Below are 57,671 nucleotides of genomic sequence, written 5' to 3' on the forward strand. Positions count from 1 at the left end.
GCATGTCAAATCACTAATTATCCAACACTCAAAACTACTACCGCCCAACTACTTACTACTTTGGCAATCTTGCACTCCACTTCATCTTAAATCTCTATTCTACCAGAGAAGCATTTTCATGCAGAATACACTGCCTCCGCTTTTGATGAATTCGTACGTACTGAATTCGTGCACGTAAAATCCGGCATCGCGAAGTTTTTGGTTCACATCGGTGCATCCCTGCTGAATCATCACATTTTTGCCATCGGGGCAAACCGCGTTGACCGCAAACAGTTTTTCCGCTTCATAGGATGAGGCCTCAATCACCGTATCAAAAACCGACCGGATCAGTTCAATTCCCTCCTCGTTAAAGGCATCGGAATAGATCAATGCTGTCGATTCGTTCAGGATACACATACAGGTATCAAGATGGTAGAACTTATCATCCTGCAGCTCGAGTGCAATTACGGGGACATCAAACAACTCGGAAATCTGATCATACACTTCGAGTGAACTCCGGAAACCGTATGCTCCCCAAATCAATCCGCGTTTGAAATGCCAGAGCGCATCTCCCATTCCTTCAAAAGACTCCACTTTTTCTGATTCCACATGGTGGATGGTATATCCCTGTTTTTTAAAAAATTCCTCGATGTAAGGCACTTCACCTTTGCGCTGATCACTGTTCATCACTCCCATCAGTACGTGTCGTTCCCCATCCGGTGCGATATAAGGCAGGCTTTGATTTGCGCTGAAAACCATATCCGGGTATCCCTTCACTCCGTCAAGAATGTGCAGTTTGTAGCCCAGCTCTTTGTAGCCGTCACGCAGATATCCCCATTCATTTTCAGCCTGCATTGTGTCAACCCGCCCAACCTGGTTTGCCATATGGGGATTAATCACATATTCAACATCAAAGTAGGTCGGTTTCACCATCATCACCTGGTCAGGTAACGGCATAGTTCGCAGATCGGAACGTTGGAAACTCAACTGGTTTGCAGAAGTAATTATGGTAGACATCTGAATAAATTTAGATTGATAGAAAGGTTCGGCAGATTTTTCTCTGTAGATTTTGTGCAGATACCCGCCGGGCTCCAAATGTAAGAGTAAAAAATATGTAATGATTGGCCAAAATGGTACGTTGGAAATTTTTCATCTTGCTGTAGCATATTTAAACCGGTAGCTTCCCATATGATTTTACAATCCGACCTTCTCAACCAGCTTGCACCCCTTGAGCTGAAAGCAAGAAAAATTATTGAGGGATTTGTCTCCGGTCTGCACCGGAGTCCGTATCACGGGTTCAGTGTGGAGTTTGCTGAACACAGACCCTATAACCAGGGTGATGATTTTAAGCATATCGACTGGAAAGTGTATGGAAAGTCGGAGCGTTTTTACGTGAAGCAGTATGAAGCAGAGACGAATCTTCGTGCACATATCGCCCTCGACACCAGCAGTTCGATGTATTTCAAACATTTTGCAGACTGGAGCAAATTGCGGTATGCGATCCACTTTGCATCGGCACTAGCGTATATGATGAATCGTCAGCGCGACGCCACCGGGCTCACACTGTTTGATGAAAAAATTCAGTTTCAACTTCCCCCAAAATCAACCCAAAGTCATCTGAGGCTTCTTTTCAGGCACCTCGAAAAAGAGCTTAAACAAGAAAAAGAGAAATCGAAAGAACAGCGGGTTTCTGCATCGGCTGACGCACTCCACTCTCTTGCTGAAAGCCTGAAACGCCGCAGCCTGGTTGTTATTCTCACCGATCTTTTTGAGAACAGAGAGAACCACGAAGCGCTCATCTCTGCCCTGCGGCATTTACGGCATCAAAAGCATGAGGTGCTCCTTTTTAATGTGTTAGAGCATCAAAGCGAACGGGAGCTTGATTTCAGCGATGGTAAATTTCTGTTCGAGGATATGGAAACCGGGTCTGAAATTGAAGTCGTGCCTTCCCAAATAAAAGAAGATTACAAGAAAAAAGTGGCTGAATACACTCACGAATTCAAAATCGCGTGCAGCAAAGCGCTGGTCGATTTTGAAGAGATCGATACTCAAAAGCCGTTTGACCTGGCACTGCTGGCATATCTGAATAAACGTAAACGGCTGATGTAGGTTTTAAATAATCTTTTTTATAACTCAGCATGTTCCTACAATTACACCGTTTCTAACCAATACCCTAATTGCATCCCCTATCTGAGGTTTTCCTTTTTCATACAAAAACTACTCATTGTAACTCTTCTGAATTCGGTATATATGAAAATATTAATCCGAAATACCATTTAAATCTACTCTGTTAACCTAAACTAACCACTTTTAAAAAAGCACTTTCGTAGTATTACAACTAATTCAATGTTAATTGATCTTTGTAATATCATCTACTTATAAATACAGTAATATTCTTATGAGAAAGAAAGAGCTACAATATCGTTCCCTGAGCGATTTAAATCACACTATTGCCAAGAATTTGCATAAATTTCCACCCAATACAGACCTTGTTGTGGGGGTACCCCGAAGCGGATTAATGGCTGCAAATATTATCGCTCTTCATCTGCATCTACCATTAACCGATGTGAACAGCTTTCTGAACGGAAAAATTCTCTCTTCTGGTAGTCGAATGAACGATACGAATAAGTCATTTGAATCAATGAAGAATATTCTTGTTGTCGATGATAGCCTTTCAACTGGAGCTGCAATGGAGAAGACGATACAAAAAATTCAGGGATCTTATCCCGATAAGTCAATTCAATTTGCTGTTGCTTATCTTAAACCAGGTATGACCCACAAAGTAGACATATTTCTTGAGGAATGCGCCATTCCTCGTGTTTTCGAGTGGAATATGATGAACCACTCGATAATTAATAAATCATGTGTTGATATTGATGGTGTTCTGTGTAAGAGCCCAACATTTGAGGAGAATAAAGACGAAAAAAATTATCTGCATTTTCTTGCTAATGCACAACCGTTACTCCGTACAGATTATAATGTCGGAATTCTGGTAACAGACCGACTGGAAAAATACCGGCCACAAACCGAAGCTTGGCTGGCTCGCCACGGCATCACATTTGATCATTTAATTATGAGAAATTTTTCAAGCCAAAAAGGATCGCGTCAGGCAGTTGACTATGGAAAATTTAAAGGTGAAATTTTTGCTAATCAGAGAAATTCTACGCTATTTATTGAAAGTTCATACACTCAGGCAAAAGAGATTGTAAAAATCTCTGGAAAACCTGTTTACTGTGTGGACAAGAGACAAATGATTTGGCCCTCTGATTTGGCCGTGGCTAAACGAAAATTTCGTAGTCTGCAACATAGAATCACCCAAAAACTGAGTTTAGTTGCGGGTCTATCCCCGGCATCCATAAATTGAGAAAACCGCTGTTTATTAAAGACCTGACTAAAAACACATGATATAATTTAAATTCTATGTGACCTTACTTCTCATCAAAATTTTGTTGAGCAGTTTTGGGAAAAAACGCTTCAGATAGACGGCAGCAATCTCTTTTCCGCCGATGTAAATTTCCTGTTTGCCGGCTGATAGTTTCGGCAGCAGTTTTTCTGCAAATTCATCCGGGCTCATCGCTTTTTTATGGGCATCTCCCATTTCGTTCAATTTGGTGCCGTCAGCTTTCAGCGCATTTTTCGTAACGTTGGTTTTCACATAACCGGGACAGACGATGGACACATCAATACCATCCTTCTGAACCTCCTGCCGCAGGCAATCGAACCAGCCGTGCAGTGCATGTTTCGATGCGGCGTACGCAGATCGATAACGCGTTCCAAACTTCCCCATCACGCTGCTGATCACCACAACGTGGCCGTGACCGCGTTCAATCATCGCCGGCACAACAGCCTTCGTGAGAGCGATAGCACCAAAAAAGTTAATCTCCATCAGGTGACGAATAGACGCCATATCCGCCTCGAGTGCATACGCCCGCTGGCTGATCCCGCCATTATTTATCAGGATATCCACCCCCCCAAAGTGAGTTTTTGCCTCGGCTGTTTTTTCAGAAAACAGATCTGATTCAGTCAAATCGAGGGGCAGAACCAGGATATCTTCGGGGTTACCGCTGCAGTTCTTTTTCACCCGTTCCAGCTCTTGTTCTCTTCGCGCAGATAGAATTAAGCGCGCCCCCTTTTTGTTTAAAGCATACGCTAATGCTTCCCCGATCCCGGATGAAGCACCGGTGATCCAAACAACTTTATTTTGGTAGTACATAATTTAGACCTGGTGATTTTGATTCTATTTTAAAAACAAATCTGAACGGATTAAAAAAACTTGTAGCTTTTCCCTATTTTCCTGCTCAAATGATAATGTATGACAACCACTTATGCACCATAAACACACCATTCTTTTAGTCGAAGATGAAAAAGAGCCCGCAGACATGCTGGCCAATTTTTTAGAGATTGAAAATTTTAACGTGCTTGTTGCATACGACGGTAAAGAGGCTCTCGCTCTGATTGACAAGCGGGCGGATGAAATTGATGTTGCCATTCTCGACATCATGGTGCCGCATGTGGATGGAAAAGAGATCTGCAGGAGAATCCGTAAACACCCGGTCCTTTCCGGAATCCCCGTTATTTTTCTCACCGCTCGCGATCAAGAAAAGGATGAAATTGAAGGGCTTGAGCTTGGTGCCGACGATTACATCCCAAAACCCGCCAGCCTGAAACTGGTAAAAGCGCACGTGGAGTCACTCCTGCGCAGACAGCAGCCACAAAACAGTAAATGGTTACAATATGGCGATCTTTACCTCGATACCATCGGAAAAGATCTGTATCAAAAAGAGAAACGTATCGATCTAACTTCAACCGAGTATGCTCTGGCAGAACTTTTTTTCCAGAATCCTAAAATGGTTTATAGCCGTCAACAGATTCTTGAGCATATTGGCGATGATGATAAATTTGTATTCGACCGCACGGTTGACGTTCATGTGAAAAATCTACGCCTGAAAATGGGCGATTCGTCAGACGTCATTAAAACGTATCGCGGGCTGGGTTACGGTTTAAATCGTGATCTTTTTCAAACATGAGTATTCGTGCGAAATTAGCCTGGACCTTTATTCTGCTGCTGATCTTCGGTATCACTGCCATCAGCAGTTATTCGATTCTTTTCATCCGTAATTATCTGCTCAACGAAGGCGAAGAGCAGATTTTGAACGATACAGAGTGGCTTGCCATCACCATTCAAAATCTTCAGTCTGATGAGCAGTTCGAAACCAACCTCAATGAAGCGGCGCGTACATCAGGCTACAGAATATCGATATATGATGGCGATGGAATTTTGTTTGCGAGCGTGCCCTATTACGAAGAAGCGAATGAAGATACCAAGCTGGAACAAAACCGGCAAAACAGCCTTGAAAATTCCGGAATCGTTCTCCTGGAAAATGAGCCTGACAGTGATGATTTAGTGGCTTATATGGCTATCAGCGGGGGAAACAACCCGGCGCGTTATATTCGCGTTAGTATTAATAAAGATCAGATTTATGAGCCGATTCGAACGATTCGATGGATTATTTATACCGGCATGTTTATCTCCATGGGGCTTGTGATCCTGGTGAGCGTTCTCTTTTCCCGTTCTATTTCCAAACCGATCATTCAGCTTGAATCTGCTGCCCGCGACATTGCAGACGGAAACGTAAATCGCACACTGAAACTTGATCGTAAAGATGAATTTGGCACACTCGCAAAATCGCTGAACCAGATGGCTGAACGGCTCCGTGCTGACAACGAAACCCTGAAGGCGATGTATGAAAAACAGCGGCAATTCTTCGCAGATATCACCCACGAAATCAGAAATCCGCTGCACACAATCTCAGGCTCGCTTGAAATGCTGCAGCTGAAAAACCTGTCTGACGAGAAAAAAGAAAGATATATAGAAACTGCTGCCCGGCAAACCGGACGTATCAACCAGCTGTTTAAAGATTTGATGACGCTGCAGCGGTACGACAGTGACAGCTATTTTATTGAGAAAAAACCATTCGACATTCAGCTTATACTGGATGATATAGAAGAACTTTATAAAAACAGGGCGGCAAAAAAAGGACTCCAGTTCGAGGTGGATAAACAGTCGGTATCGGTATATGCGGATCCTAATAAAATTGAACAGGTGCTTGAAAACCTTGTCTCCAATGCTGTGAAATATACAAACGAGGGATTTATAAAAGTATCGATAGAAGAATTTGACGATCACCTTTCGGTGGAGGTTAGCGATTCGGGAATTGGCATATCAGAAAACCATCTCTCCCGCCTGTTCGACCGGTTCTACCGAACGGATAAAGCCCGCTCCCGTGATAAGGGCGGCACCGGGCTCGGCCTTGCCGTTGTAAAAAGTATTTTAACAGCCCATAAAACAGAAATTAAAGTAAAAAGCACACCGGGTAAAGGTTCTGCTTTTTGGTTTACCCTTCAAAAACCCACATAAAAAAAGGCATCGGCTGACCTGCGTATTCCTTTGTTAATATCAGCTAAACTAAACTTCTTTTGCGGCTTCAATTTCGGGATCGTTATCCCGGTTTGAGAATAGTTTTCTGTGGATGACACCCGCTATCAACGCAGCAATAAGCGGTGTAAAAAAATAAACCGGCAGGTGCCGATAGCTGTTGCCGTCTTGCAGATAATCGATAAGGGAGAACGCTGAACTGAATGCGGGGTGCAGACCAAATCCGTTTACCGGTTCAGCCGCCATCAGGCAGCCGGCAAAACCGGCACCTGCCACGATCCCAACCAGAGACCGTTTCTGAACCGACGCCGGGTAGATCATAATCAAAAAAAGCAGTACAAAAATGAACGAGAAAAGAAATTCAAGAAAAATAAATTCGGCCACACTGCTTGATGGTGCCGGACCGGGAATGTAGGTAATACGGGTAATACGATCTGCCAGAAAAGCCCCCACGGAAGCGCCGATAAACTGCCCGAATAGTCTCAGAGCCAGTGTACCCGAACTTTCCTTTCCAAGTGTCCACACTCCCAATGATACCGCGGGATTGAAATGTACCCCGGTGACAGAAAAACCGATATAGAGCAAGACCATCAGAACCAACCCGGCGGTAACAGGGTCGGCCGTTACTCCGAGTGCCAGCACAAGAGCCAGGGTTCCAATGGCTTCAATTGTAATTTTGAGCATATTGCTTTAATGCAATCTATTGTACTTCAGTTCGTATATAACAGCTTAATGGCAATATCATTACTTCACGTAAACCTAAAGTGAATGTTACACTCAATTCATTATGAGTGAGGTTACTTATCGGCATTTCTGCCTATATCTAAAAGAAACAGTATAGAATGAGTCCGCTTTTCTTATTTAGAACCTGTCTAACCATTCAATCTTCACCACGCCTTCACAAAAAAAGAGTTATTTTCACGCGGCTCAAACTATGGAAACACATAAGCGATAATAACCCCACACGACATGAAGCTTGGAATTGTACTAATGAACCTTGGCGGGCCTACCCACGAGGATAATGTCAGGATATTTTTGAAGAATCTATTCAGTGATGAAGATATCATCAAACTTGGAGGTGGGTTTAGCCAGAACCTGTTCGCGAAAATTATCTCTAAATTCCGGGCTCCTTCTGTAGCAGAGGATTATAAGGAGATTAATGGATGCCCGAAAGGATGTACGGGAAACAAGCATTGTTTCAACAGACAGAATAAAGTTATCTCGGAATGCTGCTCACCTATTAATGGTCTCACAGAAGCGCAGCGCAGAGGTCTCGAAAAATATTTCAGAAATTTGTTACCCGAAACCGAAGTAAAAGTTTATACCTGCATGCGCTACTGGCTGCCGTTTGCAGACCAGATTATGGATGATATGCTGGAAGATGAAATTACTCATACGGTTCTGATGCCGCTCTACCCTCAATTTTCCTGGACTACAACCGGTAGCAGTTTCCGGGACTGGGAAGATGTTGAAAAAGAGAAATTTGGCAAGACAGGTGCTCCCTGGAAACAGTTTCATGTAAAAAATTATCACCGGAACGAGTCGTACCTTCAGGCAATTAATGACAGGATTGATGAATCGCTTGCTGAGCTCGATGAAGAGACACGCCAGAAAACACATTTGATTTTCAGCGCTCATGGAACACCGATCCTTGAAGTAAAAAGCGGTGATCCATATACTGTAGAGGTTAAAGAAACGATGGAAGCGGTGATGGAACGCCGGGAGGAAAAACACTCCTACTGGCTCGGTTTCCAATCTAAAGTGGGCCCACAAAAATGGACTCAGCCTAATACAGAAGACCTGGTAAGACGGCATCTGGAATATGGTATCAAAAACTTTTTGATGATACCGGTCGCGTTTGTGACCGACCACATCGAAACACTTTTTGAACTGGGCGTTGAACTTAAGGAAGACCTGGAAGAAGAAGGTTTTGAGTTCGAAAGTTTAAAAGTAATGAGTGGCTTGAACGACCACCCGCTGTACCTGAAAGCACTCGCCGAGGAAACTTTGCGCGTGTTATCACATGAAATCGATCGTTCAACCGTTCAATGGGATCAGAAAAATTCAACTAAAGCAGTTACGGCATAATCAGGATGGTTCATCCAAGTCTAAATAATTTTACTTTAATCGGAATCAATCACTGGGATGCTCCTGTAGAAATCAGGGAGAAATTCAGCCTGATCGGCGAGAGGAAAAGGCTTTTTCTTGACGGAGCAAAACGGGAGGGGATCGAAAGTATTTTCGTGATCTCTACCTGTAACCGTACCGAAGTGATTGCCAACGGAGCCACAACCCGTGAGCTCATCCGTCTGCTCACAACATATTCCAGCGGAAACCTGGATGAGTTCCACAAATACGGGTTTGAACTCGAAGGACCACGTGCCATTGAACATCTTTTCAAGGTTGCTACCGGTCTCGATTCCCAAATCCTGGGTGACCTTCAAATCGTAAAACAGGTGAAAGAGGGGTATGAACTTTCCGGCTCCGAAGGGATGATTTCCGGCGAAATGCACCGCCTGATGCAGCACGTTTTCCGAGCGCACAAACGATCACGTAATGAAACGTCGCTCGGTCAGGGTGCCGCAACTGTTGCTTATGCTGCCGTGAAATTTGCTGTTCAGACGTTCGAAAATCTGCACGATAAGAATATTTTACTCGTGGGTACCGGTAAAATCGGAAAAGTGACCTGCAAAAATCTAATTAATCTTGGTGCCAGCAAACTCACGCTGATCAACCGTACCCGGGACCGTGCCGAATTTGTGGCTGACAAATTTAATCTTGAAGTAGCCGATATGGAACGACTGCCGGAACAGATCGCCGATGCCGATCTCGTGATTGTTGCTACCGGTGCGAGCGAACCGGTAATCCGCCCCGAGCATATGCAGCCATCAATGGAAAATCCAAAGTTCAAGATCATGCTTGATCTATCCGTTCCCAGGAACATCGACCCGAATGTGGCGACACTCGATTTTGTAGATGTAGCCAATATGGATATGCTGGGTGATGTTACCGATGAGGCGTACAGCAAGCGGGAAGAGGAAGTTCCACTGGTGAAAAAAATTATAGAACAGGAACTCTCCGACTACCAGCTATGGATCAGCGAACAGCGCGTAGTGCCTACAATTAAAGCACTGACCCGAAAATTTGAAGCGATCCGTGAGGATGAATTCCAGTTTTTCAGAAATAAAATCAGTTCAAAGGATCAACAAAAAATTGATAATCTAACCCGCCGGATTGTCAACAAAATTGCAGCCTATAGCATCGAACACCTTCGCGATCACCATCAAAGTGATGACGTTGCCAAAATGGTGGAAGATATGTTTAAGCTGGAAACCGAAGAGAAATAAATGGCTGGTCAACCGATTCGAATTGGTACCCGCGACAGTGAACTTGCCACCTGGCAGGCCAAAAAAGTAGCTGCAGAACTTCAAAACAGCGGACATCAAACAGAGCTTATTTTTGTGAAATCGGAGGGGGATCTGGATCTCACTACACCACTTACGGAGATGGGTGGAAAAGGCGTTTTCACCAAAGCACTGGATGACGCGCTTCTTGAAGACCGGATTGATCTTGCCGTACACTCCTACAAAGATCTTCCTACTGAAAACCCTCTGCCTCTTATTGTTTCTGCTGTGATGGAACGGGAAGATCCTCGCGACTCTCTCGTAGCGCCAAAAGGAACCGACTTTTTAGATGATCCAACCGTCCAGGCGACCGTCGCCACCAGCAGCAATCGCCGCCGGGCGCAGTGGCTGCACCGATATCCGAATCATAAAATCACCAACATCCGCGGAAATGTAAATACCCGCCTGCGGAAAGTGAGTGAAAACGGCTGGCACGGGGCAATTTTCGCCGCAGCCGGACTCAAACGAATCAATCTGGATCATAACATTTCTGCTTACCTCAACTGGATGATCCCCGCTCCTGCGCAAGGGGCGATGGCGGTGATGGTCCGCGAAGATGACGATAAGTTGATAAATATCACCTCAGAGCTGAATCATTCTGAAACGGCACTCTGTACCGGTATTGAACGCGAGCTGCTCAATGAAATGGAAGCTGGCTGCAGCGCTCCCGTCGGTGCCTACGCCTGGATTGAAGAGAAACAGCTGATTTTCCAGGCCGTGGCTTTGAAAATTGACGGCTCTCTGCAGTACGATATTGAAATGACAGCACCGGTACATGAAGCCAAAGGACTGGGCCGTAAAGCCGCCCAAAAGCTTCTGGACCAGGGAGCAGACAAGCTGGTGGAAGATTTACGAAAGTAGAACCAGTCGTTATAAACAGGATCTGATCTTGCCAAACACCCGCAACATATTGATTACCCGTGAGCTGACCAATTCGCAGCGTTCTCTTGCTGATGATCTTGGGTTGAGCGTTACCGAAGAACCTGCTCTCACAATTGAATTCAGAAGCAACTGGCTCTCTGTGCAGCGTATTCTGGATGAATCAAAAAAAGTAGTGTTTGCTTTCACCAGCCGGAATGGTGTAAAAGGATTTGATCAGTTCAGGCAGGCTGGTGTACGGTTTCCAGAAAATACACCAGTTTACGCGGTTGGCGGAAAGACAGCCGAGACGCTGAAAGATATCGGTTTCGATGATGTGTCTGTCCCCGATCAACAGGATGGAGTCGGGCTTGCTCATCTAATCATTGATGATTTTTTGAAGATGCCTGAACTAAAAGATACCACGGTACTTCATTTTTGCGGAGACAAAAGGCGGGATGAACTTCGTCACTATCTCACAGAATCGGAAATCGATATAAAAGATATTGTTGTATATGCAACTAAGCTGAATCAAATGAAGCTTCCATCAGAACCTGTCGACGGAATCTTGTTCTACAGCCCAAGTTCCGTACAGGCCTTTCGCCAAAGCGGCGGGTTTCGCCAGCCTGAACTTCCGGAACTCTTCGCCATTGGCTCGACCACGGCAGAGGAGCTAAGCATCGAATCAGGCCGTCACGTACACATCAGCCCTGAACCGGATACGGTGGTTTTTTTAAGGTTTGTGGCAAGGGTTTTGGGGGAAACTGGCAATAAGCCAGTTGAGGAGTGTACCCCTTTGAAGGGGGCAATGGGGGATGACACAAATCTCCACTACAACAAAAGCCTCAAAGAACTGGCCCAAAAACTCCGAAACAACTCCACAAAAGCAGAAATTCGGCTATGGACCGAACTGTTCCGAGGTAAACAAACCGGATACACAATTCTGCGTCAGCGGCCCGTACTTAATTATATAGCAGATTTTCTTTGTAAAGATTTAAAACTGATCATTGAATTAGATGGGTTTTCACACGAGTTTGAACAACAGTGGAAAAAGGATAAAAAGAGACAGACTGAGCTTGAAGATGCTGGTTTCAAAATCCTCAAGTTTTCTGATGATGAAGTGATGAAAGACTTAAGAAATGTAGAAAGTGAAATAATGCACTGGATTGAAAAGCTTGAATCTAATAAAGGTGATGATTCTAGTCCCCCTTTGAAGGGGGAAAGCACCCAAGGTGCAGGGGGATGACCAGCAAGGTCTTAAACCCTTTAACAATTTCCATTTAGATTCACCGCTCCGATTATCATCCCCCATTGCCCCCTTCCAAGGGGGACACTTCGAAATTAATTACAAAACTTAAATTTGTCTCATGCCCCACAACTTCCCAAAACTTAAAAACGACCTATTCCTCCGCGCACTGAAAGGTGAAGAGGTAGAACGCCCGCCAGTATGGATGATGCGTCAGGCCGGGCGGTATTTACCGCAGTATATGGTTCTTCGCCGGAAATACACGTTCTTTGAACGGGTGGAAACTCCTGAGCTGGCGTGTGAAATCACCCTGCAGCCGATTGATGAACTGGAGCCGGATGCGGCCATTATTTTCTCCGATATTCTCACCATCCCGCAGGCGCTTGGGATTGATGTGGATCTTGTAAAAGGAAAAGGACCTGTCCTGGAAAACAACATCAAAACGGTTGATGATGCGTTTTCCATTCTGGCTGAGGATGTGCCTCAAAAGCTGGATCACGTTATGAAGGCGATCACGCTTACCCGTCATGAACTCAACGGTCGTGTTCCGTTAATTGGCTTTGGCGGAGCACCGTGGACCCTTTTCTGCTACATGGTTCAGGGCGAAGGCTCAAAGACATTCGACAAAGCCAAGGCGTTTCTCTATCAGCATCCAGATGCTGCGCGACATGTGATGAAAGAGCTGACAAAAGCTACCATCGACTACCTGCAGGCGCAGGTGGAGGCGGGCGCCCAGGCGATCCAGGTGTTTGATTCATGGAGCGGACTTCTGAGTCCAGACGATTTTAACGAATGGGCGATGCCCTACTTGATGGAGATCACGCAGTCGATCAAGGATGTGCCGGTCATTCTTTTTGCGAAAGGATCGTGGTACGCACTGGAGCGGCTGAGCTACAAAAGCGGTGCTGCTGCTCTTGGAATTGACTGGACCATCAGTCCGGAGTTTGCCCGCGAAAAAACCCGCAATGATATAACACTGCAGGGAAATTTTGATCCCGTCAGACTCCTCTCCCCGATCCCTGAAATTGAACGCCAGACCAAACGAATGATCGACCGTTTTGGCACACAGAGATACATCGCCAACCTCGGTCACGGAATTCTGCCACACATTCCCGTTGATCACGCCCGCGCGTTTGTGGATACGGTGAAGGGGTATGGGGGATAGATATTAGATGTGAGATAATAGATTTTAGAAAAAGTGAAAGGGCAAAAGTGAGAAGTGAGAAGGTGTCAATCCCCTCCCCGAAAAATCGGGACCAGGTTTGGCTTGAGAGGGGACAGATCAAACCGCGTACAGCGACTTTGATCAGGGGTGTGTTGGTGCGGCTGGAGACCGGAAGTGAACTCAGGAACTGTATCAACACTCCGTAAACACACCCCTCGATCATGAAAAGCAGCTGTGCTGTTTTCATTCACTTTTCCCCTCTGTAGAGGGGATTTAATATATCCAAAAACATATTTCTCCCAACATGTCACAAATCAAACAAAACTTCTCAAACTACATCGACAACCTCCAGGATGAAATCTGTGCCGCAATGGAAGAGACCGACGGCAGCGGCCGGTTTCACGAGGATAACTGGGAGCGGGATGGCGGCGGCGGCGGTCGGACCCGCGTGATTGAAAAAGGCGATCTGTTCGAAAAAGGCGGAGTGAATATTTCGAGGGTCTGGGGCGAACTGCCTGATCCGATCAAGAAACACTTCAATGTGAAGAGCGGATGGTTCTGGGCCGGCGGTCTTTCCCTGGTGATCCACCCGGAAAACCCGATGGTGCCCACCGTTCACGCCAATTTCCGCTACTTCGAGCTCTATGACGATGAAGCAATGGAGAACGCTGTTGACGGCTGGTTTGGTGGTGGTGCGGATCTGACGCCATACTACCTGTTCGAAGAAGACGCCGTCCACTTTCATAAAGTGTTTAAATCTGCATGCGACCGGCACGGAGAAGAGCTTTATCCTAACTATAAAAAGGAGTGCGATGAGTACTTCCATAACGCGCATCGCGGTGAGGGCCGCGGTATCGGGGGACTCTTTTTTGACTACCTGCGGGCAGATGACTCCATGAGCCTTGAAGATTGGTACGCGTTCACAACCGATGTGGGAAGTTCATTTATTGAAGCGTACCGGCCGATTGCTGAAAAACGGAAATCAGAGCCGTACAATCCTGCACAACGCTACTGGCAGGAGATTCGCCGAGGACGTTACGTGGAGTTCAATCTGATTCACGATCGCGGTACACTTTTTGGCCTGAAAACCAACGGAAGAATTGAATCGATCCTGATGAGTCTGCCACCAAGGGTACGATGGGATTACGACCATCACCCTGAACCGGGGACGAAAGAGGCTGAACTGGTGGATGTGTTGAAGAATCCTAAGGAGTGGGCGGGGTAGATTTTAGATGATAGATGGCAGATATTAGGTAAAAACTAAAAAAGCCCTCCGTTTCCGGAGGGCTTTGATTTTTTCCCAAAAGACAAAAAGAATTATCCCTGCTGGGTTCCGTAAAATCGTTCTCTCACGATTTTGCCGTCTTCCCACTGCTGGGTGGCAACCTGCTCGAGTTTGGTGGATTCATCTGCACCTTTAAAGGTTACATCCATCCAGCTCTCAACAGCTGTGGTTTCTTCTTCCTCATTGGCTGTGATTGAAACGACTTCCATGCCGTTAAAGGATTCAACACTGCCAAAAAATTCGTTCTCTCTGTCACGGTTGGCATCTTTTCCGGACACTACAGTTCCATCTTCGAGAATCATATCTACGTTCTCTGCGTAATATTTCTCAAAGGCATCCAATGCCGTTCCGTTTTGGACATGGTTATAAACATCTTTAATCTTTTCTTTTACACTCATTGTACTTCTTTTTTTAATTATTGTTTAATGTGGAATGATTTCACCTCTTACAACTGATCAAATAGCTGTTTCGTTTACTTAATCGAAAAATAATTGTTCTCTTTTTAAGGCAATACTTTAAAACTTCGCCACTCGGCGGCTGATATTACCTTAAACCATTTTTTTTAATTTCAGAAAAGCCTGTAATCCTTTATACTCAGTAGATACAATCCGAAAAATGGTTCGGAAGTCGCTATAACCAAACCACGATTATCATTACATGCGGGATTTCTTCATACTGCTTTTCATTTTTTGGATTACCACTCTATTTCTGCCCTGGTACGCCCTGCTGATCCCCGCAATATTGTTTGGTGCAGTACTTTTTTATAAAAGTCTTCGCGCATTTTTCACAGGATTTCTTGCAGGTGCAACTGCCTGGGGTGTTCAGGTGATTTATATCGATATCATGAACGCTTCGATATTGTCTAACAGAATAGCAGAAATGCTGGGCGCCGGAAGCAGCTGGCTGGTGCTTTTGATTACCGCACTTATTGGCGGACTCGTTTGCGGGTGCGGAACCCTTCTCGGCAACCGGTTCAGAATCTTATTTCAGCCAAAAAACAGGCCCCAATCGGCAACCTGATTATATTCAAATTCATTTATTCTCATTCAGTTTGATTTCATATGAGCGAATATCCTAAAGTTGAAGATCCCAATCCACCGGGTCCGGAAAAGGAAAAAAAGACACTTTTCACCCGGTTTTTAGATTTTGTTGAATGGCTTGGAAACCTGCTTCCGCACCCCGTTACCCTGTTTGCAATTTTTGCCATTGGTGTTGTATTTGCCAGCGGCCTTGCAGAGTGGCTTAACTGGACGGCCGTTGATCCCCGCGACCCCGAAGGCAACACCATCATCGAACCGGTCAGTTTGATGAATGCCGACGGTTTCCGGATGATTGTAGAGAATATGGTCACCAACTTCACGAGTTTTGCCCCGCTTGGTGTGGTACTCGTGGCACTGCTGGGAGTTGGGGTGGCAGAACACTCCGGGCTGATCAGCGCCTGTATTCGCGGAATCGTACTGAAAGCGGCATCTTTCAAACCGAAAAAAAAGGTATCCGGATTTCAAATAAGCATTTTTGAGTCATCAAACCCACTTCTGAAAGCACTCGACATTGTGCTGGTGCCTTTTCGATTTGTGTACCATCTTCTGATGGTGCCGATCCGCCCGATGCTCAATTTTATCCTGATTCCTAAAAACCTCGTGACCGTTGCCATCTGTTTCGCTGCGGTCATCTCCAACACAGCCTCAGAAATGGGATATGTTGTGCTCGTGCCCCTTGCCGCTGTTATTTTTCATTCGATGGGCCGGCATCCGCTGGCCGGACTTGCCTGCGCATTTGCCTGCGTTTCCGGCGGATACAGCGCAAACCTTCTCATCGGGACCATCGATCCGCTTCTGGCCGGACTCACGCAGGAAGCTGCGATGCTGATCGATGAGGACTATACGGTTCACGCCGCCGTCAACTACTACTTTATGTTCATCAGCACGTTTTTAATAACCGCTGTGGGCACGTTTGTTACCCTCAAAATCGTGGAGCCAAAACTTGGCACGTACGATGAAAGCATGGCGATGGAAGATCTGTCTGATGAAGTTTCGATGGATCCGCTTTCTAAAAAAGAACTCCGCGCCCTCGCCTGGACCGGCGTTAGTGTTTTCGTGATGTTTACGCTGCTTGCCCTTACGATTGTTCCCGAGTGGGGAGTTCTGCGCAACCCGGAAACAGGCGATATTCTCCGCTCTCCATTCCTTAACGGAATCGTAACGTTTATCTTCATCTGCTTTCTTATCCCGGGATTTGTGTACGGGAGACTGGTCGGCACCATGAAGGATGACCGCGACGTAATTGAAGGCATGTCGAACGCGATGTCAACGCTCGGGCTTTATATAGTAATCGTCTTTTTTGCAGCTCAGTTTGTGGCCTATTTCGGATGGAGTAATCTCGGGCAAATTTTTGCTGTAAAAGGCGCCAACTTTCTGCAGGATATCGGGATGACCGGCCCGATTATTTTTATAGGATTTATTTTTGTATCCGGATCGGTAAACCTGATGCTCGGCTCAGCTTCTGCGCAGTGGGCCGTAACCGCCCCAATCTTCGTCCCAATGCTGATGCTGATCGGCTACAGCCCGGAGGTGATCCAGGCCGCATACCGTATCGGCGATTCAGTAACCAACATTATCACCCCGATGATGAGTTATTTCGGTTTGATCCTCGCTTTTGCGAATAAATACGATAGGGATCTTGGAATCGGGACAATCATCGCGATGATGCTTCCTTACAGTATCTTTTTCCTAATCGGATGGATTGCAATCTTCTACCTCTGGGTATTTGGGCTTGGCCTCCCTGTTGGTCCCGAAGCACCTACCTATTATATTATTGGTGAATGAGACGTATTATAAAGTCTACACAAATATCACGATAACCTGAGTTCAATCCGGCATGATTACGCTTCACCGAATGAGTCAAGATTCCTATGCTGATGCCATTGAAGATCGGTTCCAGGATTTGGTTTTATCCTATCAATCCAAAATGTACACATCAGATCAAACCGATAAAACTCTGCCGCAAATTGAGGATGGTGACCGGCGAATATCAGGAGAAAAGGAAATTGAACAATGGCTTATAAAACTTGAGGATGAACTCAAATGGCAGCGAAGCCTCAGCGGTGACGGATGCTACATCGATCCGGAATCCGGCAACGTTTGCTGATCAGTTTTACAGTGGGTCAGGGTTCAGTGTGTCAGAAATTACTGTAAACTGACACACTGATTTCTGACACACTGTTAACTGCCGTAAAGCATTTCTTTGTATGCCTTCTGAATTTTTCTCACAACCGGGCCAGGTTTTCCACCGCCAATTTTTTTCCCGTCAACTTCCGTCACCGGCTGGATATCGGTTGTTGTACCTGAAAAAAAGAGCTCATCCAGCTCAAAAAGATCATCCAGACGGATCGGCATAAATTTGACCGGAATTCCCAGCTCATCAGCAAATCCGATGACTGCATTTCGTGTGATGCCGCTCAGAATATAGTGTGTGGCCGGATAGGTATAGAGTGTTCCGTCTTTAACCCCGAAAATATTCGCATTAGGACTTTCGGTAATCGCTCCGTCACGTATCATAACGGCGCTGTTTACTCCGGCCTCTGTTGCCTGCTGTTTGGCAAGGGTATTTGGCAGCAGATTCACCGTTTTCAGATTGCAGCGGCTCCATCGAACATCAGATACGGTTATGGCATCCACACCCGTTTTATGAAGCTCTGTGTGCGGACTGAAAGATTCAGCAGAGAGATATACCGTTGGCTCAACCTCTGGCTCCGGAAAGGTGTGCGTTCGCGGCCATGCAGAGCCCCGCGTTATCTGGATATAGACTTTCGCTTCACCGGTTTGCAGCGAGTTCTTTTCAATCAGCGTACGGCTGATTTCAGGAATCTCACGTTTCAGGCTTTCCCTCAGGGTGATCTTCAATCCTTCAAGCCCTTCATCCATTCGGGAAAGATGCTCATCTTCCATGATAAAATTTCCTTCCACCACGCGTACCACTTCATAGATTCCATCCCCAAAAACAAAACCGCGGTCGCCGACAGAAACGTTGGCTTCAGTGTGATCCACATAGGTACCGTTCAGATATACAAGCATAAAATTGTTTTGACTGATTATTTTTTACCGGGTAAATCTATCCTTTTTTTCGGTATAAATACATTTCAGAGGTGTTAAAAAACTTTCGCAGAGCTCTCTCCCAATCACTGAACAATTTGCTTATCAATATCGCCGGTGGTTTTGTACTTTTATGAACCTGAATTCGATTTAAAAAAATTGCAAAATCAGTCCAACAAGGGCGTTATTTAAGTTAATTCGTCAACATTTATGTCATGCCGGACTTAGATCCGGCATCTCCTGCCTTTGTTAAAGACAGTAGATCACGCATCAAGTGCGAGATAACGCACTTGTTTGACTGATTTTTGATATCCGTCTAATTTAAGAATAGAACTCAGGTTATGACGAATTTTAATTAACGAAGCTTTATTCATGCACTACCTTCTGATTTACGAACTGGCCCCTGACTATCTCGAAAGCCGTGAAAAACATCGCGATGAACATTTGAAACTTGCGTGGGATTCACACGAAAGCGGTGATTTAATCCTGGGCGGCGCGCTGAAAGATCCATCTGATAACGCAATATTGCTATTCAAGGGAGAATCGCCCGAGAGCGCGGAATCGTTTGCAAAAAAAGATCCGTATGTGATTCACGGGGTCGTAACAAGATGGGAAGTCCGCCCCTGGCACACCGTTGTAGGAGACGATCCATTTCAAGTTGTGAAGCCGGAAGAGGAGTAACTCCTTAATCCCGTGGATGATTCGGGTCACGGGGCAGTCCGAGGCGCTCGAAAAACTCTTCGGGCTCCTCTCGAATCCGAACGGTATCGTCAAGTGGAAGGCCGAGGTCTTCATAAAATGTTCTTCTGCCCTCAATATCATCCACAAGCTCCTGGTAGGCAATCTGCCCCACTCTCACGGCTACCCGCCGGGGAACCACAACCACGCCGTCGCTATCAGCAACAATCATATCTCCCGGGTAGATCAGCGCGCCTCCAATTACAACCGGACGCTGCACATCAATCACTTCATTTCTGCCGATTCGCTCACCTCTTCCCCGCTCATAGTAGTTCGTGTAGACGGGATTTTTCTGCAGGATAATCTCATCAATATCACGAATTCCTCCGGCAGATATCACTCCCCTCGATCCCATATTCTGCCAGTCCATAATGTTTTTCGACCCAACCGAACCGGTGTCGTTGTCGTCGCGGTTATCGATCACTACAACAGAACCTTCTTTAATATAATCGTGGAAAGGCTCGTCGGAAAGCTCATTATACCACATGCCGCGCCAGTTTCTGTACTCCTCGTAGTTTTCAGGGTCTGTAAGATCCGCCCCCGGATGCTTTGGCCGGTTTGTTGGCGCATATCGTACGGTAACCGCAATCCCGGAAATCCTGTGGCTCATCTGCTGTACATCTTTCCAAAGTGGCGCTATCATCGGGTCCATCACACCCACATCCATATAGCCAACCGTTACCATGCCGTCCACAACATCAGCCACGCGAGCACCGTCATAAAGCTCCAGCAACACCTCATCAGACACATCCTGCCCTTCTTGCGCTAATATATCAGAACTAAACATCCCGGTTATCGTTAAAACCACCGATAAAAATGCAATTGTACCTGTTTTCCTCATCATTCCATCTCCAATAAGATTTGAATTAATAAATCGATTTGAATATATATAAATTGTGGTACCGCTTCCAACCTTAACTAAATCTTCTCCATGGGTTCATCATTTCTAAAATTCCTGTTTCTAACCACCTTTACCTGCCTTCTTGTAAATCCACCTGTAACAGGACAGTTTCTGGAAACGTTTGATTCGAGCCCGTCAACCGAATGGAGAACACCAACCGGCGATGGTGAAGCGGAAAGCGATCTTTTATTTGAGAACGGATCGGCTACCTTTGTTGTAGACGCCACAAATGACCGACGCAATATCTGGTGGGCTATTATGCAGACCACCGTATCCGAGCAGCTTGATCTTGAACAGCTTGCCGACCCAAGTTATGAACTCCGGATTGAAGCAAGGGTGCGAACCAGCCACGCCCCGAGGCGAATCAACCTTCACCTGAACACGCAAAGAACCACAGATTTTCATTCACACCTGGTGGAGTTTGATCTGCCAGACACAACAAAGTGGCACACCGTAAGCATGACCACCAGCGGATTTGACGGCCGCCCGGGTGATACGGTAAACGGTCACATTGCGCTGATGGATTGGGGCAATGAGATCTATCGGCTGGAAGTGGAATATTTTAGAGTAGACATAGTGAATACCGATGAGGCGGAACCCGATCACGGTGAACAGGTGGTCTACCCGCCGCCCGAGCCGGAACCGGACCAATTTGAGCATACCGTTCCGGTAGCAGATGCCGGCATGATCGACCGTCAATTCCCCGGTATAAATATGAGCGGCTGGCGTTTTGGGAATCGTTCAGTACTGACCACAGATGCCACCAAAATGATTCTGATGCGCTGGGAGCTAGATGAATATAAAGACAAGAATGTGTCGGGTTACGGAATGCTGGAACTAACGCCATTTCATACTGCTAAAACCGTTGGAGCAGATATCCCAGAATACGACCAGGTCCGCCTGGTGGAAGTTCTCGGCGGTGATTCATCCTGGAACAGAGATGAGGTGACATTCGACAGTTTTACACACGGCCAGCCTCTGAATCGAGTTTTAAACCCGCAGATGATCATTGATATAGATCTGCCCGAAACCATGGATCAACCTGTGCAAATTCATATTCCGCGACCTGTACTGCAGAGAATGGTAGAGGGGAAAACCAAAGGAATTGCGCTCTATCCGCTGGGACCGCTGCACGCATCGTTCTACTTTGAAAATCGCCAAGATGGGAAGCACCAGCCACGGTTATATTTTAACACAGAACATTGAAGCGGTGCGAAAATATAAAAGGCGGGCAAAGCGTGAAATAATCCATGCTTTGCCCGCCTTCAGTCACCACTACTTAAACTGTTTTCTTATGAGTTCTGCCTGATGGATACCTTCCATTTTGCGGGGTAGAAATTTCCGTTATCATCATAGCTGTACCCTACAATTTCACCTTCGTTGTTGATGGCACGAGCGAGGCTGTTTCCGCCGAGTGTTGGCAGTTCAATCATACCGTTCTCTTCATCCCAGTAAAACGCCCGGTTCTGTCCGTTTCCAATATCGCCGTAACCAACAACCTGTCCATTGTCATTTATGTCCCAAGCAGTGCTCCATGAACCGCCGAGTGTTCCCAGGTTCATCATGCCATCAACTTCATGCCAGATAAACGCCTCTGACCTGAAACTACTCTGCATTGCCGCACCAGCTTTACCGCGAATAGCTTGATCCATTTGTGATAGTTCGATCGACACAGATTGATCCAGGCTCTCCTTCCATGGAAAAGCCTCCCGCTGAAATGTGGAGTTTTGAACCATTTCCATCACATGGGCGTAATCGTAAGAACCACCCGCACCGGCACGCTTTAAAATTCGCTCAATTTTGGTGATGGCCTGTTCTGCATCAGCTGAGGATGAAGCAAACCGGCTGTTATCGTTTTGGGATACCAGTACGGACCCGACTACTTCATTATGATTGTTTATGGCGTGTGCCCGTGCGGCACTAAATCCATGGAATGAGCCGAGACTCTGAATTCCGTTTTCTTCACTCCAGATAAATCCACGGTTGCTTACGTTATAATCCGTTCCCACAACATAGCTGCCGTTGTTGATGCCTGTTGCCCAGCCGTCTGATCCAATGGTTTTAGAATCGTCACCATTGCTCCATACAAAAGCCTGTAATTCATAATCGTACTCTTCGCCGAAATCCTCATCGTAATAGAGCAGTGTTTCAGTCGTAATCTCACCGACAACCTGGCCATCTTCGTTGATATCATTTGCCTCACTTGAGTCTCCTCCAAGACCTGAAAGATCCTGTACTCCGGTGCCCGCTTGCCAATACACTGCATTTCTGCCACGGGTTCCCACAACTTCTCCATTGTTATTCATCGCACGAGCAAAAATATTCCCCATAACGGTGAGTCCGTTTTCATTATCCCAAAAATGATTTCCTCCGACAATCTGTCCGTGATCATTAATATCCCAGGCAACTGTTAAATTATATTCATCTGACAGATTTACCAGGCCCACTGCGATGGGAACCTCCTCAATCAGAACAAAGTCTCCCTCATTTTCTGATGTAGCGATAATGGCATAATGTGTATCCGAACTGTAATGAAAACTATTCGCACCCGATTCTGCTTTTTGAACCAGGTTTTTAACTCTCTCTGTATCATATCCCGCAGCGCCATTTTCTTTCATCCCCTCGGGAAGCTGATCTGGGCTGGCATCATCTATATTAAACCCACTATGGCCGATTAGCGACCAAATTGCAGCCTGAAAGTCACGATAGGTGAGTTCAGTGTCTGAGGCTTTCATTTTTTGCCGTTCATTCAGTAAGTAATTTACTGGTTTCCAGTACTCTTCGTTATATGTGGTAAAGAGCGCTACATTTTCCAGGGTTACTTCATCTTCAAAATCATTAGTTATTGAATGCAGCCAGCCGTTCCTCGTGCCAGTTGAAAGATGTGCATTATGCCCCGTGCTATTTACGTTTAATATATAATAAGCATTATCGCTGCGATTTAATGTGATCGATGCATTTTCGCCACCGTTCACCATGCTCAGTTCAGGCTGGAGATTCTCCCCGTTCATCTCACCGGAATTGATCGACATATCGTTCTCACACGACGCGATCGTCACCATAACCAGGAGGGCAAGAATAGTGTAAAATGTATTTTTTCTGTACATCTGCTTTGATTTTTTTGTGCTACTGTATGTTGATTTAGACATAAATAAACTCTCTGCCTTTGGGTCATATGCCTGTTATTTCTGATCCGGTTACATTCCCAAATGGGGAATGTTCTGATCTCAGGCGTACATTTGCTTTTTTATATTTTCCAGAACTATAGAATTTTTACTCACAGAAAAATAGCAAAACAATTCACAACAAAGCCCACATGAACGGTTATAATCTTTTAACAGATGATTGACAGATTCCTAAACAACCTCAGGACACCCTCTTATGCGCCACTATATAACATTAAAACGGGTTACGGAAATAATAATGGAATGTTCAGGAATCATTTTTTTATCATATATGGACTCTATAATGCATAGTATCATATGTTTAATGATTGATTATTAGCTTGATTTATAAAAATATTAAGAAAGAATTACTCCATTTTGAGCGTGTAATCGAAAAAAGGTTCCATTTAAAGATATTTCTGCAGAGGTCTGCATCTTTTCGTTACATTTTGTTCTGTCGGATTTGAATTCTACAACATCAATTCAACTCTGACTCACACTAACTCTGAATTCACGTTTACTAAATTCTTCTTATGCGATTCGAAACCAAAGCGATTCACACCGGCCTGGATATCGGCAACCCATCAAAAGCGGTTATTCCTCCTATATCTCCAAGTACCATTTTTGAAATCGATGCCGATGGGAGAAATGTAAACGATTTACATTACACCAGGCTCGGCAACCCGAACCGCCTTCAGTTTGAAAAGCTGATCGAAACTCTTGAAGAAGGAAAAGCTGCTGCCGCATTTTCATCCGGAATCGCTGCCGCCAGTGCGGTTTTGCAGGCGCTTAAACCGGGAGATCACATCATCATTCCGGAAGATGTGTATGCCGGAAACCGAAAAATGGTCACCGACATCATGCTGCGATGGGGCCTGAAAGCAGATTTTATTAAAATGACAGATTTGAACCGGATTGAAGAACATATCAAACCGGAAACCCGGCTGATCTGGATTGAAACACCATCCAACCCGATGATGAGGATCACCGATATCGAAGCAGTTGCTGAGTTGGCAAAAGCGCATTCCGGTTCACAGAAAATATTTACCCTGGTAGATAATACCTGGCCGAGCCCGGTGAATCAGCTTCCGCTTCGGCTGGGAGCAGACCTGGTGCTTCATTCCACCTCAAAATATTTTGGCGGGCACAGCGATATCCTTGGCGGTGCGCTCGTTTCTGCTGAAGATGATGACTTATTCGATCAGATCCGCCTGATTCAAAAGATTGGAGGTGCCGTGCCCTCTCCCCAGGATTGCTGGATGCTGAGCCGGAGTACTCGAACACTCGCCTACCGGATGAAAGGGCATAACGAACACGCGGCAAAAGTTGCGGATTTTCTGCAAAATCACTCTAAAGTTGCGGATGTGTATTATCCCGGACTGGAATCTCATCCCGGACACGAAATTGCTGAAAAGCAGATGTCCGCTTATGGAGGTATGATTTCGTTTCTGATTGAGGGTGATGCGCATGAGGCGATACGAATCGTTGGTCGGTCAAAACTGATCAAACGCGCGACGAGCCTGGGCGGCGTGGAGAGCACATGGGAGCACCGGGTTAGCAGTGAAGGCGAAGGGTCAATCACGCCCGATACACTTATTCGCATCAGCGTGGGACTTGAGCACGTGGATGATATCCTTGAAGATCTGGATCATGCGATGAAGGAGTAGTGCAGGGTGCAGGGTGCAGGGTGCAGGGTGCAGGGTGCAGGGTGCAGGGTGCAGGGTGCAGGGTGCAGGGTGCAGGGTGCAGGGTGCAGGGTGCAGGGTGCAGGGTGCAGGGTGCAGGGTGCAGGGTTTTGCAAAAAATAAGTCATCCCGGGCGGGATGACTTATAGTAGTTTAAAAATTTCAGGTGAATTGTCTTGGCGGGAATTAACCCCGCGATCTCCCATCTGCGAATGGAATTATTCCTTAATTGCTGATTCGTCCGATGGATCGTAAATGGGAGATGCCGAGTCGGGGCACGGCATGACGAGAATATATCTCAACTTTTGGATATCGATTCGGCAATTGAGGCCTGGACGAAATCAAATATCATCAATCAACTGGTACAATCCGGCTTATTTTTCCTTCCGATTCGTTGGCGAAATAGATGTAACCATCAGGGGCCATGTGAACATCACGAATGCGCCCGATTCCTTCCAGGATTCTTTCTTCCCGCACAAACTGGTCACCATCAAGTTCGGTTCGGGCAATAAGCTGACCAGCAAGCGCTCCGTTCATAATATTTCCAGTCCAGTTTGGATATCGGTCACCGGTCACAAAATCCATTCCGGATGGGGCGATAGACGGGGTCCAGTGCATCACAGGCTGTTCCATTCCGGCGCGGGTAGTATCTTCTGTTATGATGGAGCCATTATAATTAACACCGTGTGTGATTTCGGGCCAGCCGTAATTTGCTCCCGGTTTATCATGCACGTTAATTTCATCCCCTCCGCGCGGACCGTGTTTGTTGGTCCAGATCACACCGGTTTCGGGATGAACCGTCATTCCCTGGATATTCCGGAGGCCATACGCGAAAATTTCATCGAGGCCATCTTCTCCGACAAACGGATTGTCGTCAGGTACTGAGCCGTCATCATGCAGCCTGAAAAGATTTCCGTTGGAGTTTGAGATATCCTGTGCCGTGTCCATATCTCCACGGTCGCCTATCGAGAAATATAGATACCCTTCACCGTCGAATTCAATACGGCTGCCGAAATGGTGTCCGGCATTGGTAAATTGATTTCCGGTATAGATCTCTTCGTGATTTACAAGTTCATAGCCGTCCAGCTGTGCACGTTCAATGGATGTGGTGGTGCCTCCTGAGCCCGGTTTGGAGTAACTGTAGTAGATCCAGCCGTTCTCTTCGTAATCAGGATGCAGGTTAATGTCGAGTAAACCGCCCTGACCCCTGGCAACCACATCAGGCACACCGGACAAAGGGTCACTGCGAAGCTGACCGTCTTCCACAACCCGGATGGTACCGCCACGTTCTGTGATCAGCACTTTTCCATCGGGGAGAAATGCCATGCCCCAGGGTGTGCTCAGGCCTTCAACAACATCTTCAATGATGATGGTGTGCAACTCAGTTTCAATTTCATCTCCGCTTAAGTCTGGTTCAGCAAAGTAATGGTTATCGGGAATTTCAGTCTGTTGATTCTGGGCGCTTGGCGCATCAGAACTGCACCCTGCGAGCAGTAGCGATGTAAACAGAAATAGGAAAAGTGTTTTCATTTAAAGGATGGTTCAGTTAGAGGTGTGATTAAAAATCGTCGATATTGAAAATTCCTTCAAGGTCGAATGGAATGGTCTGGCCGTCTACAAATCCTTCGAGGTCGGCCGCTATTTCTGCCGTTCCTGTCAGTTTATATTCGAACTCTTTTCGCCCGCCAATCATTTCAACCAGGGCAGATCCCATTTGGGATGAACTCAGGCGGATTGGTATGGTGATATCGCGGCTTTCGGATGCAGCGACGCGAATCGATTCACCCAATTCGGTATCAAGCCAGTTTCGGCCGTTAACCTGCAGTGCATAATCGGCCCCGGCGAGCACAATACCAAATGCATTGGGATTTCTTACCCGAAACGTAACTTCCGCCTCTGCACCTGAAAACGACATACTTTTCATATCAAAACCTCCAAACGAAATTTGCGGAACCCGGGGTATCGGAAGGGTGCCTGATGCTTCAGCCGGAACCGTTCTGGAGCCGATTACGGGAAGTGAGAAGGTTACGTCGGTGTCTATTTTATAGGAAAATTCATCCTGGTTCAGCAAAGACCGAAATGAATCATATACATTTGTAAACGACAGCGAAACAGGAACCTGAACAGTGGTGGTAGATTCCCTGCCCACCTCAATGCGTTCGGTTTGCGAACCGGAGATAAACGATTCATCATTAATAAAGAATTCGTAGTTATAGCTGTCAGCCGAAACTCCCATCCGGTTTGGGTTGGTTACATCAAAGTCGAACAGCAGGGTTACGCCGTCGAAGGTGATTGACTGAATGGACATATCAGAAAACTGAACACTCGGTTCTCTTACGTCGGTTGCATCACGCAATGCTGCGCAGCTTGAAAGAAAAATGAGCAGAATTGCGGAGGTCAGAATGTGTTTCATGGTTGCAAACCCGGATTATTGTATTAATATCAAAAGTATGATGGCTGCTGTAAATTAACAGAGTTTTTGCCTGAATCAAGATACTTAAATAAGAGTCAACAGTTCCATAACAGTTCACGTAAATATCATGCCAATACGTTCAACACAATCCCCCGACGATATACTAAAACAGTTAAATGATGATTTTATCAAAGCTGGCAAAGTGGAGGGGCACCCTTTCAGGATTTTCAACCTGTCTTCGGTGAAAACCGGCGGCCGATCTGCAGACAGCCGTATGGTGGTGCTTCGGGCGTTCCGTGCGGGGTGGGAATTTGAGTTTTATACCGATTTCAGATCCCCAAAAGTGCAACAGATTCAAAAATTTCCAAATATATCGGCTCTGTTTTGGGATGCAGAAAACGGGCTGCAGGTTCGGGTGGATGCTAAAACTGAAGTACATTACAGAAACCGGGTAGCTGATGACCGGTGGGAGGATGTACCGGCCCATAGCCGAAAAGAGTATGCGGCTGTGATTCCACCGGGTCAGAAATTGAACGGACCGGAGCAGGGCCACCAATGGGAAAATGAGAAGGATAATACGAATTTCGCTGTGATCATCTGTAGGGCTTACCAGGTGAGAGTGCTTCAATTAACCAAGGATGGGCACCTTGCGGTGAAAAGCCAGCGCCTGAATTCGGAAGAGGAGTGGCAAAGCGAATGGATTGCGCCATAAAAAGTTGCAAAAGCTTAAATCGCAGAATTATAGAAGAAAATATATCGAGGTTTAACAATACCATAATGAAATTGAAGCGCTTTTTTAGTACCCTTAAGCTCAATGGTTGCAAAACGACTGCAGAAAATCTAAAAGAGTACAGTCGCTAAACCTAAACTAATCACAATTAAACAATTACTATATGAAATATTTAGCTACGATCAGTAAGCTATTTTTGGGAATGCTTTTGCTATTTGCATTCACAAATACAGCTGCAATCGGACAAAATGTTATAGATGAAGAGTTACGCGATGGAGCCTTGCCGGACGGGTGGACTGAAGTTAATATGGATTTCAGAACCGGAGCCGGTGGATACGCACTTTTCGAAGAAGAGGGATCGGAACTCTGGACTCCATCCTTTGATTTAAGTGGCTTAACCGAAGCCGTTCTTACATTCCAGGTAGCAAAATTTGGATCTGGTGATGACGGCCCACTCACGGTTGAGGTCTCAGTAGACGGAGGAAATACATGGAGTGCCCAATCATACGAATCTCCTGTCCCCACAAGCTCAGACTATCTCGCAGCTGAGATGGAATTTGATGAATCCGTTTTAGGTGAAGAGGATGTGATGATTCGTTTTATCAGAACTGATAGTCCTTCAGCTAAAAGGTTGCGTGATGTAATTGTACAAGAACCAGAAGCGATGGCCAATCTTCAAATCATTCATAACTCACCGGATCCAGCTGTATCGTCTGTTGATATTTATGTGAATGGCGAAGAGTTTCTTACCGGTGTTGATTTTCGCTCAGCAACCGAATTTCTGAGTGTACCTGCAGGAGTTGATCTCGATATTCAGGTAGCACCAGCAGAAGCCGGAATCGAAAACGCAGTTGGTCCGGTAACCATCAACCTTGATGAAGACGGTTACTATATTGCAGTAGCATCCGGTGTGATAGATCCGGACGATTTCACAGACGCAGCAGGATTTAGTCTGGAACTACTTGCAAATGCAAGAACATCTGCTGAAAGTGAAGAAGATGTGGATGTAGTTATCCATCACGGATCACCAGACGCTCCGGCTGTAGATATTTACCTGACGCAAACTGGGGAAACTGCCGCTATTGAAGGTCTGGAATATCCATCGTTCTCAGATTACGTATCTCTGGATCCGGTGAATGAAGTTGTCGGAATTGCTGGTGCGGGAGGAGAAGTTATAGTAGAATTCGCTGCACCTTTTGCAACACTTGATGCAGCTGGAGCAGCTATCACGGTTCTAGCCTCAGGATTCTTTGATGCAGAAAATGCAGATGGTGAGAATAGTTTTGCCCTGCTTGCCGTGCTTGCAGATGGGTCCACAATTCTTTTAAGTGAACCGTTTGATGGAACCATCGGTTGGGCAAATCTTCAGTGGCCCGGAGAGATGGAACTTGGATCAAACCAGGCAGATACGGCTTATGCTCAGATTTGGATCGAAGATTTCACCGGCAGCGGTGAAGACCAGGAAGAATTAACCGCATGGTTCGGTGTTTATGAGGAAGATATCGATCCTGCAGACTGGCCTGAAAGTGCATGGCAGGAAGCTGATTTTAATATTAGCTCTGATAATAACGATGAATATTATGCCGCATTGAGCATGACCGAACCTGGAACCTACTACTATGCATCAAAATTCCAGCTTGGATTTGATGACCCGGTTTACGGCGGTTTCAGCGAAGATGGCGGTGGCTTCTGGGACGGTGAAACAAATGTTTCAGGCGTTATGACCGTTACTCCGGTTGAAGTTGAAAACCTGGCAGAACTGCGCGCCGGAGAAATTGGCGGCACGATCTACAGAGTAAACAACGAAGTTGTTCTTACGTTCAACAGTGACTTCCGCGGCAGAAAAGCTGTATCTGATGCAACAGCAGGAATTGTCTTTGATGATTTTTCGCGTGTGATTGAAACCGAATACAACCGTTACGACGGAATCACCGGGATCACAGGTTCGCTTGCCGTATTTAACGGCCTGATTCAATTTGAGCCATCCGAAGATCCGGGTGAGGCTTCATCAACGGATAACTCAGTGTATCCAATCAAAGTGAACATTGGTGATCTTGACTTCGAAGAGGAAGTGTCATCAGTAACAGGGCAGCTTGTGATTCTTAAAAATGTAACCGTACAAGAATCCGGTGAATGGTCAAATCAATCCACATACGTACTGGAAGATGAAGACGGAAACACGCTGAATCTGCGAACCGATCGTCTTGATCCGGATGGGGATGAAGCAATTTATTACCAGGGTGAAGCTCCGTTTATTGGAACTCAAATTCCTGACGGACCTGTCAACATCGTAGGATATATGACCCAGTTCAACTCACTGCAAATCGTACCGCGTATTGCAAGCGACATCACTCCTGCAGATGCGATTGCAGAGTTTGATCTGGAAAGCCCGGAAAATGAGACAACTCTGGTTGTAGAAGGTGAAGGTTCAGATACCATCACAATTGGCTGGACTGAAGCTGAATCTGAGGATGAGGTGACGTATTCATGGATCGCAGCCAGCCCGCTGACGACCTATGCAATTCCATCACTTGAGCTGCCATCAGCTACTCCAAGCCTTACACTTTCAAATGAAGCCATTGATGGCCTTCTGGCACAGTTCGGTGTTGAAGTGGGTGGATCAATCCCGCTGCAGTGGACCGTTGTTGCGCGAACAGAGAATGGAATCCAGTACGCCAACCAGGTATGGACTGTATCACTCGAGCGTGGCGTGGTAACCAGCCTCGATGAGGCGATTTCTGATCTTCCGCAGCAGTTTGAGCTGAATCAGAACTACCCGAACCCATTCAACCCAACCACACAGATTGAGTACGCGCTGCCGCAGGCATCCGACGTGCAAATCTCGATATACAATGTTGTGGGTCAGCGTGTGGCACTCCTGGTGAACAACGAACAGCAGTCTGCCGGATATCACACCGTATCATTCGACGCAAGTAATCTTGCCAGCGGTATGTATCTCTACAGAATCCAGGCTGGAAACTTTATCCAGACCAGAAAAATGACGCTTATCAAATAAGCCATTCTCCTGTTTTAGGAATTTTTTAAAAAAAGCCTCCCGGAATATAAACCGGGGGGCTTTTCTGTTTTTTAGGTGATTCACTGAACTGATTACCGGTAGCCTTTCTACATTTGAACACCTACCTTTCAGGGAGTTTAGGATAAAACCTCTATTGAATGAGATCCCTTTATATACTGTTTACAAGATGAAATTTTAAAATGAAACCTTGATCAAAGGGTTGGTTATGCAAAACACTCTTTGATCTAATTTTTTAATCCAGAAATAAATTATGTCTACTGTTCAAGATTATATTGATAAAAATATCGAAACGTTTCAGGGTCAGTTGTTTGAACTGCTTCGGATTCCCAGTGTTAGTACCGATTCATCCCGCAAAAGTGATGTGCAAAAAGCCGCCGGGTTTCTCTCAACACAACTCAAAGAGATCGGTCTGGATAAGGTTACGGTGCACGAGACTCCGGGTCATCCCATCATCACTGCCGAAAAAATTGTGAACGAAAATCGCCCGACGGTGCTGATCTACGGACATTACGATGTTCAGCCGCCGGACCCCGAGGAGCTGTGGGATACGCCCCCGTTTGAGCCGACCATTAAAAACGGACGTGTGTACGCCCGCGGTGCATCCGATGACAAAGGTCAATCCTTCACACATATCAAATCGGTGGAATCTTACCTTCAAACCGGAACCGAACTGCCGGTTAATGTGAAATTCATTCTTGAAGGGGAGGAGGAGATCGGGTCTCCAAACCTGGTGCCGTTTATCAAAGAGAATAAAGATCTTCTCTCCTGTGATATGGTGCTGATTTCCGATACCGCAATGTTCGGCGAAGATCAGCCGTCGATCACCTACGGACTTCGCGGTCTGGCTTATATGGAGGTTCATGTACAAGGGCCGAATCGTGATCTGCATTCCGGCGTATATGGCGGTGCGGTGAATAATCCCGCTAATGTTCTGGCTGACATCATTTCTAAATTAAAGGACGAGGACGGCGTGATCCAGATTGACGGATTCTACGACGATGTGGAGCCGCTTACGCCCGAAATGCGTGAGGCTTACAGCAAACTTCCGCATGATGAAGAAGCGTATAAAAAAGACCTTGACCTGAAAGAAGTTTTTGGCGAGAAAGGGTACAGCACCCTCGAACGTGCATCCGCACGTCCCACGCTTGATGTGAACGGACTTTGGAGTGGTTATCAGAAAGAGGGTGCGAAAACGGTTCTTCCGGCAAAAGCGAGCGCGAAAATCAGCATGCGGCTTGTGCCTGACCAGCACCCGGATAAAATTGCAAAACTGTTTGAGAAGCAGGTGCTTTCTCTGGCTCCTGACAGCGTGACGGTAAACGTTGAAGCACACCACGGCGGACACCCTGTGGTTATCGACCTCGATTACTACGGTCTGAAAGCCGCTGCACAGGCGTTTGAAGATGTGTATGAAAAAGAAGCACTCTATTCACGGGAAGGCGGCAGTATTCCGATTGTGGCAGATTTTCAGAAAATTCTCGGTGTAAATTCTATCCTGATGGGTTTTGGGCTCACTAAAGATGCACTCCATTCGCCCAACGAAAGTTTTTCACTGAAAGATTTTCATCGCGGAATTAAAACCTCAGCCCGATTTTTGGAACTTCTTCCGGAATATAGTTGATCAGATTAGAATCATTTGGCAGTGGCTGTCCAAAAAGCACGTCATCGCGGGCCTGACCCGCGATCTCCTGTTTTTTTCAAAGAATAAAGATTGAATAATGGCAGTATTAATCGCTCAAACCGGGATGAAAGATCCTGTAACAAGTGAGGTATGACTGTATCAATCAAGGAGATGAGGGGCCTTCAATGCATTGACTGGATTCAAAAGTCCAAATATCTTAAGTAGACTATGAAAGTTTTGTCCTGCCCCCTTCCATTTCAATGTCACAAACTTTGATAACTATCTTTCAAACGAAATCTGATATACTTTTGCACAATAGATCTTGTGTCGATTTTGTAATTCTTCCGGCCTTTGATTACTGAAGGAGGTGCTTGATTTGCGGGGAGTGCATGCGATGCTTGTAAAAACTACCGGCCAAATCTTAGATTACTGTCACGAAGTGATATGGACCTTTGTTTTTACATCGCAAAACGGACCGCAAATCCCGACTGAAGGAATCACCAGCCCGGCGGGTTTTGGATACTTTTGACCGCTCAAAAGTATCAGGAGAATAATCCATAATTGGCTAATTTTAGTGACATTACCTTCTACATGGAGTGTATTTGCGACATAGAAGCCTATCCCACCACTGGCGAAAGGGGGGCGGGGAAGAATAAAAAAAACCGCATGGAGTTAACCATGAGGTTTTTTCATATCAATCAGTTGAAAAAAGGGAGCCGTTATTCAGCCTCTTCTACAAGTCCATTTTCGAGCCCGTACTTCTGGCCGTGAGAGATATTATCCAGGATATCTTTTGGATTATTATCCTCATCAACAACAACTACGGTAGGCGTGTGATTTTTTGCTTCCTCAGGCTCCATTTCCGCGTATGACATGATAATCACACGATCGTCAACTTGTGTGAGCCGTGCGGCAGCGCCGTTCATACAACAGATACGGCTGCCGCGTTCGCCCGGTATGGTGTACGTTTCGAGCCTTGAACCATTGGTGATATTCACTACCTGGACCTTTTCGTACGGCAAAAGATTTGCCATTTCCAGCAGTTCTTCATCAATGGTGATGCTGCCTTCGTACATCAGGTTTGCTTCGGTGACGCGCATCTGATGGAGCTTCGATTTGAACATGGTCAGTTTCATAACTCGGATACTTATAATTCTATCAATATGTTGTCGATCAGCCGGGTCTTGCCAAGATAAGCTGCACCCGCAATGATATATGTTTGTCCTTTCTCTAACGATTCAACGGGTGAAAGCGTTTTGAGAGCAAACACATTAAGATAATCAATTTCAAAACCTTTTGCTTCAAGCTCACTTTCCTGGTGCCGGATGAGTAGTTTAGGAGTGTGTACACCCGAACGAATTTGAGTTTCAATGTACTGGAGCGATCGAAATAGTCCTGGCGCTGTAACTCGTTCATCATCAGAGAGATAAGTATTCCGGCTGCTGAGGGCAAGGCCGTCGTTGGCCCGGCGAATGGGTGCGGTGACAATCTTAACCCCATGATTAAACTCCCGGACCATCTGGCGCAATATCTGAACCTGCTGAATATCTTTCTGACCAAACACAGCTACATCCGGTTCAACCATATTAAAGAGTTTATTCACTACCTGAACAATCCCTTCAAAAAAACCGGGCCGGCTCCCGCCGCACATATGCTCGTTAAGTGTCGAAATCTTAATCTGAAAGAAGTTTTCATCACTGTACACCTCTTCTCTGTCGGGCGAAAACACAACGTCAACCCCGGCATCCCGGCACTTCTCAACATCCTTATCAAACTGGCGGGGATAGGTTTCGTAATCCTCATTGGGGCCGAACTGGGTAGGATTCACAAATATTGAAACGATAACAATGTCCGCCTGTTCTTTTGCAATCTCAATCAGAGAGAGATGGCCTTCATGCAGAGCACCCATGGTAGGAACAAGTGCAGCGGTCTTCCGGTTGGTGCGTAGTTCATTCAGGCAGGACTTGAGCTCGTGCACTTCGCGACAGACTGTAAGCTCATCGGAGGCAGAAACACTTATGGTAGAATCACTCATGGGGCTCCAGAAAAAAGAAGCGGCGGAATCTGCTCCCGCCGCTTTTTAAAATTACAGCGAATTTACTTTCAGATTGCCCGGTTTGGGTCAAAATCTTCAAGAAGCTCTTTTACCCGGCTGGTAAATGCCCCGCCGTGTGCTCCGTCGATAATGCGGTGATCGTAGCTCATAGACAGGTACATGATGTGGCGAATGGCAATCACATCTCCCTCTGGTGTTTCCCGAACAACCGGTTTTTTTTCAATCACGCCGGTGCCAAGAATAGCAACCTGGGGCTGGTTAATGATCGGGGTACCCATCAGGTTGCCCACACTTCCGTAGTTGGTGAGGGTGATGGTACCACCAACAAGATCGTCAGGGCTGAGCTCTTTATTTCTTGCTTTGTAAGCAAGGTCGTTAACCGCTTTGGCGATGCCGGCAAGGTTTTTATCCTGCGCCTGTTTAATTACGGGCACAATCAGTCCACCCTGGCCACCTTCACCCAGCGCAACAGCCAGGCCGAAATTGATATCTTTCTTCAGATGAATTTCATCACCATCCACTGAACTGTTGATCAGTGGAAATTCACCGATCGCTTTAATAAAAGCCTCAATAAAAATTGGAGTAAAGGTAAGTTTGATACCTGTTTGCTCCTGGAATTTATTTTTATTGGCGTTTCTCCATTTCACGATATTCGTTACATCCACTTCGCTGAATGTCGTAACATGAGCAGATGTCTGCTTGGAGCGCACCATGTGCTCGGCAATCATCTTTCGCATGCGATCCATCTTGATCACCTCAACATTCTCATGCGGACGCGTAACGTTCAGCTCACCGGCTGAAATTTTTCCATCACCTTTGGATTTTTCTGTCGGCTGTGATGTGGGCTTGGAGAGGCCGCCATTGGCAGCAGGTTTCGATGTTTTGCCGGCTTTGCGATCTTCAAGAAATGAGAGAATATCCTCTTTGGAAACCCGGCCATCTTTGCCGCTGCCTTCAATCGATTCAAGTTCTTCCTGCGAAATTCCTTCTTCTTTAGCGATAGATCGAACGAGAGGTGAGAAAAAGCGGCCGTCACTTCCCACACGCTGAGGTTCTGAGCCATTTGCGTCAGACGCTGATTTTGTTTGCTCCGCTTTTCCGGATGAAGCCTGGGCAGTTTCCTTTTTTTCTGCTTTTGCGGGCTTTTCTTTCTCTTTGGATGTTCCCCCGGATGCTGCTTTTCCGGTTGTGATGATGGCGATCGGCTGGCCGACTTCAATGGTATCACCGGCTTCTACAAGAATTTCTGCGAGGGTTCCGGCTTCGGGTGACGGAACCTCAGTGTCAACTTTATCGGTGGCAATTTCGAGAAGCGGTTCATCCACTTCAACAGTATCACCGACCTGCTTGATCCATTCGATCACTTCACCTTCCATAACCGATTCGCCCATCTGCGGCATCACAACCTCAATGCGCTCTCCATCACCGGTATCATCGGATGAGTCATCTTCGGATGTGGTCTTTTCTTCAGCCGCTTCCTGTTTTTCTTCTGATTCTTCCGGCTCTTCTTTATCTTCGGATGCTTCTTCAGCTTCGTTTTCTGATTCGTCTGACTCTTCACCGTTATCCGAAGATGATTCGGGCGCCCCGCCCTCGGTGTCGATAATGGCGATCGCCTGGCCTACTTCAACTGTTTCGTCGGCTTCCACCAGGATTTCCACAAGCGTTCCGGCCTCGGGTGACGGCACTTCGGTGTCAACCTTGTCGGTGGCAATCTCCAATAGTGTTTCATCCACTTCCACGGAATCCCCAACTTTTTTCACCCATTCAATAATTGTTCCTTCCATTACTGATTCGCCCATTTGGGGCATCACCACTTCGACCTTTGCCATGGTATTTAATTGCTTTAACGTGTTATCAGAAACCTGATGTTTGGATTCAATTTCAAGACTTGAAAGATCAGAATAATCGGGTTTAGATCAAAATAATGAGTGAGAGCAAATAGTTTCGGTATAAGTCACTGTAAAGCGCTTAGGGCTCCTTGTAAATACAGATTGGAAGCGCTTTTAAAATTGATCGGAAATTATGCGCCTGATGAGTATGTCTATTCAGTTTGATATGATGATGCGTATCCATTTTAGGAATCCAATAATCTTTGCCAGCTCAGCAGCAGGTTTTCACCAGTTGAGTTGTGAATTCGGATAGCAGGGAGTTCAGCTCTTTGATGCCATCGGGATTCAGGCAATAGCAGGTACGCACACCTTCCACCTCACCCGTTATCAGCCCGGCATTTTTCAGGGCTTTCAGGTGCTGGGAAACTGTAGATTGCGCAAGCGGTAAAATTTCCGTGATATCTCCGCAAAAACAGGTAGAGCGATCCGCCAGAATTTTAAGAATGGCGATACGGGCCGGGTGGCCGAGGGCTTTTGCAATCACCGCTGAACGTTCTATCGCCGGGTCATCCATGCTGATATTGCTCACTTTCGGCATAAGATTAGGGGTTATGTTAATCGTTTAATACCGATAAATTACACGGATCTGCAGTCAACATCAATTATGCGGAATTTCAGAGCAAAAGAAGAAATACCGGGATGACTTAGAATACATCCCGGTTCATAAAATGAAGAGGTTTAAATGGGTGTTAATCCAGATCTTTGATGGCAGAAGCAAGTTCCTGGAGAGATTTTTTGGCGTCACCAAAGAACATTTGGTTTTTATCAGCATAGAAAAGATCATTGTCAATTCCTGCGTAACCGTAACTCAAACTTCGCTTAAACACAATTGTGCGCTTAGCTTCATCTACATTCATAATCGGCATACCGTAAATCGGGCTGCCTGCAGTTGTTTTGGCGGCGGGATTCACAACATCATTCGCCCCGATAATCAGCACAACATCTGTTGATTTAAATTCCGGATTGATTTCATCCATATCATAGAGCTGATCGTAGGGAACATCCGCTTCGGCGAGCAGAACATTCATGTGTCCCGGCATACGTCCGGCCACCGGGTGAATGCCATACTTCACTGTAACGCCTTTTTCTTCTAAAAGATTTGCCACCTCTTTGATGACGTGCTGCGCCTGGGCAACAGCAAGTCCGTAACCCGGTACCACAACCACTTTTTTAGCATAGGAGCACTGAATGGCTACATCATCAGCAAATGTTTTCTGAACGCTTTTGTCGCCGCCATCTGCAGACACGGTTGTATCATCTCCGCCGCCAAATGAACCAAAGAGCACACTCAGCAGGGTTCGGTTCATCGCTTTACACATCACATTGGTCAGAATCAGTCCGGCAGCACCCACCAGCGCACCACTGATGATGAGCAGGTTATTATCCAGTACAAATCCGGCCATCGAAGCTGCGATACCGGAATAGGAGTTTAAAAGAGAGATCACAACGGGCATATCTGCGCCGCCAATAGGGAGTACGGTTAAAACACCGATCAGCAGGGCGAGGCCGAACAGGCTCCAGAATACAACCTGGTATTCCGGGTCAAACGTGAACCAGCCAACCAGGCCGAGTGCAACAGCAGTGAGAACCAGGTTGATGATATTCTGCCCGGGAAGTGCAATGCGTCCGCCCCCAATAAACCCTTTCAGTTTTCCAAAAGCGATGAAGCTGCCGGAAAATGTGATCGAACCGATTAAGATACTTAGACCTGTAGTCACCAATCCGTCTGTTGGGATCAGTGCGGGTTCAAGCCGGGCGAACTCTCCCCACGCTACAAGAGCAGATGCGCCTCCGCCAAAACCGTTAAAGATAGCAACCAACTCAGGCATGGCGGTCATCTGAACTTTTTTAGCTAAAAATATGCCGATTAAACCGCCGAGAACCACACCGGCAACGATAAACTCAAAGCTAATGATCTCGCGATTAAAAAGAGTAACCACAACACCCAAAAACATACCAAAGGAGGCGAGTTGATTTCCCGACCGGGCTGTAGCGGGCGAACCGAGACGCTTAATCCCTACAATGAAAAAGCCGGTTGCAATGAGATAGATGAGCTGGATAACAATATGCATATCTGGTAAGAATTCGCTCATCCTTTATCCTCCTTTTTTTTGAACATCTCCAGCATGCGGTCGGTCACCATAAAACCGCCAATCACATTGATGGTAGCGAAAACAATGGCCGCAAAACCGATCCACTGTGCGTATACCGATTCCGAACCGCCTGCAATAATCAGGGCACCGATCAGGGTGATCCCCGAGATGGCGTTGGCACCCGACATCAGCGGAGTGTGAAGAGTAGGAGGCACTTTTGTGATCAACTCAAACCCTACAAAGGCGGCAAGCACAAAAATGAAAAGGTTAAATATGAGATCTTCCATGATTTATTTGTCGTGAGTCATGAGTTGGTATCGGTTTCAATAACTGAAAAACCGGTAAACTCAGGTTGTGATTTTATAGCTCTGAAATTTTTCTGAAGTGTTGCGAATCTTTTGCTGCCGAAAGACCAGGTCTATCCGTCAATTCGATCGATCCCCGGTGGTTATAGAATCAGACAGTTCCCGGTTCTACTGCATATTCTCTTTTACAAATGGAGAAATCAGCTCGCCATTATGCGTAACTGTGGCGTTTACAATGATTTCATCATCAAAATTAAAATTGGGTTTGCCATTCTCTAAAAGTAAATCGAGCAGAGAGAGCTGATTTTTTGAATACAGCTTACTGGCGTGAAAAGCGAGCATCGACGGAATATTGAGCGGCCCCATAATGGACACGCCGTTATGCAGAACGGTTTCTCCGGCTTTTGTGAGCTCACAGTTTCCGCCCTGCTCGGCTGCAATATCCACAATCACGGAACCGGCTTTCATGTCATCGACCATCGCTTTGGGGATCAGTTTCGGTGCCGGCCGGCCGGGAACCAGCGCTGTGGTGATCACAATATCAGATTTTGCAACGTGATCGTGCACGAGCTGCTGCTGCTTCTCTTTGTCGCTTTCCGTCTGTTCTTTGGCATAACCGCCTTTGGTTTCGGAATCTTCGCCTGCATCTTCTTCCGCCTCAATAAAACTGGCACCGAGACTTTCAATCTGTTCTTTAACGGCTGAACGGATATCAAACGCTTCAACGACTGCTCCAAGTCGTTTTGCCGTTGCAATGGCCTGGAGGCCGGCAACACCTGCACCCAGAACAAGAACCTTCGCCGGGGGGATGGTTCCTGCCGCGGTCATCATCATCGGCAGATATTTATCCAGCTGATTTGCACCCAGCAGTGCGGCTTTATAACCAGCTATATTGCTCATGGATGAGAGTGCATCCATCGACTGCGCCCGGCTGATGCGCGGAATCGTATCCATCGCCAAACCGGAAATATTAAGCTCCTTCAAAACGTCCACATAGTCGCTGTTCTGAAGCGGCCAGATAAAAGAGATCAGCACACTGCCCGGTTTCATTTTTTTCAAATCCTCCACAGCAGGTGCCTGTACAGCAAGCAGAATGTCGCATTCGGATAAAATTTTCTCGCGCGATGGTTCTATGGTTGCACCGGCTTCGGTGTACGCTTCATCGCTGTAGCTGGAATCTACCCCGGCCCCTGATTCAACCACGATTTCCTGACCTTCACCGGTTAGTTTTTTAACCCCTTCAGGCGTGATGGTTACACGTTTTTCGTTTTGTTCCGTTTCTTTACAGACCCCAATCATTTTTTAGCTCCTATAACATGAGTATTCGCACAAACTTAGGGAATTTTGAACGTTTTGCAACTCAAACTTTAATTTGGAAACGTTTCCATAACAAAAAATTTGAAAAATGTTGCCAAAACCTATGATTTCAATAGAAAAGATCAACTAAAACAGGCAATAAAAATTTGTAACTTAGAGCGGAAAAAATAAAAAAATCAATCATGCGATAAATGAAAGATATAGAAGGAAAAACATTCGATGTAGTGATTATCGGCAGCGGTCCTGCCGGTTTAACGGCAGCTCTTTATGCCGCAAGAGCAGACCTCAACCCTATTGTTTTTGAAGGTCCTGAGCCTGGAGGCCAGCTTATGCAGACAACCGATGTGGAAAATTATCCCGGGTATCCCGAAGGTGTAATGGGACCAAAAATGATGGAAGATTTTCGTGAGCAGGCCAGACGTTTTGGTGCAGACTGCCGCTACGGGTTTGTGAATCAAATCGAATTCGGCGATCGCCCATATAAACTTACGGTTGATGAAGAGACCACGGTATATGCCAAGTCGATCATCATTGCAACAGGTGCATCAGCCAAATGGCTGGGAATTGAGAGCGAGCAGAAACTTCGCGGCAAAGGTGTGAGTGCCTGCGCTACATGTGACGGAGCTTTTTTCAGAAATGAGCACGTTGTGATTGTTGGCGGCGGTGATACAGCTATGGAAGAGGCAACGTTTCTTACAAAATTTGCCAGCAAGGTATCGGTCATCCACCGGCGTGATGAACTCCGTGCCTCTAAAGCGATGCAAAACCGCGCATTTAAAAACGATAAAATTGAGTTTATCTGGAATTCAGAACTGGCCGAGGTGCTGGGTGACAAGGTTGTTGAAGGCGTAAAAGTAAAAAATCGCAAGACAGGCGAAGAAACGACACTCGATGATGTAACCGGCGTATTTGTTGCCATCGGCCACAAACCGAATACCGATCTGTTTAAAGGTGTGCTAACAATGGATGATGTGGGATATATTCAAACCAAAGGACAATCCACAGAAACAGATCTGCCCGGGATTTTTGCCAGCGGAGATGCGATGGACCCGATCTATCGCCAGGCTGTTACTGCTGCAGGAACCGGCTGCCGCGCGGCTCTCGACGCCGAAAGATTCCTTGCTGATGCTCAAAGCGAAGAGGCGATTGCGCAATCACACTGGAAGTGATCAAAAATCGTAATACAAAATTAAAAAAGTCCGGCACCGTAAAAGTTGCCGGACTTTTTTTTAGCTTTTTTCTTTCTAAATCAGGGATAAAATGACTCTGAATTCCTGAAACAAATATCTGATTTCGGGAATGATTCAATTTTTATCTTTTTCCTCACCCTCACCCTCATTCTCATCACCATCCTCAATATCGATGATCTCACCGTCTACCTCATATTCATCGTCTTGCGGATCGGAATCATCTTCAACTTTCTCCACGATAACCTGAACGTCGTTGGCAAACATTATCAGCATGGTGATGGCGGATATGATGGGCGCCATAGCCGTAAAAAGTGCTGTGCCGGCCACACCCACGGTGAGCTGAGTCTGGAAAAGAATCCGTCCCTCTTTGTTTTTAATAATGAGACTGCGTGCATTTCCGGCACGGATCAACTTTCGAACTTCCCGGATAATTTCATCAATCGTACCGGTGATCTCTGTATACATTGTGTTTTCTGATGATGTCATGACCGTTCGGATTTATTTTAAAAAAAAGTGTAAGGAAACTGCGATTTACACCTCTTACTACGAAAGAGGGTTAATAAAGATTCAGAGTTATGTTATCAAAAGTATATTGCGCCTCCACTATCGGTGTGGATGCACGGTTAATAGAAGTTGAAGTGAATATGAGCGGCGGAGTTCCGAAATATTACCTGGTGGGGCTGCCGGATCGTGCGGTAAGTGAATCGAAGGACCGGATTGATGCGGCTTTGAAGAATGCCGGGGCACATTTTCCGCGCGGAAGAATTACCGTAAATCTTGCGCCGGCTGATCTTCCAAAAGAGGGAAGCGCCTTTGATCTGCCGATCGCGCTGAGTCTGCTGGCGGTTTCCGATCAGATCAATACAGAGAAAATGCCGAAATCGCTCGTACTTGGCGAGCTGGCACTCGATGGAAAATTGCGTCCGGTAAAAGGTGTGCTGCCAATTGCGGTTGAAGCACGCAACCGGGGCATTGAGTACCTGATTGTTCCCAAAGCAAACGGCGCCGAGGCCGGCGTTGTCGACGGAGTAGACGTGATGGCATTTGAATGCCTTGAAGATGTAATGCGCTGGTTTGATGACAGCTCAACACAAAGCCCCGTGCAGATCGATCCGGAATCGCTGTTCCACCAGAATGGACAGCAGGAGATTCTCGATTTTGTGGATGTGCGCGGACAGGAAAATGTAAAACGTGCGCTGGAAGTAGCTGCCGCAGGCGGACACAATGTTATTATGGTCGGTCCTCCCGGTTCCGGTAAAACGATGATGGCTCGGCGTCTTCCCACAATTTTACCTCCCCTCACACTCGATGAAGCACTTGAAACCACGAAAATTCATTCTGTAGCGGGGTTGTTGAAATCCGGCAAAGCGCTCGTTACAAATCGCCCGTTCCGGAGTCCCCATCACACGGTTTCTGATGTGGCACTGGTGGGAGGAGGAAGCATCCCCATGCCCGGCGAAATTTCGATGGCACACAACGGTGTCCTCTTTCTGGATGAACTGCCTGAATTCAAGCGAAGTGCCCTGGAGGTAATGCGTCAGCCTCTTGAGGATGGATCGGTGAGTATTTCCCGGGCACGAATGAGCGTAAACTATCCGAGCCGAATTATGCTGATCGCATCGATGAATCCATCTCCAACCGGCGACTGGCACGATCCCGATAACCCGGATAGCGCAACCGGAATCCAGATGCAGCGGTATCTTGGGAAAATCAGCGGCCCGCTGCTCGACAGAATCGACCTGCATGTTGATGTTGACAAAGTTGGTTATGAAGAACTTTCATCTAAAGCAAAAGGAGAAACATCTGCCGATATCAGGCAGAGGGTGGTGGCAGCACGTGAAATTCAAAACCAGCGGTTTATGGGCGTGAAAGATGTATACTGTAACGCACAGATGAATACGAAACTGGCGCGCAAAATCTGTCCGCTGGATGAGAGCAGTGAACAGATGCTGAAAAAAGCGATGAATTCACTGGGATTGTCGGCACGGGCGTACGACCGAATTTTGAAAGTATCACGAACAATTGCTGATCTCGATTACTCTGAAATGATCCGTTCCAACCATATTGCCGAGGCGATACAGTACCGGAGTCTCGACCGCGAAGGATGGCTGGGATAGTACGCAGCATAATACCGCGAATGGGGGATCGCTAAAATCGGAACAAACCGCTGAGTTCGTGGTTTGACCTATTATGAGAGATCAGCCAACATATGAAAAACAGAACTGGGATTGGGTTTTTGCCCTGCCGTTCATCATCATGATTCTATATCTGATGCTGGGATAACTGTACTCAAATACGATCCAGAACCCAGTTGGGCGTAAGCTTAATCAGCCATGCAACAAGCCGCCAGCGTCGCGTAACGTACGAGTACGATTTTTTCTTCTCGATATCTTTTAACATCTGCTTCACCGCTTTTTTCGTCTCCCCAACCCAGAAAAGTCCTTTCTTTCCTTCGATCATCTCGCTCTCAACAAATCCCGGCTTCACATCCGTGATGGTAATATCTTCGCTGATATTGTTACAACGCTGTCGATAAGCCTGCATGTAGGTAGAAATAAATGCTTTTGATGAACTGTACGGAGCAGCCCGGGATGATCCGAATAGAGATGCAATGGAAGAAACACCAACAATCTGACCGTGACCCTGTTTCCTGAAATATTGAAACGCTTCGCCAAATAACTGAACAAATCCGCTTACATTCACGTCGATCACTTTCTGTTCCATCGCGGTAATCGACGATGCTGGAAAGTTTGAAATCCCGGCGTTCAGCACGATCACATCCATGCCGCCCATCTGTTCAATCAATTTATTGAGCTGTATTTTTGCATCATCAAACTGAGTAACATCCATTTCGGCAAAGCTGAAATAGTTGCCCAACTCCTTTTTTAGATCCTCCAGGCGTTCCACCCGCCTGCCGGTTCCGCCCACATGATACTCCTTTTCAACACATTGCCGCGCGAGTTCTTCGCCAATTCCGGATGTAGCGCCGATAATGATTATTTTTTTTGACATATGTACAGATGCTTAGGCCTGAGCGGTAGAAATTATAAGTTTTAACCTGAGTTCGATTGTTAAATTATGAATGTAAAAGTCCCCCTTAAAAAAGGGGGATTGAGGGGGATGTTCACCAAATCTTGGTAAAAACCAATGGACACCCCTCTAAATCTCCCCTTGTTAGGGGAGACTTCTTAATGGCTAATTCAAAAAGAGTATAAATCGAACTCAGCTTTATAAGTTTTAAGTTTATGAGCTGTAACGGATCCAGCCCGAATCGCGGTATGTATCTACAGAGTTGAAAAACTCCGGATGGAAAATATGAGCCAGAATTTCTGCTGAGTCGGCCACCCTTGGACCGGGCCGGTTAAAATAGTGGTTTCCATCCAGAATGTAGACATTGCCTGTCCGTACAGCGCTTAGTTTTTGCCAGCCAGGTCTGGATTCGAGCGTTTGCATTTCGGAAAGGGTTCTGCTGATAGGATAACCGCACGGTAAAATTAAAAGGAAGTCGGGATTTACCGCGCAAATTTTATTCCATTCGATAAACGGAGAGTGCTTACCGGCCGTGGCAAGTCTGTTTGTTCCGCCAGCGATCTCAATCAGTTCCGGAATCCAGTTTCCCCCCGTCATCAGCGGATCGATCCATTCAATGGCAACCACATCCGGTTTTGGGAGTGATCCCGTTCGTTCTCTCAACTTTGAAAACCGGGATTGAATCGATTGAATAAGCTCTTCGCCTCTCTCCGGCACGCCAAGATGTCCGGCCACGATTTGAAATGATTCCAGCATAGAGTTCAGATCGATCGGCGAAGGGGAAATGATATTGCAGTTTTTCCCAAGCTCCCGGCGCAGGGAATCAGACAGATCGGACAGCGAAACAGCACAGACTTCGCAGTGATCCTGTGTGAGAACAGCATCCGGTTTAATTTTCAGAAGTTTTTCATCATCCACTTCATAAATTGAGAGCGCCTGCTTGAGCAGTTCAGTTACCGATTGATGAATTTCTGCATTATCCTGATCGGGAGAAACGTTATAACGGGGTGATGTGAGCACCGGTAAAGAAGTCACAGATTCAGGGAAATCACACTCATGAGAACGCCCGGAAAGACGGGATTCCAAACCTAATGCACATACAAGTTCTGTTAATCCGGGAAGGAGTGATGCAATCGAATCCGGTGTTTTCAGGTTGCCGGAGTTTTTCTCTTTCAGGCTTGAGCGAATGATAATTCAGGATATTTCAGTTTCATAAACTCATATCCGCCGAAAAGGACACCACAGTAAACCAGGTTGCCGGCGAGCGTATAGTGAAAAAACGGAATAGCTGCGGTATAGCAGAGAATTAAGCCCTCAAACGTGAGCGGATACATCGGGCTGGCGAGCCAGACTCCGAAGTTGCTGATCACATAAAAAATGACCGATCCGCCAATTGCACCGCTAAGAACACGCGGAAGCGTAATTTTATCAAAAAGGTAAATACCGAGAATGACAATCATCGCAAATGCGCCATAGATATATAAAAAACCGGGAGTGAAGAGCGAAAAACCATCATAAAAAGCAGCATAAACAAAATTATTCAGGAAAAGATCACTAAGCCATAACGCAAGGATAGGAATGATAAATGCCCACTTCTTTTTTGGGAAATATGCCGCTCCAAAAAGAGCAATTGCACCAAGCGGAGTGAAATTAGTAGCATGGGGCAGCAGCCGTGAAAGTGCTGCAAAGAGGATAAATCCGGCGATGATGTAAAATGCGTTCTTTTTCATAAATAATCGTAGAGTTGAATTCAATAAGGTAAAATAACAGAATTTTAGGAAAAGTGTGGCTTCCTAATCAGTTAAATTCGGCAAAATTTTCTTAATGCCTTTTAAAAAGAGATTGGACAAGCTCCACAATTTTAAGCTACTTTTGTGTCTGACTGAAACGGGAATGGATGAACTCATTAAAAACCCGTTTCATCTTTTTATTAACCACGGATCTATCAACTAATAAAGATGGCTAATAACTCCGATCTGACCGCACAGCGGAAGCGAATTGACGAAATTGATCAGAAAATTCTGGATTTACTGAAAGAGCGCAACCATGTGTCGCGGGATGTAATTGAGTATAAAATTGAGAATCAGCTTCCGGTTTTTGTCGCCGCACGGGAAGAAGAAAAAACCGAACGGTTCAGGGATATGGCACGCAAACGGGATCTCGATCCTGATTGGGCTGAGGATTTTCTTCGGATGATTATGTCTGCATCGCGCGCGACACAGTCGACCAATACCTTTCCGCGCGCAACGGATGAGCCGAAAAAGATACTGTTCGTAGGCGGAGAAGGCGGCATGGGTGCGCTTTACCGGCAGGTTGCGGAACAGAGCGGCCATACCACCTACAGCATTGATAAGGGAAACTGGTATGAACTGGAGGAAATTGCCCCTGCACTCGATTTGGTAATCGTAACAGTGCCGATCAACGTTACGATTTCGGTGATTGAACGCCTTGGCGGCAGGCTGAGCGATCATACAATTCTGGCTGATTTTACCAGCAATAAATCGGAGCCGCTCAAAGTGATGATGAACGCACACTGTGGTCCGGTTGTAGGACTCCATCCAATGCACGGCCCCGATGTGCCGAATCTTTCAAAGCAGCTGATGGTTTTCTGTGATGGGAGATCACCGGAAAAATCGCAATGGTTCAAGGAGCAGTGCCGGCTATGGGGTATGCGGATCATTGATGCCGAGCCGGATAACCACGATCACGTGATGAACCTGGTACAGGGACTGCGCCATTTTGTGGCCCTGCTGCACGGTTCATTCATGAAGGATTTTAACCTGAATCCACATGAAATGCTTGAGTATTCAAGCCCCGTTTACCGGGCTGAATTGATGATGACAGGCCGGATTTTCGCTCAGGATGCTGAACTGTATGCCGATATTGTATTTGCCAATAAAGAGCGCCGCGAACTTCTGGTGCAGTTTTTTAACCACCACAAAAGCCTGATTGAAATGGTTGAAAAAGATGATAAACGCGGTTTTGTAAAAGAATTTGAAGCAGTCACCGATTATTTTGGACGATTTGCAACTCAGGCACTGAAAGAAAGCGGATACCTGATCAACCGGCTGGCAGACAGATTTTCATGATAGATATTAGATGTGAGATGAGAGATTTTAGAGTTTCACTTCTCACTTCTCACTTCTCACTTTTCATCAGTTTATCATCCAAATAGTACCATTGAGAACAGTTGCGAATGAAACCCACAGAATGTACGGCACCATCAGCCAGCCGGCCATTCTATCTTTTTGATAAAAAAGCCAGGTGGTATAGATAATGGCTGCGAGCAGCAGAATGATCTCAGCAAATGCAAGGCCGGGATTTTGAGCGTTAAAAAATAACTGCGACCAAAGGCCGTTCAGAAACAGCTGAATTCCGAAAAAGGAGAGTTCTTTTTTACTGCCTGAAAACCCATCAACCAGCCAGATTCGCCACGCTGCAAGGGCCATCAGGGTGTAAAGGAAGGTCCAGACCGGACCAAATAGCCATCCGGGAGGATTCCAGCTGGGCTTATTGAGCTGATCGTACCACTCCGATGAAGCAATTCCGGGAGATACCTGCGCCCCGGTCCATGCGACCCCGAAACAGATTAAAATAAAGGTTATGAGAACTCCTGCCGATAAAAAACGGTGTCGGGTGCTGTTGTTCATATTTCTTTGGACTTATATTCGTTTGTTCTGCAATAAGCATGATTTGAACTAATAAATCGGCTATATCATTTGATTAGGCATAAATTTGTCAATACGTGGTTTACCCCGATTAAATCGCAAATGGGTATTTCAACTGTACTAACCATGTTATTACAATAGAAAAAGTAAACCGTTTATGTGCCAAAAACTGAAGCGAAATATATCCATATGAAGTCAATTTATACGCTTTTTCCTGCTGTTCTGTTTACCGTTTTATTGATATTCCCGTCGAGCCTTTTCGGGCAGAATACGTATTTGCTGAACACATTTGACGGGGCTCAGAAACAGATGGTGTCCGAAACACACTCGGGATTAACCCATGAACGATCCTATTTTTCTTTGAACAGGGAGCCGCTTCAGGAGCGTGAAATGAATGTTGGAGATTACATGAAGGTGCAGTTACGCGAATCGCACGGCTCAATACTTAAAATTACACGAACGGAACAGTTTACAGAAAATACGGTCTCTTATATTGCTCGTTCAGAAGAGAATCCCGATGAGATGTTTGTGTTTACCTACTCCGATGGACGGATCCACGGGCTTTATCATCAATCTCACGAAGAAGCTTTCTTTTTTGAGTATGATCCGGCAATGGAACGCCACTATATCGCAACAGGAACTCCCTTTCAGGATGATCCGCAGCACTGTTCTGTTCATGAGATTGCAGATGATCTTCTTACTGGTTTTACCCATTCATCTGCGAAACAAAAGGCTGTTTCTGTTGACGGACGCCAGATTCCACATTTGAATGCACCCGGCGCGGTCTCAGATGATGAAGTGACGATCGATTTGCTGATTCCCTACACAGAGAATGCCAGAATTTGGGCAGAGGCGGATACCAATTTTTATTCGATTGACGCAGTCATTGCACAGTCGTTAAATTTATCTCAATCAGCTCTTGATGTAAGCGAAATTCATATCAATCTGCGGGTAGTTCACTACTACGAAACGGGATATTCGGATGATTCCATCGAAAACCTTGATGAAGATGATCCGAACTATGTAGCGCCCGGTGATCACCTGAGGCGGCTCACACGTGATTCCGAAAACCCGTTCGATCTCTGTGGTCGACGATCAAACTGCAGCGAAAGTGACTTCGATGGCTATTTTGATGAGGTACATCAGCTTAGGGATCAGTATGGGGCCGATCTGGTTGCGGCATTTTTAAGCGAACCCAACACCGGTGGCATTGCATGGCGAAGCACATCAGTAACTGGGCTGCCTCAATATGGATTTTCTGTGAACCGTATTCAGCAAGTCGCAAACAACTACACGCTGATCCATGAAATAGGCCACAACATGGGAAATGCACATGCGCGCAATCAAAATCAGGCAGAAGCGGGCGAATTTGGAGGGATTTTTGTCTACTCAACCGGAAATCGGTTCTCTGGAAGTTCAAATGATTACGCTACGGTAATGGCGTATGATCAGGATGGATTTCAGGGTATCCCGAATTTCTCAAATCCCGATGTTCTGGTTTCCGGAATAGGTACGGGAACATCAATTTTTCATACCGGTGAAGCGGGACCGTCCAACAGTGCTTTGAGTATGAACCAGTTGCGGCGTGTCATTGCATCTTACCGTCCGACCCGAACCGATCCACCCGTGGCAGATTTTGCGGATGTTTCTGTTTCTGTTGAGCTCAATCAGGAGAACAGCACGGCAACTGTTCCGATCACGATCAGCAATACCGGGGATTCAGATTTGATTTGGGATATCGATTTTGACATCGCCAGCAGCACGATTGCCAAACGGCAACCCACGAATGGGTTTGAAGATGCTGTGCAGCCGGCATCTGTGGATTTGTCCGGTTCGGGCGGCGGAATGCTTACATACAGTGATGGTCCGGGTGTTCTCTTTTCGGCTGGTTTTGAAGCCGGAGAAGGTTTTACAACCGGGGATCACCTTGCACTGGCGGGATGGCGGGCCTCTTCCGAATCCGCTCTATTTGAAATTTCGGATGAAAATCCATCAGGAGGAACATATAATCTTCGGCTGCCCAGGCGATCGGGCACTTCAAATTCTGTGGGTGCCCGCTCCCCGTTTTTTGGAACCCAGCCGACCGGCGAATTTCGCATCTCGTTTGATGTTGCCATCAGGAACCTGTCGTTTGGCAGTTCAGGAGAAATATTTGATATCTATTTTTATGACGCTTCCACAGGTTCGCTCTCATCAGGTGTAATCATAGACTCCGAAAATGTGTGGGGATGGGGTGCAGGTGAAGATGGGCAGGGCGCGTTTTCAAGTTTTATCGGCTCCATCACAGAAAACGACAAGTATCATTCGTTTGAAATTCATTACAATCCAAACAACCGAACCATTGATTATTCGGTGAACGGGGTGCAAGCAGCCTCCAGTTCATATGCACCGGGAAGGACTCCCGATTACATGTATATTGGGAACAGAAATGAAGTTTCCGGGTCTTATATAGATATTGATAATATTGAAGTTCGCAGGGAATTCACACCGTTTAACTGGATGAGTGTGCCCCGGTTTGAGGGAGTGGTTCAGCCCGGTTCGACCCAGTCGGTAGATCTGGTGTTCAACGCTGTGGATGTGGAATCAGGATCATACGAAACGGTTTTACTGCTGAGAAGTAACGATCCGAACAACCCGGTGTTTGAACTGCCGATATCTGCCGAGATTGAAATGGCCACTTCAGCGCAAACAGAAACTGATTTACCAAATAGGATATCACTGAAACAAAATTATCCCAATCCGTTTAACCCAAGCACCCGAATTCAGTTCAGATTGAACGAATCTTCAGATGTTCGCCTTGATGTGTTTAACGTTGCCGGACAGAGGGTTGCTACGCTGGTAGATGGCATGATGAGTGCCGGATCACACGAGCAGACATTCAATGCATCCGGGCTGTCAAGCGGTGTCTATTTTTACCGGCTTCAAACACCAAAAGAATCCCTGACGAGACAGATGATCCTTGTGAAATAAAAATATAGCAGATGAAACAAATCCTACAACTCCTCCTTGTACTTCTCATAAGCCTTTCGGTTTTTTCCTGCAGTGACGAACCGCAGCGTTCAGAGGTCGAATCGCAAGAGTTTGAACAAAATCATGTTATAAAAGATCTCCCAAGATTGATGATGCAGTCCGGAACAGAATTCTTATTTATCCCTGTCGGCCATTTGACGGAAGAGTTTCGAACGCCTGAACATATTGACCGCGATGCCGTTCGTTCCTTCATATTTGTTCAGCCTAACGACAGCCTCGACCAAATCAGGCAGTATGAAAGCGGCAGGGTTGTAGAACTTTCACTGGATGAGGATCTTCGGATTTCAGCAAGAATCAACAGAAACCAGGCGATGGGCCAGCGAATACGCAATCTTTCTGCAACAATCCAGGAGCCCTATGAAGGTGTGATCACACTTTCCGTGGATAGCACACGCATAACCGGAAACATCGACCTGGTCAGCGAAAACAGACTTTTTCATTTGCGATACGACTCACTGAGTGACCTGCACTACCTTGCGGAAATCGACCGGGAAAAACTGGATGTGATGGATGGGGATGGTCCGCTGCAGGTGATTGATTAAGCCAGATAATCAATAGATGATAAATAGCTGCCCAAAATATTTATCAGGTTAAATAAACAGAATCACAACTGTACAAAACGATAAAATAATTTAAAAGAAGTTTGAAACCCTGAATACGATCTGTTCTTCTTTTCGCAGATTATCGCTGAGTTTATCGCAGATATGCGCAGAAAATCTTCGGGAATCAGCGAATTCATCCTCGTAACTCTGAGATAAAAAAAAGGGATCGATTTTCGGTCTAAAAAAATATCTATTCCGAATTAACAGAAACGAAGATATTTGATCAATTTTCTAAATGTTTTGACAGTGTCAACTCATCACTAAACACTAAAAACTATTAAAGAGCTTCAGCTCTTACTTCTTAAACATCGTAGATGCCACAAAGAAAATATTCTCTTTTCGTTCCAGGAGCCTGCGTTTGAAATAAGGGAACCACATTGTGCCGTAAGGAACGTAGACTCGTGTATTATACCCTTCATCAGTCAGTTCAATCATCGTCTCTTCCCGAAGCCCGTACAGCATCTGGAATTCAAACCGGGATTTGCCAAGATTTTGCTCAAGCACATACGTTTTTACCCAATCCACCAGTTCATCATCATGGGTGGCAATGCGTGGGTAGGTGGTTTTATCGAGTAAAATTCGGGCGTACTCTTTGAAAGCTTCCCGGATAGCCGGCATGTTCTGTAGTGCAATTCGCTCCGGTTCGCTGTAGGCTCCCTTGCAGAGACGTACATCGGCTCCGATCGAGGCCAGATCGGGAATGTCGTCCTTGGATCGGTGCAGGTACGCCTGGATGACAATACCCACATGTTTTCCGTACTCCTTAAACGCTTCTTTGAAAAGGTCGATGGTTATCTGGGTGTTATCAGACCCTTCCATGTCAATCCGCACAAAAGTGTCGTGCTCGCGGGCGCAATCAAGCAGCTTTGAAAGATTATTCATACAGTAGCTTTCGTCGATATCGAGGCCAAGCATGGTGAGTTTAATCGAAATGGTGCTTTTCAGGCCGGCGGTATGAATATTTTTAATAAGCTGGATATAGCTTTCGACGGTATCGTCAGCCATTTGACGATCCTTTACATTCTCCCCAAGCAGATCAAGGGTGACTTTGATGCCGTGGCTATTTAAATGGCGCACCTTAGGAATAGACTGATCAAATGTTTCTCCCGCAACAAATCGTTTTGCAAGTACAAAAGGTAATTTCATAATAGAACGCAAAGGGTTGAAAATTTTGGGATGATATTACAAAACTGATGCCGGATTCTCACTATAGAATTGCAACATTTTTTATTATCGGTTCGATTCCAGTGTAACATTATTTTGAGGATGGCCGTAATCAGTTGATAAACGGGCTGGTTAAACGAAAATAATAAACAGGTATGATGATGGATAAAATAAAAGCTATAACAGGAACTTTTTTAGCAATGATTTTGGCGTTTTTTTCTACGCTGACAGCACAGGAACATCCGGATGCTTATCGGTCAGAGCTTTTTCAAACCAGCGCATCCCCATCGGTAACGATCGAAACAAGCGGAGGTTTTATTGAAGTTCAGGGTCATGATGCGGATGAGGTGAGGGTGGATATGATTGTGCGGCGCGGTAACCGGGTGTTATCCCCATCGGATACCGATTTAAGTGATTTTGAGATAACGATTCACCAGGAAAATGACAGGGTGGAAGCGTCGGCAAAACGGAGTGGCGGAATCAGCCGATGGTTTGGCGGTGGTTCAAATATTTCGGTTAACTTTGTGATTCATGCGCCGCACGATTCAGAAGTGAAAGGAAGCACCAGCGGGGGTTCGGTAACGGTTAAGAATATATCCAACAGTGTTGATATGAGAACCAGCGGCGGGAGTGTAACGGCCGAGGCGATCTCCGGGAATGCAGATTTGCGAACTTCCGGCGGCAGTATAACACTCAATGACATTGAAGGAACACTTGTTGCCCGAACCAGCGGCGGTTCAATCCGTGCTGACGGACTTTCTGGCAGCTCCGAACTGGCCACCTCCGGCGGTAGCATCCGTCTCGAAAACATCAAGGGAAGCGTGTCGGCACGGACAAGCGGAGGCAGCATTCGTGCGCATATGCTGGAGTTCGATAACGATCTCGATTTCAGAACGAGCGGGGGAAGTATCAGTGTTCAGATACCGACTACCGAACATTTTGATGTAGATTTGCGTGGCAGCAGAGTGAATATTGATCTCAATAACTTCAGCGGGAACTCCGAAAGAAACCGTGTCAACGGCCGGATGGGCAACGGAGGCCCAAAAATAGCGGCAACAACCTCCGGCGGCAGTGTAAGTGTAGAGTATTAACCTGAGTCCGATTGTTAAATCATGATCGTAAAAGTCCCCTCAATAGAGGCTGTGAGAATTTACCCTCTCATTTGAGGCATTCATTATTTTTTAAGGTATGAAAGCTTGTATTAAAGCTCCTCTCCCTATCAAGTCCTGTTAGGGCACGATAGGGAGGGGGCGGGGGAGGGTCAGAAACTCCAGGGAGCTGAGAAAATGGCTGAAATCTTAATTTATTTAAGTGCATTTTCTTTGGAAAACAGTTTCCTCACAACCTTAATATAGGGGGATGTTCATCAAAAAACATTTCTGTATCAGGAATCAAATGCGATGTATTAAACCGCTTGATGTTCGGGGACAGGTATAGGATTGGATGTCACGTCAGACTTTGCAGATTTTTGGTGTGCTGGTTTAAAATCTTCAGGATTATTCTTAGTGTGTTTCTTCGGGCTTTTAAACCATCTCAATGGGGCTAATAAAAACGAGCCAATCTTAACTGCTGCAGAGTTTTTAAAAAGTTCTACGGTTTCTTTGAGCTCTTTTATCTCTTTTTCTTTTGTGTAAATTACATGTTCAGTGTATTCTTTAAAAAGGTCTCTGTGTTTCTGGACCATATATTTTATGATCTCTGGTCTTTTATGATAGACTCTGTCATACATAGAACCTTTTGTTTGGCGATAGTAAAAAAGATATTCCGGAATGGAATAAACAGTCCAGCCCTGTTTTGTAACATTGATAGCGAATTCCCAATCCTCATATCCTGGGATACCTTCATCATAGCCCCCGGCATCTATCCAGCATTCATATCTGAATAATAAACAAGAAACGGCATTATTTTTTACCAGAAAATCCGCAACGTCTCCACCGGTAAATTGATTGGTGCTAACTTCATTATCTCCAAACCTTTTAACATAGCAAGTAACCATTCCGGTTTCTGGCTGTGAATCTAAAGCATGGAGGGCTTTTTCAATAAAAGTGGGAGCAAATTTATCATCAGAATCGAGTGTGAGAATATATTCACCTTTGCTTCTTTTAATGCCGTAATTTCTTGCAGATGCAACATCCCCGTTTTCTTTATAATAAACCCTTGTGTTACGGGTGTCTATTTCCTTTAGAACCGTACGAGTTTTCTCATCATCAGATCCATCATCCACAATAATAATTTCAAAGTTCTGATAGGTTTGATTTAATATACTGTCTATTGCTTCATGTATATACATACCATGATTGTAGCAGGGAATGATTACACTTACTAAATTAGGATCTCGACGCATGGGATGGTCATTAGCTGATGTTGATGATACACCTTTTAAATACTTTGTATAATGAAAATATTGCTAAACGAAGAGAATCAAAATTTGAAATTGTTAATTAATGATTGGTTCAAAAATGAAAGTGAGGCTTTTTAGTGAGCTTATAATCATTCAATCCTACACATCAACGTATTCCAGTAATACTCCGGAGAGAAAATAGAATTCAGAATTGATTTATATTTTTTCAATTTTTATTGAGATATATAGTGATGCAGTTGTTTTGCTCTTGGTTAAAGCCGGAGCGAATTCCATAACCGGATATTTTCGATGTATAGGGAAGCTGACAGATTGAGTAGGATGTGAAAACTTAAGTATTGTGCCGCGAGTGGAAAAATTAGGTCAATATGGTGGAGATTCTTATTGAAAACAACAGAAATTGAAAAATAAGAATTGTTGCAAAACTCGTTAAAATAAAGTTTCTATAATAATTTACCTGTATGTTCAGTCATCCCTAGTGAATTAAAATATTGTCAAATAAGCCAAGTCAGTGAAAAGTATACTAAGAATTCATTTTCCCAAAATATTTAACTTTTTAAAAAGAGTAAAAAAGAAATTATTTAGTGATTCAAGAAATAATAATTTGGATAATTACAGTGCTGATTTTAAAACATATGAAGCAGCAATTCTGAAACAGCCTGTCGCTGACAGAAAAAGAGTTTTGCATGTAATAGTTAATTTTTGGACCGGTGGCTCTGCAAGGCTTGTGGTAGATTTGTTTGAAAATATGGGCCACGTGTACGAACAAACAGTTTTAACTAAAGATATTCCGGATGTTCCTGCATATACAGGATTTCCTATGATAATTGACGAGGATACTAAGGAATCAGGTTCAATTTTGAATAAACTAAATAATTTTAAGCCTGATTTAGTACATATTCATTACTTAGGCCATCAAAGGGATAAATGGGGTAAGAAAAGCTGGGAGTGGTATAACAAAATTTTTGACATAATTGAGGAATTAGACTGTCCTGTTATAGAAAATGTGAATATTCCTACAGACCCTTTTGAAAATAAAATTGTCAGCTACTATGTATATGTAAGTAACTTTGTAAGAGAAAAGTTTGCACAACCTCACCATCAAAACAAAGTGATTTATCCCGGCTCAGATTTTACTCATTTCAAAAAGTTAAAACCAACCGATATACCTGATAATTGCATTGGAATGGTGTACAGATTGGAGCGTGATAAAATAAATGAAGAATCAATCAAAGTATTCATAGAGGTTGTTAAAAAAAGAAAGGATACAAATGTACTGATTGTAGGAGGTGGAAGTCTGTTAGAAAATTATAAAAAAGCTGTGAATGATGCCGGTCTAAGTGAATCCTTTACATTTACTGGTTATGTTGCATATAATGACCTTCCACAATACTACAATAAGATGAGTGTATTTGTTGCTCCTGTCCACAGGGAAAGTTTTGGGCAGGTTACACCAATGGCAATGAATATGGGAATTCCGGTAGTAGGTTATGATGTAGGTGCAATACCGGAAATCATTGCAAATGAAAGACTGCTTGCCGATTCTGGTGACTATTTACAATTATCGGAAATCATTATCAATTTACTAGATGATCGTGGAAAACGATTAAATATTGGCGCCTCGAACCAGTTACGTGCTGAATCTTTATTTTCAGTAGAAGCTATGATTCAATCCTACGAGAAAATTTATCAAGAGGTTTTGTCTGGAAAGTCAGTATGAATCAATAACGTACATTTCAATTTCTGAGTTCAACCTTAGTAACTCCAGTTCTTAGGCATACTTCAAGTTGTACCTTCAAGAAAGTCCGAAATAATCCGCGATGGGATTATCCTCGACTTTACAAAACGAAAAAAACTGTAGCAAAATCATTAGTAGGCTTCATTACCCCTAACCAACCAATTGAATTCCCGAATCGTCGTTTGTGCTCGTCACTGGAATAGCAATAGCTTACTGGCTTGTGAAAACTCTTCGTATTTTATTTAGAATCCTTCGGGGCAAAGCATAAAATATTTTGTGGTATATAGGATGTGTATAAGGTAGTAGGTTCTTTTTTATAAGTTTATATACTTCGCTATTTTTCGAATCGCACTGCTCTAAATAACCTTTAAACCACTCTAAAAACTCTGTTCTTATTTTTATATATGAAGTATTATCTTTTATTTTAGCTGACGCTGAATCATCTCTTTGCCGATAATGATTATTACAAGAAGA

Annotated in this window: 51 protein-coding genes (1 of these 51 running past the window's edge); 27 read left to right on the forward strand and 24 right to left on the reverse strand. The window is 45.4% G+C overall.

Annotated features, from left to right (window positions below; all coding sequences use genetic code 11):
• Positions 1 to 99 precede the first annotated feature (99 nt).
• Entirely contained in the window at positions 100 to 996 is an 897-nt protein-coding gene (locus tag DYD21_RS19290) for a dimethylarginine dimethylaminohydrolase family protein (RefSeq protein ID WP_116038740.1), read from the reverse strand.
• A gap of 171 nt (positions 997 to 1,167) precedes the next feature.
• On the opposite strand from DYD21_RS19290, the gene DYD21_RS19295 reads away from it, so the two are divergent.
• Together DYD21_RS19295 and DYD21_RS19300 are read left to right on the forward strand one after the other, a co-directional pair.
• On the forward strand, positions 1,168 to 2,088 hold the full coding sequence (locus tag DYD21_RS19295) for a DUF58 domain-containing protein (RefSeq protein ID WP_116038657.1): 921 nt from the start codon (positions 1,168 to 1,170) through the stop codon (positions 2,086 to 2,088).
• Positions 2,089 to 2,377: 289 nt separating this feature from the next.
• Positions 2,378 to 3,343, forward strand: coding sequence for a phosphoribosyltransferase family protein (locus DYD21_RS19300; protein ID WP_116038658.1), 966 nt, complete (start codon positions 2,378 to 2,380; stop codon positions 3,341 to 3,343).
• A gap of 54 nt (positions 3,344 to 3,397) precedes the next feature.
• Here the strand turns inward: DYD21_RS19300 and DYD21_RS19305 are convergent, their stop codons facing one another.
• On the reverse strand, positions 3,398 to 4,192 hold the full coding sequence (locus DYD21_RS19305; RefSeq protein ID WP_116038659.1) for an SDR family oxidoreductase: 795 nt from the start codon (positions 4,190 to 4,192) through the stop codon (positions 3,398 to 3,400).
• A gap of 112 nt (positions 4,193 to 4,304) precedes the next feature.
• Here DYD21_RS19305 and DYD21_RS19310 point away from each other — a divergent pair, with 112 nt between their 5' ends.
• Together DYD21_RS19310 and DYD21_RS19315 are read left to right on the forward strand one after the other, a co-directional pair.
• Entirely contained in the window at positions 4,305 to 5,006 is a 702-nt protein-coding gene (locus DYD21_RS19310) for a response regulator transcription factor (RefSeq protein ID WP_116038660.1), read from the forward strand.
• Positions 5,003 to 6,397, forward strand: a complete 1,395-nt coding sequence (locus tag DYD21_RS19315; protein WP_116038661.1) for a HAMP domain-containing sensor histidine kinase — start codon at positions 5,003 to 5,005, stop codon at positions 6,395 to 6,397. Before DYD21_RS19310 ends, DYD21_RS19315 begins: the two co-directional genes overlap by 4 nt.
• Before the next feature lie 48 nt (positions 6,398 to 6,445).
• Here DYD21_RS19315 and DYD21_RS19320 read toward each other — a convergent pair whose 3' ends face one another.
• A complete protein-coding gene (locus DYD21_RS19320; RefSeq protein WP_116038662.1) occupies positions 6,446 to 7,099 on the reverse strand; it encodes an aquaporin in 654 nt (217 codons plus the stop codon).
• 285 nt (positions 7,100 to 7,384) lie between these two features.
• Here DYD21_RS19320 and hemH point away from each other — a divergent pair, with 285 nt between their 5' ends.
• From hemH to hemF, 6 genes are all read left to right on the forward strand, one after another.
• Positions 7,385 to 8,503, forward strand: a complete 1,119-nt coding sequence (hemH, locus tag DYD21_RS19325) for a ferrochelatase (RefSeq protein ID WP_116038663.1) — start codon at positions 7,385 to 7,387, stop codon at positions 8,501 to 8,503.
• Between the two features lie 5 nt (positions 8,504 to 8,508).
• On the forward strand, positions 8,509 to 9,762 hold the full coding sequence (gene hemA, locus DYD21_RS19330) for a glutamyl-tRNA reductase (protein WP_116038664.1): 1,254 nt from the start codon (positions 8,509 to 8,511) through the stop codon (positions 9,760 to 9,762).
• Positions 9,763 to 10,680 (forward strand): hydroxymethylbilane synthase, encoded by a 918-nt coding sequence (gene hemC / locus DYD21_RS19335; RefSeq protein WP_116038665.1) that lies wholly within the window; start codon positions 9,763 to 9,765, stop codon positions 10,678 to 10,680. It abuts the gene before it with no gap.
• On the forward strand, positions 10,595 to 11,923 hold the full coding sequence (locus tag DYD21_RS19340) for a uroporphyrinogen-III synthase (RefSeq protein ID WP_116038666.1): 1,329 nt from the start codon (positions 10,595 to 10,597) through the stop codon (positions 11,921 to 11,923). Before hemC ends, DYD21_RS19340 begins: the two co-directional genes overlap by 86 nt.
• 121 nt (positions 11,924 to 12,044) lie before the next feature.
• Positions 12,045 to 13,088 carry a uroporphyrinogen decarboxylase gene (gene hemE / locus DYD21_RS19345; protein WP_116038667.1) on the forward strand — a complete coding sequence of 348 codons (1,044 nt, stop codon included), beginning with the start codon at positions 12,045 to 12,047 and terminating at the stop codon, positions 13,086 to 13,088.
• A 313-nt stretch (positions 13,089 to 13,401) separates the two neighbouring features.
• Positions 13,402 to 14,313, forward strand: a complete 912-nt coding sequence (gene hemF, locus DYD21_RS19350) for an oxygen-dependent coproporphyrinogen oxidase (RefSeq protein WP_370051362.1) — start codon at positions 13,402 to 13,404, stop codon at positions 14,311 to 14,313.
• A gap of 92 nt (positions 14,314 to 14,405) precedes the next feature.
• On the opposite strand, the gene DYD21_RS19355 is transcribed toward hemF, so the two are convergent.
• A complete protein-coding gene (locus DYD21_RS19355) occupies positions 14,406 to 14,771 on the reverse strand; it encodes a nuclear transport factor 2 family protein (protein WP_116038669.1) in 366 nt (121 codons plus the stop codon).
• A 259-nt stretch (positions 14,772 to 15,030) separates the two neighbouring features.
• Between DYD21_RS19355 and DYD21_RS19360 the strand changes: the two genes are divergently transcribed.
• The 3 genes from DYD21_RS19360 to DYD21_RS19370 all read left to right on the forward strand — a co-directional run bounded on the left by DYD21_RS19360 (position 15,031) and on the right by DYD21_RS19370 (position 17,520).
• Positions 15,031 to 15,393, forward strand: a complete 363-nt coding sequence (locus DYD21_RS19360) for a hypothetical protein (RefSeq protein WP_116038670.1) — start codon at positions 15,031 to 15,033, stop codon at positions 15,391 to 15,393.
• Positions 15,394 to 15,434: 41 nt separating this feature from the next.
• Positions 15,435 to 17,198, forward strand: a complete 1,764-nt coding sequence (locus DYD21_RS19365; protein WP_116038671.1) for an AbgT family transporter — start codon at positions 15,435 to 15,437, stop codon at positions 17,196 to 17,198.
• Between the two features lie 70 nt (positions 17,199 to 17,268).
• A complete protein-coding gene (locus DYD21_RS19370; RefSeq protein ID WP_147303652.1) occupies positions 17,269 to 17,520 on the forward strand; it encodes a hypothetical protein in 252 nt (83 codons plus the stop codon).
• A gap of 74 nt (positions 17,521 to 17,594) precedes the next feature.
• On the opposite strand, the gene dat is transcribed toward DYD21_RS19370, so the two are convergent.
• Positions 17,595 to 18,446, reverse strand: a complete 852-nt coding sequence (gene dat / locus DYD21_RS19375; protein ID WP_116038673.1) for a D-amino-acid transaminase — start codon at positions 18,444 to 18,446, stop codon at positions 17,595 to 17,597.
• A gap of 390 nt (positions 18,447 to 18,836) precedes the next feature.
• Between dat and DYD21_RS19380 the strand changes: the two genes are divergently transcribed.
• Positions 18,837 to 19,145, forward strand: coding sequence for a YciI-like protein (locus DYD21_RS19380; protein ID WP_116038674.1), 309 nt, complete (start codon positions 18,837 to 18,839; stop codon positions 19,143 to 19,145).
• Between the two features lie 4 nt (positions 19,146 to 19,149).
• Here DYD21_RS19380 and DYD21_RS19385 read toward each other — a convergent pair whose 3' ends face one another.
• The gene (locus DYD21_RS19385; RefSeq protein ID WP_199535615.1) at positions 19,150 to 20,046 is read right to left on the reverse strand and encodes an RraA family protein; all 897 of its coding nucleotides are present in this window, start codon (positions 20,044 to 20,046) and stop codon (positions 19,150 to 19,152) included.
• Positions 20,047 to 20,133: 87 nt separating this feature from the next.
• On the opposite strand from DYD21_RS19385, the gene DYD21_RS19390 reads away from it, so the two are divergent.
• Positions 20,134 to 21,309, forward strand: coding sequence for a hypothetical protein (locus DYD21_RS19390; protein ID WP_116038675.1), 1,176 nt, complete (start codon positions 20,134 to 20,136; stop codon positions 21,307 to 21,309).
• A gap of 86 nt (positions 21,310 to 21,395) precedes the next feature.
• Here DYD21_RS19390 and DYD21_RS19395 read toward each other — a convergent pair whose 3' ends face one another.
• Positions 21,396 to 23,210, reverse strand: coding sequence for a DUF3466 family protein (locus DYD21_RS19395; RefSeq protein WP_158607379.1), 1,815 nt, complete (start codon positions 23,208 to 23,210; stop codon positions 21,396 to 21,398).
• Positions 23,211 to 23,800: 590 nt separating this feature from the next.
• On the opposite strand from DYD21_RS19395, the gene DYD21_RS19400 reads away from it, so the two are divergent.
• Together DYD21_RS19400 and DYD21_RS21170 are read left to right on the forward strand one after the other, a co-directional pair.
• Complete coding sequence (locus DYD21_RS19400) at positions 23,801 to 24,934, forward strand: PLP-dependent aspartate aminotransferase family protein (protein WP_116038677.1); 1,134 nt, start codon at positions 23,801 to 23,803, stop codon at positions 24,932 to 24,934.
• Entirely contained in the window at positions 24,934 to 25,101 is a 168-nt protein-coding gene (locus DYD21_RS21170) for a hypothetical protein (RefSeq protein ID WP_158607380.1), read from the forward strand. Before DYD21_RS19400 ends, DYD21_RS21170 begins: the two co-directional genes overlap by 1 nt.
• 202 nt (positions 25,102 to 25,303) lie before the next feature.
• On the opposite strand, the gene DYD21_RS19405 is transcribed toward DYD21_RS21170, so the two are convergent.
• Both DYD21_RS19405 and DYD21_RS19410 read right to left on the reverse strand, forming a co-directional pair.
• The gene (locus DYD21_RS19405) at positions 25,304 to 26,482 is read right to left on the reverse strand and encodes a PQQ-dependent sugar dehydrogenase (protein WP_116038678.1); all 1,179 of its coding nucleotides are present in this window, start codon (positions 26,480 to 26,482) and stop codon (positions 25,304 to 25,306) included.
• A 28-nt stretch (positions 26,483 to 26,510) separates the two neighbouring features.
• Positions 26,511 to 27,365: an LEA type 2 family protein gene (locus DYD21_RS19410; protein ID WP_116038679.1), complete on the reverse strand. Its 855-nt coding sequence runs from the start codon at positions 27,363 to 27,365 to the stop codon at positions 26,511 to 26,513.
• 127 nt (positions 27,366 to 27,492) lie between these two features.
• Between DYD21_RS19410 and DYD21_RS19415 the strand changes: the two genes are divergently transcribed.
• The 3 genes from DYD21_RS19415 to DYD21_RS19425 all read left to right on the forward strand — a co-directional run bounded on the left by DYD21_RS19415 (position 27,493) and on the right by DYD21_RS19425 (position 32,753).
• Entirely contained in the window at positions 27,493 to 28,077 is a 585-nt protein-coding gene (locus DYD21_RS19415) for a pyridoxamine 5'-phosphate oxidase family protein (protein WP_116038680.1), read from the forward strand.
• A gap of 181 nt (positions 28,078 to 28,258) precedes the next feature.
• Positions 28,259 to 31,111, forward strand: coding sequence for a DUF4397 domain-containing protein (locus tag DYD21_RS19420; RefSeq protein WP_116038681.1), 2,853 nt, complete (start codon positions 28,259 to 28,261; stop codon positions 31,109 to 31,111).
• A gap of 271 nt (positions 31,112 to 31,382) precedes the next feature.
• Positions 31,383 to 32,753 carry a dipeptidase gene (locus DYD21_RS19425; protein ID WP_116038682.1) on the forward strand — a complete coding sequence of 457 codons (1,371 nt, stop codon included), beginning with the start codon at positions 31,383 to 31,385 and terminating at the stop codon, positions 32,751 to 32,753.
• 719 nt (positions 32,754 to 33,472) lie between these two features.
• Here DYD21_RS19425 and panD read toward each other — a convergent pair.
• The 7 genes from panD to DYD21_RS19460 all read right to left on the reverse strand — a co-directional run bounded on the left by panD (position 33,473) and on the right by DYD21_RS19460 (position 40,398).
• The gene (panD, locus tag DYD21_RS19430) at positions 33,473 to 33,889 is read right to left on the reverse strand and encodes an aspartate 1-decarboxylase (protein WP_116038683.1); all 417 of its coding nucleotides are present in this window, start codon (positions 33,887 to 33,889) and stop codon (positions 33,473 to 33,475) included.
• Between the two features lie 11 nt (positions 33,890 to 33,900).
• Entirely contained in the window at positions 33,901 to 34,788 is an 888-nt protein-coding gene (panC, locus tag DYD21_RS19435) for a pantoate--beta-alanine ligase (protein WP_116038684.1), read from the reverse strand.
• Positions 34,789 to 34,856: 68 nt separating this feature from the next.
• Complete coding sequence (gene sucB, locus DYD21_RS19440) at positions 34,857 to 36,641, reverse strand: 2-oxoglutarate dehydrogenase, E2 component, dihydrolipoamide succinyltransferase (RefSeq protein ID WP_116038685.1); 1,785 nt, start codon at positions 36,639 to 36,641, stop codon at positions 34,857 to 34,859.
• Positions 36,642 to 36,912: 271 nt separating this feature from the next.
• Positions 36,913 to 37,239 carry a helix-turn-helix transcriptional regulator gene (locus tag DYD21_RS19445; RefSeq protein ID WP_233505592.1) on the reverse strand — a complete coding sequence of 109 codons (327 nt, stop codon included), beginning with the start codon at positions 37,237 to 37,239 and terminating at the stop codon, positions 36,913 to 36,915.
• A gap of 151 nt (positions 37,240 to 37,390) precedes the next feature.
• The gene (locus DYD21_RS19450) at positions 37,391 to 38,794 is read right to left on the reverse strand and encodes an NAD(P)(+) transhydrogenase (Re/Si-specific) subunit beta (RefSeq protein WP_116038686.1); all 1,404 of its coding nucleotides are present in this window, start codon (positions 38,792 to 38,794) and stop codon (positions 37,391 to 37,393) included.
• Entirely contained in the window at positions 38,791 to 39,081 is a 291-nt protein-coding gene (locus DYD21_RS19455; RefSeq protein ID WP_116038687.1) for an NAD(P) transhydrogenase subunit alpha, read from the reverse strand. The genes DYD21_RS19450 and DYD21_RS19455 overlap by 4 nt, the downstream gene beginning before the upstream one ends.
• Positions 39,082 to 39,267: 186 nt before the next feature.
• The gene (locus tag DYD21_RS19460; RefSeq protein ID WP_116038688.1) at positions 39,268 to 40,398 is read right to left on the reverse strand and encodes a Re/Si-specific NAD(P)(+) transhydrogenase subunit alpha; all 1,131 of its coding nucleotides are present in this window, start codon (positions 40,396 to 40,398) and stop codon (positions 39,268 to 39,270) included.
• A 209-nt stretch (positions 40,399 to 40,607) separates the two neighbouring features.
• Here DYD21_RS19460 and trxB point away from each other — a divergent pair, with 209 nt between their 5' ends.
• Positions 40,608 to 41,585 (forward strand): thioredoxin-disulfide reductase, encoded by a 978-nt coding sequence (gene trxB / locus DYD21_RS19465; RefSeq protein ID WP_116038689.1) that lies wholly within the window; start codon positions 40,608 to 40,610, stop codon positions 41,583 to 41,585.
• Positions 41,586 to 41,720: 135 nt separating this feature from the next.
• Here trxB and DYD21_RS19470 read toward each other — a convergent pair whose 3' ends face one another.
• Positions 41,721 to 42,092, reverse strand: a complete 372-nt coding sequence (locus DYD21_RS19470; RefSeq protein ID WP_116038690.1) for a DUF4342 domain-containing protein — start codon at positions 42,090 to 42,092, stop codon at positions 41,721 to 41,723.
• 89 nt (positions 42,093 to 42,181) lie between these two features.
• On the opposite strand from DYD21_RS19470, the gene DYD21_RS19475 reads away from it, so the two are divergent.
• On the forward strand, positions 42,182 to 43,723 hold the full coding sequence (locus DYD21_RS19475) for a YifB family Mg chelatase-like AAA ATPase (protein WP_116038691.1): 1,542 nt from the start codon (positions 42,182 to 42,184) through the stop codon (positions 43,721 to 43,723).
• 172 nt (positions 43,724 to 43,895) lie between these two features.
• Here the strand turns inward: DYD21_RS19475 and DYD21_RS19480 are convergent, their stop codons facing one another.
• From DYD21_RS19480 to DYD21_RS19490, 3 genes are all read right to left on the reverse strand, one after another.
• Complete coding sequence (locus DYD21_RS19480) at positions 43,896 to 44,618, reverse strand: SDR family oxidoreductase (protein WP_116038692.1); 723 nt, start codon at positions 44,616 to 44,618, stop codon at positions 43,896 to 43,898.
• Between the two features lie 231 nt (positions 44,619 to 44,849).
• The gene (locus tag DYD21_RS19485) at positions 44,850 to 45,830 is read right to left on the reverse strand and encodes a cobalamin-binding protein (RefSeq protein WP_116038693.1); all 981 of its coding nucleotides are present in this window, start codon (positions 45,828 to 45,830) and stop codon (positions 44,850 to 44,852) included.
• On the reverse strand, positions 45,809 to 46,366 hold the full coding sequence (locus DYD21_RS19490; protein WP_116038694.1) for a DUF6580 family putative transport protein: 558 nt from the start codon (positions 46,364 to 46,366) through the stop codon (positions 45,809 to 45,811). Before DYD21_RS19490 ends, DYD21_RS19485 begins: the two co-directional genes overlap by 22 nt.
• 228 nt (positions 46,367 to 46,594) lie before the next feature.
• On the opposite strand from DYD21_RS19490, the gene tyrA reads away from it, so the two are divergent.
• Entirely contained in the window at positions 46,595 to 47,725 is a 1,131-nt protein-coding gene (gene tyrA, locus DYD21_RS19495; protein WP_116038695.1) for a bifunctional chorismate mutase/prephenate dehydrogenase, read from the forward strand.
• A 66-nt stretch (positions 47,726 to 47,791) separates the two neighbouring features.
• Here tyrA and DYD21_RS19500 read toward each other — a convergent pair whose 3' ends face one another.
• A complete protein-coding gene (locus tag DYD21_RS19500) occupies positions 47,792 to 48,286 on the reverse strand; it encodes a TspO/MBR family protein (RefSeq protein ID WP_116038696.1) in 495 nt (164 codons plus the stop codon).
• 207 nt (positions 48,287 to 48,493) lie between these two features.
• Here DYD21_RS19500 and DYD21_RS19505 point away from each other — a divergent pair, with 207 nt between their 5' ends.
• Positions 48,494 to 51,274, forward strand: coding sequence for a zinc-dependent metalloprotease (locus tag DYD21_RS19505; RefSeq protein WP_116038697.1), 2,781 nt, complete (start codon positions 48,494 to 48,496; stop codon positions 51,272 to 51,274).
• Between the two features lie 11 nt (positions 51,275 to 51,285).
• Entirely contained in the window at positions 51,286 to 51,876 is a 591-nt protein-coding gene (locus DYD21_RS19510; protein ID WP_116038698.1) for a hypothetical protein, read from the forward strand.
• A 354-nt stretch (positions 51,877 to 52,230) separates the two neighbouring features.
• On the opposite strand, the gene DYD21_RS19515 is transcribed toward DYD21_RS19510, so the two are convergent.
• Positions 52,231 to 53,082 carry a proline dehydrogenase family protein gene (locus tag DYD21_RS19515; protein ID WP_116038699.1) on the reverse strand — a complete coding sequence of 284 codons (852 nt, stop codon included), beginning with the start codon at positions 53,080 to 53,082 and terminating at the stop codon, positions 52,231 to 52,233.
• A gap of 179 nt (positions 53,083 to 53,261) precedes the next feature.
• Between DYD21_RS19515 and DYD21_RS19520 the strand changes: the two genes are divergently transcribed.
• Entirely contained in the window at positions 53,262 to 54,191 is a 930-nt protein-coding gene (locus DYD21_RS19520; RefSeq protein WP_158607381.1) for a DUF4097 family beta strand repeat-containing protein, read from the forward strand.
• A 314-nt stretch (positions 54,192 to 54,505) separates the two neighbouring features.
• Here the strand turns inward: DYD21_RS19520 and DYD21_RS19525 are convergent, their stop codons facing one another.
• The gene (locus DYD21_RS19525) at positions 54,506 to 55,444 is read right to left on the reverse strand and encodes a glycosyltransferase family A protein (protein ID WP_116038701.1); all 939 of its coding nucleotides are present in this window, start codon (positions 55,442 to 55,444) and stop codon (positions 54,506 to 54,508) included.
• A 526-nt stretch (positions 55,445 to 55,970) separates the two neighbouring features.
• Between DYD21_RS19525 and DYD21_RS19530 the strand changes: the two genes are divergently transcribed.
• Positions 55,971 to 57,179, forward strand: coding sequence for a glycosyltransferase family 4 protein (locus tag DYD21_RS19530; protein ID WP_147303653.1), 1,209 nt, complete (start codon positions 55,971 to 55,973; stop codon positions 57,177 to 57,179).
• A 228-nt stretch (positions 57,180 to 57,407) separates the two neighbouring features.
• Here the strand turns inward: DYD21_RS19530 and DYD21_RS19535 are convergent, their stop codons facing one another.
• Positions 57,408 to 57,671: the end of a glycosyltransferase family 2 protein gene (locus DYD21_RS19535; RefSeq protein ID WP_116038703.1), read on the reverse strand. Its footprint extends 645 nt past the window's final position; the window shows 264 of its 909 coding nt (coding positions 646-909); the start codon falls outside the window, past its right edge; the stop codon is at positions 57,408 to 57,410.

Source organism: Rhodohalobacter sp. SW132 (assembly GCF_003390325.1).
Lineage (GTDB): Bacteria > Bacteroidota > Rhodothermia > Balneolales > Balneolaceae > SW132.

Bases quoted from the DNA above. Each gene is read 5' to 3' on its own strand.
- DYD21_RS19290 (WP_116038740.1), bottom strand. From the start codon at position 996: ATGTCTACCATAATTACTTCTGCAAACCAGTTGAGTTTCCAACGTTCC.
- DYD21_RS19295 (WP_116038657.1), top strand. From the start codon at position 1,168: ATGATTTTACAATCCGACCTTCTCAACCAGCTTGCACCCCTTGAGCTG.
- DYD21_RS19300 (WP_116038658.1), top strand. From the start codon at position 2,378: ATGAGAAAGAAAGAGCTACAATATCGTTCCCTGAGCGATTTAAATCAC.
- DYD21_RS19305 (WP_116038659.1), bottom strand. From the start codon at position 4,192: ATGTACTACCAAAATAAAGTTGTTTGGATCACCGGTGCTTCATCCGGG.
- DYD21_RS19310 (WP_116038660.1), top strand. From the start codon at position 4,305: ATGCACCATAAACACACCATTCTTTTAGTCGAAGATGAAAAAGAGCCC.
- DYD21_RS19315 (WP_116038661.1), top strand. From the start codon at position 5,003: ATGAGTATTCGTGCGAAATTAGCCTGGACCTTTATTCTGCTGCTGATC.
- DYD21_RS19320 (WP_116038662.1), bottom strand. From the start codon at position 7,099: ATGCTCAAAATTACAATTGAAGCCATTGGAACCCTGGCTCTTGTGCTG.
- hemH (WP_116038663.1), top strand. From the start codon at position 7,385: ATGAAGCTTGGAATTGTACTAATGAACCTTGGCGGGCCTACCCACGAG.
- hemA (WP_116038664.1), top strand. From the start codon at position 8,509: ATGGTTCATCCAAGTCTAAATAATTTTACTTTAATCGGAATCAATCAC.
- hemC (WP_116038665.1), top strand. From the start codon at position 9,763: ATGGCTGGTCAACCGATTCGAATTGGTACCCGCGACAGTGAACTTGCC.
- DYD21_RS19340 (WP_116038666.1), top strand. From the start codon at position 10,595: ATGAAGCCAAAGGACTGGGCCGTAAAGCCGCCCAAAAGCTTCTGGACC.
- hemE (WP_116038667.1), top strand. From the start codon at position 12,045: ATGCCCCACAACTTCCCAAAACTTAAAAACGACCTATTCCTCCGCGCA.
- DYD21_RS19355 (WP_116038669.1), bottom strand. From the start codon at position 14,771: ATGAGTGTAAAAGAAAAGATTAAAGATGTTTATAACCATGTCCAAAAC.
- DYD21_RS19360 (WP_116038670.1), top strand. From the start codon at position 15,031: ATGCGGGATTTCTTCATACTGCTTTTCATTTTTTGGATTACCACTCTA.
- DYD21_RS19365 (WP_116038671.1), top strand. From the start codon at position 15,435: ATGAGCGAATATCCTAAAGTTGAAGATCCCAATCCACCGGGTCCGGAA.
- DYD21_RS19370 (WP_147303652.1), top strand. From the start codon at position 17,269: ATGAGTCAAGATTCCTATGCTGATGCCATTGAAGATCGGTTCCAGGAT.
- dat (WP_116038673.1), bottom strand. From the start codon at position 18,446: ATGCTTGTATATCTGAACGGTACCTATGTGGATCACACTGAAGCCAAC.
- DYD21_RS19380 (WP_116038674.1), top strand. From the start codon at position 18,837: ATGCACTACCTTCTGATTTACGAACTGGCCCCTGACTATCTCGAAAGC.
- DYD21_RS19385 (WP_199535615.1), bottom strand. From the start codon at position 20,046: ATGATGAGGAAAACAGGTACAATTGCATTTTTATCGGTGGTTTTAACG.
- DYD21_RS19390 (WP_116038675.1), top strand. From the start codon at position 20,134: ATGGGTTCATCATTTCTAAAATTCCTGTTTCTAACCACCTTTACCTGC.
- DYD21_RS19395 (WP_158607379.1), bottom strand. From the start codon at position 23,210: ATGTACAGAAAAAATACATTTTACACTATTCTTGCCCTCCTGGTTATG.
- DYD21_RS19400 (WP_116038677.1), top strand. From the start codon at position 23,801: ATGCGATTCGAAACCAAAGCGATTCACACCGGCCTGGATATCGGCAAC.
- DYD21_RS19405 (WP_116038678.1), bottom strand. From the start codon at position 26,482: ATGAAAACACTTTTCCTATTTCTGTTTACATCGCTACTGCTCGCAGGG.
- DYD21_RS19410 (WP_116038679.1), bottom strand. From the start codon at position 27,365: ATGAAACACATTCTGACCTCCGCAATTCTGCTCATTTTTCTTTCAAGC.
- DYD21_RS19415 (WP_116038680.1), top strand. From the start codon at position 27,493: ATGCCAATACGTTCAACACAATCCCCCGACGATATACTAAAACAGTTA.
- DYD21_RS19420 (WP_116038681.1), top strand. From the start codon at position 28,259: ATGAAATATTTAGCTACGATCAGTAAGCTATTTTTGGGAATGCTTTTG.
- DYD21_RS19425 (WP_116038682.1), top strand. From the start codon at position 31,383: ATGTCTACTGTTCAAGATTATATTGATAAAAATATCGAAACGTTTCAG.
- panD (WP_116038683.1), bottom strand. From the start codon at position 33,889: ATGAAACTGACCATGTTCAAATCGAAGCTCCATCAGATGCGCGTCACC.
- panC (WP_116038684.1), bottom strand. From the start codon at position 34,788: ATGAGTGATTCTACCATAAGTGTTTCTGCCTCCGATGAGCTTACAGTC.
- sucB (WP_116038685.1), bottom strand. From the start codon at position 36,641: ATGGCAAAGGTCGAAGTGGTGATGCCCCAAATGGGCGAATCAGTAATG.
- DYD21_RS19445 (WP_233505592.1), bottom strand. From the start codon at position 37,239: ATGCCGAAAGTGAGCAATATCAGCATGGATGACCCGGCGATAGAACGT.
- DYD21_RS19450 (WP_116038686.1), bottom strand. From the start codon at position 38,794: ATGAGCGAATTCTTACCAGATATGCATATTGTTATCCAGCTCATCTAT.
- DYD21_RS19455 (WP_116038687.1), bottom strand. From the start codon at position 39,081: ATGGAAGATCTCATATTTAACCTTTTCATTTTTGTGCTTGCCGCCTTT.
- DYD21_RS19460 (WP_116038688.1), bottom strand. From the start codon at position 40,398: ATGATTGGGGTCTGTAAAGAAACGGAACAAAACGAAAAACGTGTAACC.
- trxB (WP_116038689.1), top strand. From the start codon at position 40,608: ATGAAAGATATAGAAGGAAAAACATTCGATGTAGTGATTATCGGCAGC.
- DYD21_RS19470 (WP_116038690.1), bottom strand. From the start codon at position 42,092: ATGACATCATCAGAAAACACAATGTATACAGAGATCACCGGTACGATT.
- DYD21_RS19475 (WP_116038691.1), top strand. From the start codon at position 42,182: ATGTTATCAAAAGTATATTGCGCCTCCACTATCGGTGTGGATGCACGG.
- DYD21_RS19480 (WP_116038692.1), bottom strand. From the start codon at position 44,618: ATGTCAAAAAAAATAATCATTATCGGCGCTACATCCGGAATTGGCGAA.
- DYD21_RS19490 (WP_116038694.1), bottom strand. From the start codon at position 46,366: ATGAAAAAGAACGCATTTTACATCATCGCCGGATTTATCCTCTTTGCA.
- tyrA (WP_116038695.1), top strand. From the start codon at position 46,595: ATGGCTAATAACTCCGATCTGACCGCACAGCGGAAGCGAATTGACGAA.
- DYD21_RS19500 (WP_116038696.1), bottom strand. From the start codon at position 48,286: ATGAACAACAGCACCCGACACCGTTTTTTATCGGCAGGAGTTCTCATA.
- DYD21_RS19505 (WP_116038697.1), top strand. From the start codon at position 48,494: ATGAAGTCAATTTATACGCTTTTTCCTGCTGTTCTGTTTACCGTTTTA.
- DYD21_RS19510 (WP_116038698.1), top strand. From the start codon at position 51,286: ATGAAACAAATCCTACAACTCCTCCTTGTACTTCTCATAAGCCTTTCG.
- DYD21_RS19515 (WP_116038699.1), bottom strand. From the start codon at position 53,082: ATGAAATTACCTTTTGTACTTGCAAAACGATTTGTTGCGGGAGAAACA.
- DYD21_RS19520 (WP_158607381.1), top strand. From the start codon at position 53,262: ATGGATAAAATAAAAGCTATAACAGGAACTTTTTTAGCAATGATTTTG.
- DYD21_RS19525 (WP_116038701.1), bottom strand. From the start codon at position 55,444: ATGCGTCGAGATCCTAATTTAGTAAGTGTAATCATTCCCTGCTACAAT.